We start from the raw sequence: 40,447 nt of genomic DNA, 5'->3' as shown, positions 1-40,447 counted from the left end.
CCCGAAGGTCGCAGGTTCAAGTCCTGTCCCCGCAACCACATGGAGCTGTGGTGTAGTGGCCTAACATGTCCGCCTGTCACGCGGAAGACCGCGGGTTCGAATCCCGTCAGCTCCGCCATTTTTTCTTTTCACAGCGTTTTTTGTACGGAGTGGTGGCCGAGCTGGCCGAAGGCGCTCCCCTGCTAAGGGAGTATACTGGTAACAGTATCGAGGGTTCGAATCCCTCCCCCTCCGCCATTTGCGGGTGTAGTTCAATGGTAGAACTTCGGCTTCCCAAGCCGACAGCGTGGGTTCGATTCCCATCACCCGCTCCAATTTTACAACTTGTAAGGGCCCATAGCTCAGTTGGCTAGAGCGCACGACTGATAATCGTGAGGTCGGAAGTTCGAATCTTCTTGGGCCCACCAAATAGAGAGACCTGATTCCTTTGCGAATCAGGTCTTTTTGCATGGGGCACTCTAGTTCCTGTTGATACGTCAATACAAAGGGGGCATCCTCATGCGAAACAAGGACAACCACCCGGGCAACTTCGGCGGCCCGAAAGGTTTGGACAACCCGAAGGCCAAGGACGATTTTGCACCGTTGCGTCCGGACGGTTCGATCGCACCGCGTCCGCAATCCCGCATGCGCGAAGGGGCGTCGCACCACGCGCATCCGAACCCGCCTTCGAACGAGTAAAACAGGGGCAAGAGCAAACCCCGGGCTTTTTGAGCCCGGGAGGTTGCTCTTTTTTTATTGACACTGTGTCAGAACAAGCAGTATAGTGCAAGTGACCCTAGGAGGTGAGAGTCATGCAACAGGCGAAGCGAGAGGAGCGTTATGAACGCATCTTGTCCGAAGCCACCCATTTGTTTGCCAGCAAAGGGTATGAGCAGACCACCGTCAGTGACATTGTCAAGGCGTGTGACATGGCACGCGGCACTTTTTATCTCTATTTTGAGAATTTGGAGCAAGTGTTGTCGGCAGTCTTCTCCCGCGTTATGAACTTGCTCTGGGAGCAGGTGGAGCAGATCACCGGCCAGGGCGAGGCCCTCGGACCCGGTGCCATGAGGCGCATCGTCAACGCGATTTTTCACCTGCTGGCCCAGCAGAAGGAACTGCTCTCCGTGTTCCGTTGCGGCGGCGGGCAAGTGTTTAACGAATTCAAATACAAGACGATCCGCGACCATCTCGGTGTCGGTGTCGCCAATTTGATCCGCAACAGCCAGCAGAACGGGGGAGAGATTCGTCTCTGCTCTCCGGAGTTGGTTTCGATGATGATCACGACGCTGATCGACCAGATGGCGTTCTATACATTTGCCCTGGAAGAAGACGGGTACAAGCAAGAAACTGTGATTGGGGAACTTGTCAACTTTATCGAGTATGGAATCTGTGGAACTCCTTATGATATGATGGAGGACACTACTGAGAATTGAGGTTGCAGATCATGACGAAAACACCAGCAGAAACCCGTGTCGTGGTCGGCATGTCCGGCGGGGTGGATTCTTCCGTCACCGCTTACTTGCTCAAAGAGCAAGGGTACGACGTGATCGGCGTGTTCATGAAGAACTGGGACGACACTGACGAGTTTGGCCATTGCACCGCAGATGAAGACTTTAACGACGTTCGCCGGGTATGTGAGAAGATCGGCATCCCGTATTATACTGTGAATTTTGAGAAGCAATACTTCGACCGCGTCTTCCAATACTTCCTCGACGAGTACAAGCGCGGACGCACCCCGAATCCGGACGTCATGTGCAACCGCGAGATCAAGTTCAAAGAATTCCTCGACGCCGCCCTCGACCTCGGGGCCGATTACATTGCGACAGGTCACTATGCGCGCGTGGACTTCCATGAGGGCAAGTACCGCCTGCTGCGCGGCGTGGACAACAACAAAGATCAGACGTATTTCTTGAACCAACTGAACCAATACCAGCTCTCCAAAACGCTCTACCCGATCGGAGAGCTGCCCAAGCCGAAAGTCCGGGAGATCGCCGAAGCGGCAGGACTTGCCACCGCTCGCAAAAAAGACTCCACCGGCATCTGTTTCATCGGGGAACGCAATTTCCGCGAATTCTTGAGCCAGTACCTCCCCAATCAACCGGGTGAGATGCGCACGATGAACGGCGAGGTGAAGGGCCAGCATATGGGCCTGATGTACTACACTCTCGGGCAGCGTCAGGGCTTGGGCATCGGCGGATCGGGCGAGCCGTGGTTCGTCGTCGGCAAGGACTTGGACAACAACGTCCTGCTCGTCGAGCAAGGCCAAGACCACCCGGCCCTCTACTCCGAATCGTTGGTCGCGACAGACGTACACTGGGTCAGCGGAGAGCCGACCGATACGACCTTCCGTTGTGCCGCGAAGTTCCGCTATCGCCAGCCGGATCAGATGGTGACGGTTCATGTCAAGGACGGCGGCGTCTGCGAAGTACTTTTTGACGAGAAGCAAAAAGCAGTCACTCCCGGTCAAGCGGTCGTCTTCTATGACGGCGAAGTTTGCCTCGGCGGGGGCACGATTGACAAAGTCCGCTCGCTTGTCACCATGTAAGTAAAAAAGAGCCTCGTTCGCATCTCTGCGAAACGAGGCTCTTTTTTCTGGATCAAGGTTTAAAGGGGCAGAGGCTGGGGGGGCCTCCGCCAATGGGGTAAAAGGGTGATAGTTGGTACATTCAGTATAGCAAACGCACGAAAAGGCAAACAACTGTATGTTAGAGGAAACAGCACTAGTTATAGGTAAGTGAATCAAGATTCGGAAATCAATCCTTGACACATAAGAGGAAACGTAATTTAATTAAACTACACAACTAGTTTAGCACGGAGAACAGATGACGGAGTTGAACGAAGTGATTCTTGCGACAGGCGTAAATACCTTGCAGGTTGTCGATCTCGACCGTATCCGCTTTCATGAAGAGTACGAGCCGCACCGGCTCGATGTGACGTCTTATGCCATACGGATGGAGGGTGTGTTACGCCATCCGCCGATTGCCATGCAGATGCGTGACGGTTCGTTTGTAATCTTGGACGGTGCGCACCGCACGCACGCCTTGGAGGCACTGGGTTGCCGACGCGCCGTGTTGCAGGTGGTCACGCCGGAGCAGTTTGCTTTGGAGTCGTGGAGCCATGCCTTGCCGAGCGGCGAGTGGTTGGAGTTGTTGAAGCAAGATCCGGAGATCGAGTGGTCGGACGAGAATTTGGACGGCATGGCGCTGACGGAAGTGGTGGAAGCGTGTGGCGAGCGGTATTTCCTGTATCCTGCGGGGCGAAGTCTCGAATTGGAGATGCGGTTGAGCGTGTGGCATCGGATCGTCGATGCCTATACCAAGAAATTGCCTGTCCAACGCTTTTCGCAACGGATTGGCGAGCCGGGCGTCGGTATGGTTCATTTTTGCTATCCGGCGTGGAGCATCGATGAGTTAGAAGAGATCGTGCTGCGCGAACGGGTGATGCCGGCGGGTGTCACCCGCTGTATCGTCGAAGGTCGGGTGCTTAACTTGCGCGTCCCGCTCGACATGATGCTCGCTCCGACGCTTGATCAGGAGCGTTGGACGCAGTTGCGCGAACAGTGGGGACGTTCGCTTCGATTGTACACAGAGTCGGTCTTCCTCTGCGAGTAGGATTTCTTTCCCCTTGAATGGCACGGAGAACCCTTGGATTGGTAAGGGTTCTTGTTTTTTGTAGGACGATAGGGGATACTAGGGAGGCAGTCTACTTGTGGAGGAACCATTGTGTTGAACAAAGTCGCACTGATAACAGGCAGCAGCACAGGGCTTGGCAAGCGCACAGCCTTGGAACTGGCAAGACTTGGTATAGATGTAGTCATTAATTACCGAACCAATCAGGAAAAAGCGCTTCAACTCGCCCGCGAGCTGGAGCGCGACTATCCGGTGCGCGCGATGGCGGTGCAAGCGGACGTCTCTGTTCCGGAGGACTGTCGGGCTCTGGTCGGGCAGGTGATCGAGGAGTTCGGTTCTCTCGACATCTTGATCAACAACGCAGGACCGTATATCGCAGAGCGCAAGCGGATGGCTGACTACGAGTTGGACGAGTGGTCGGCCATGATCAACGGCAACTTGACTTCGGTGTTCTACTTGTCCAAGTTGGTGATTCCTTTTATGCGGGAGAAGGGCTGGGGACGAATCCTCAACTTCGGGTTTGATCGAGCGGATACGGCACCGGCGTGGGTGTTCCGTTCGGCGTTTGCAGCGGCGAAGGTCGGTTTGGTGTCGCTCACTCGAACGATGGCGCTGGAAGAAGCGGAGCACGGCATCACCGTCAACATGGTCTGTCCGGGCGACATCACCCATGAGTGGAAGGAAGCGAGCATCGAGGACGTTCGTACTTTGACTGATCCGACGACGCCAGTAGGACGTGCGGGGACGGGCGAGGACATCGCGCGGACGATTGCGTTTTTCTGCGAAGAAGCGTCCGACTTCATCACGGGGACGGTGATCGCAGTCACCGGCGGCAAGGACGTGTTGACGAAGTACAAGTTTGATCTGGAAAGTTCCAAAGAGGTTTGGTAGAAAGGTGCAGGATGATGGTCGAGCTTGAACTTGAATTGAGTCGAATGAAGTTGGTGGCGATGCAAGATACGCTGGGTGCGTATCTGCGGACGGACGGCATGGGTCGTCAATTGCACCCGGAAATCGCCGTGTCGGGGTTGCCGGGAGCACGGGCCGAGGCTTTTTTGCTCCGCATCGTGGAGCGAATCGACCGGGGTGAATATCTGGAGTTGCCGGGTGGTTGGTGGCTCGTGGAAGGCACTTGGCATCGCTACGAATGGAAGCCGGAGCAGTTTGTGTTTTTGTTTGACGGAGAAAGCCACCCGGTGTTGTAAGGGTGGCTTTTTGTTCACGGAGGGGACGACAGCGTGGGGTTGCAGGTTCAGATCTTTAAAAATCGGAATTTTGTGTGGTATTGGCTTTCCAGTGTCTTGGCGGGGCTTGGCGATGTGGTGTTGAGCATGGCGTTGTCTTGGATGGTCGTTGAACTGACAGGATCAGGTGCGATGCTCGGCGCGATGTTGGCTGCCATCGGGGTTCCGCGAGTCGTGTTGACGTTGTTCGCCGGGGTGCTGGTGGATCGAATGAACCCTGTGAAAGTGCTGATCGGCGGGGAATGGGTACGTGTATGGACAGTCGGTGGGCTGATGCTGATGAGCTTTGGCGGGAGGCCGCCCGTGTGGAGTTTGTTTGCGGCGGCGTTTTTGTTCGGATGTTTGGAAGCGTTCTTCTGGCCGGCGGCGTCGGCCGTTCAACAGCGGATGTTGCAGCCTGAGCAGTATACGCAGGGCAGCGGCCTCCTCATGATCGCGATGAAGACGACCGCCGTCGTCGGTCCGGTGTTCAGTGGGATGCTGATGGACGTCGGAGACGCTCGGACGGTGGTTATTGGGACGTTTGTGGCATTTCTCTCATCGCTTGTGATGCTGAATCTGATACGGGTGCCGAACGCTGTGACTGTCGGGGAGCACTTCGTTTCGAAAAAGCAGAGTTTTCGTGAAGATCTGCTCACAGGGTTTCGATTTATCTGGCGGACTCCTGTGATTTTGGCAACGTCGATCTCGGCTTTTTTGGCGAACTTTTCATCGGCAGGTGCCTTGGTGGGGTTGGTGTTTTTGGCGAAGGCGTTCGGGGCGGGGGCCGGTGGATACGGTTGGTTGCTCACGGGCATCGGAATCGGCGGCACCGTCGGAGCGGTGCTGTTCTCTGTGGTGACGATCAAGCGCCCGACTCCGAGGATGACGCAGGTGACGTGCTTTTTAGAAGGCTTGGTGTTCCTGCTCGTGGCTTGGAGCGGAAACTTCATGCTCACCGTCTGCCTGATCGGGCTGATCGGATTGACAGACTCTGCAGTCAACGTGATTGCGCCGAGTGTCAACCGGATTCTGATTCCGCAAGCGCTGTTCGGTCGCGTGATCTCGACGACGATTCTGCTCATGTCCTCGTCGGTTCCCGTCGCTCAAGCGATTTCCGGAGGTCTGATCCAGTCGTTTGGCGTACACCGCGTGATGGCGTTCGGCGGTGGTTTGGAAGCGGTTACAGCGGTGGTGTGCTTTTTTATCCCCGCGATCTCTCTGTATCGTCAATCGTGCAACTCTTCTGCAACATCGAATTGCTAAACTATTCCTATACACGTGAAGAGAGTTCAGGAGGTTTTTTCCATGCGTCTATTGAATAAAGTAGCGATCATCACCGGCGGTGCGAGCGGGATCGGCAAAGAAACGGCCCGACTGTTTGCACAGAATGGCGCGAAGCTCGTCATTGCCGACTATAACGAAGAAACAGGACAGACAGCCCTGGAAGAACTTCGAGCGCTCGGCACCGAAGCGGAATTTGTAAAAGCGGACGTCTCCAACCGCGACGACGTGCAAAATCTCGTCAACACCGCGATGGAGAAGTTCGGTCGCATCGACGTGCTGGTCAACAATGCCGGGATCACCCGCGACGGTTGGCTGGTGAAAATGGACCCGGCTCAATGGGATCAAGTGATCTCGATCAATTTGACCGGTGTGTTCACTTGTACCCAATTGGTTGCAGGGATCATGATGCAACAGGGCGAAGGGGTCATCTTGAACGCGGCCTCTGTCGTCGGTCTCTACGGCAACGTGGGACAAACCAACTACGCCGCAGCGAAGGCCGGCGTCATCGGGATGACCAAGTCGTGGGCGAAGGAACTTGGACCGAAGGGCATCCGCGTGAACGCCGTCGCTCCGGGCTTCATCGTGACGGGCATGACTGACAAAATGCCGGAAAAAGTCCTCGGTCTGATGGAAGAGAAGACCCCGTTGCGCCGACTTGGGCAACCGGAGGACATCGCCAAAGCGTATCTGTTCCTCGCGTCGGAGGATGCGAGCTTCGTCAACGGTGCGGTTCTCAGCGTGGACGGAGGCTTGACGCTCTAATGCGCCGCGCCACCGACTGGCTACAGAGCCGGGCCCGCCTCACGCCGCAGAAATTGGCGCTCGTCGAGGTGGAGACGGGGTTGCGGCTCACGTATGAGCAGTTTGACCTTCGAGCGAAGCGGCTGGGGGCGTACTTGCAACAGAACGGCGTCCGTAAGGGCGACCGCGTGTCTTTGCTTGCTCTAAACTCTGCGGGGCATTTGGAGTTGCTGTTCGCTTGTGCCAAGATTGGCGCCGTGTTCGTACCATTGAATCATCGTTTCTCCGTGCCGGAGTTGTCCTACGTGTTGAACGATTGCCAGCCGACCGTGTTGGTTGTGTTTGAGCCGTTTGCCGACTTGGCGCAGGAGTTGAGAAGTCAGGTGCAAGTGTCGGTACACATCGAGCAGGCCGTGTACCAGCAAATCGCATCGGCGGAAGTTGGCGGAAGCGTTCTGCATCCAGTCGAAGTGGACGAGGAAGACCCGTGGGCAATCATCTACACGGGGGGCACGACCGGCAAGTCGAAGGGAGCGATCCTTTCCCATCGCGCCATCCTCTGGAACTCGATCAACTCTGTGCTTTCATGGGGTCTGACCGAGCATGAAGTGACGCCGGTATATATGCCGATGTTCCACACGGGCGGTTTGAATGCGCTTACGACGCCGGTGTTGCATGCCGGGGGAACGGTCGTCATCGCGAGAGACTTGAGTCCGGCTGCGATCTTGGAAGTTTTGGAGCGAGAGGGTTGTACGATCGCCTTGCTCGTCCCGACCGTTTATCATACGTTGGTGACGTCCCCTGAATTTCAAGGAGCCACGTTCACGACCATGCATACGTTCCTCTCGGGCGGTGCTCCCTGTCCGCTTTCGATCTACGAAGCGTTCTGGGCGAAGGGACTTGCCTTCAAGGAAGGCTATGGACTGACCGAAGCAGGACCGAACAATTTCTACATCCACCCGGACCGCGCCAAGCAAAAAATCGGCTCCGTCGGCGTGCCGATGTTTCATAATGAAGTGCGAATCGTCGATGACCAAGGCTGCGATCTCCCCGCCGGGGAGACGGGCGAACTCTGGATTCAGGGCCCGCATGTGTTCTCCGGCTATTGGAACAAACCGGAGATTTTCGCCGAGACGCTGGTGGACGGTTGGTTGCGTACGGGAGACTTGGCCCGTCGAGATGCTGACGGATGCCATTACATCGTCGGACGCAAGAAAGACATGATCATCACCGGCGGGGAGAATGTCTATCCGTTGGAAGTCGAACATATCTTGGAGCACCACCCGTCAATCTCCGAAGTGGCTGTCGTCGGTTTGCCTGATACCAAGTGGGGTGAGGTCGTGACCGCCATCGTGGTGTTGCAAACAGGTCAGACGTTGACCGGAGAGATCTTGAAGGAATACTGCACCGGTCAACTGGCAGGGTATAAGATTCCCAAGCGCTGGGAGTTTGTCCGCGAACTGCCGAAGACTTCGGTCGGTAAAATTGACAAAAAAGCCATTGTACACCTGCACACGCAACACGAGACTGCGTAAGCAGGAAACCCGCACCCTTTATTGGGTGCGGGTGTGCTTGTTTTAGATCCTATTTTTTCACGACGTACGTGAGGGAGGCATCCGATGAGAGAAGGACAGTATGTGCTGACAACCAAGTTGGTCCCGCCCCGCGTCAAACAGCAATGCCTGAAACGCCGCCGACTGGACGAGTTGTTCTCCGCTGTGATCGACTTTCCGGTCACGTTGGTGCAAGCGGACGCCGGGTACGGCAAAAGCACGGCGCTGGTTACGCACCTCTGCTCACAGTTCGACCATGTGGCGTGGTGTTCGTTGGAAGAGGGCGAGCGAGACCCGCTGCTTTTTTTGCAATATTTGATTCGCTCGGTCAAGGCAATCGATCCGGCGCTGGGCGACCGCTCGCGGAGTTTGTTGGAGGAGGCGGAGGCAACGACGGCGCTTTTGCAACCGTGTTTGACGTTGCTGTTGAACGATTTGGCCGAGACGGCACCCGATCCGACGATTCTCGTCTTGGACGATTTCCACAGCGTGGCGAATGTGCCGGAGATCCGCAACTTGATCGACACGTTGATTCGCTACTTGCCCGCACACGTTCACCTCGTGCTCGGCAGCCGCAAAACGTTGGAGACGATGGCGGTCAAACGGTTGCAGGCGACGTGCGACCTGCTTGTGATTGATAAAAAGGACCTCGCCTTCACGGTGGCTGAAATTGACCAACTGTTCCGTCAAGCGTACGGCATCGAGTTGACTTCGGAGCAAGCTCAAGAGCTGCAAGAGCAGACAGAAGGTTGGATCATTGCGTTGCAGATGGTTTGGAAGGGCATGGAGCGCGGGGTGGAACTGCCGCAATTGTGGCGGTTGCAGGGACAAGCGGGTATCCCCTTGTTTCACTATCTTGCGGAGGAAGTGTTCGACCGTCAGCCGGAGGATGTACGGGCATTTTTGACGCAGACGTGTCTCTTGGAGTCGATGAACGGGCGCGTATGCGACCTGTTGACAGGGCGAGAGGATGCGGCGGAGACGTTGCGAGGCTTGGAGAGCAAGGGATTGTTCGTCACGGTGTCAGCTGAGGGCGGCGAGTACCGCTATCATCGGTTGTTCCAGCAATTTCTGTTGGAGAGATCGAGGCAGACGTTGACGGCAGAAGCGTGGGCCGATTTGCATCGCACGGCAGCGGGTTACTTCAATGAGACGGGCGATTTGCAAAAAGCGCTGTTGCACTATGATGAAGCAGGCAATGCAGAGTTTGTGGTGCAGTTGCTCTTGGAGCGCGGTCAAGAATGCTTGCAAAACGGTCGCTTGGAGCTTTTGAAGGGCTGGATTGACCGAGTGCCGAGTTCCGTTCTGGAGCGACATCCGCAATTGCTGTTGTGGCGCGGGGAGATCGACAGGGTGATGTCCCGGTTCCATGAAGCGGTGCATTGGTACCGATTGGCGGAGGGCGGATTCATTCAAAAAGCGGACGTGTTAGGGCGAAGTGCCGTCTATCGTGGACAAGCACAAGTCTACCTCGACACGATCCAGCCCGGTCAAGCGACGCCGTGGTTGCAGATGGCGCTCGGCGTTTTGGAGGATCGTTTCCCCAAGGAGCGCGCCGCGTTGCTGCGCTTGCTGGCCGAGAACCACACGAACAGTGGACAGTTGCAAGAAGCGCAAGCGTGCTTGGAACGGGCGGACGAGTTGGTTCCTGGGGTGGAACGCGACGAGTTGGATGTGCGCCTGTTGCTCCGTTCGGGACGGTTGCAAGCGGCTCGGGAGTTGACGCTTGAGATTCTCGGCAAGGAGAGCGAGCGCAAACATGAGAAGCGGACGGCGAAATCGCACCGCGAAATGGCGTTGCTGCTGTCCCTGATCGATGCGCTGATCGGGGAGGCCAAGTCGGCGCAGTTTTATGCCGAGCAGGGTATCGAAGTCGGACAGGAATTGCACTCGCCGTTCGTGGAGATGGTCGGCTACATTCGACTTGGACATGCGGCGGCGTTGGCGGGCGACTTGATCGCGGGCCAAGAACATTATCGCCGCTCGGTCCAGATGAGCGAATCGCTGTGTGTCGAACGCGGCAAAGTCGAAGCGCTGATGGGCCTCTGCCATGCGGTGGGGATGCAAGGCGATCTGGAACAAGCGCATGTCTATGCTCGGACGGGGTTTGAGTTGGCGTTGAACGTGCAGGACATGTGGTGTGCGAATTTGATCCGCGTGACCATCGGGGGTCTGTTTACCTCTTGGGGTCAGGAGGAGGAAGCGTTGACGTGGCTGACAGAGGCGGAGCAGGGGTTTATCGCCTGTGGTGACACGTTCGGCGTGGCCAATGCGCGGCTTTGGTTGGCGATTCTGTACCACCGAAGCGAACGGCGGGAGGAGTTTTCCACGACCGTTCGCTTGTTGTTGGAAGGCGTGGAGGAGATGGGATGCGAGTATATGTTCCTCCGTCGCACGATGCTTGGGCCGTTTGATTTGCAGATGACGCTTCCGTTTTTGGCAGCCGCCCGTGATGATCTGGGGTTGGCGGCGGCAGAGCGGGTGTTGAAACTCATGGGCGGAAAGTATTTTCAGCATCATCCGGGGTATACCCTGCGAATTCGGACGCTTGGGCACTTTGAAGTCTATCGAGGCTTGGAGGAAGTGGGTCGCAAGGAATGGAAGCGCGAGAAATCCAAGCAGTTGTTCCAGTTGCTCGTCACACGTCAAGGCCAATTGTTGCAGCGAGATGAGATTTACGACTTGTTGTGGCCCGATGTGGACGAGAAGACCGCGAACCGTGATTTCAAAGTCGCAATGAATGCGCTGACCAATGCGTTGGAGCCGAAGCGGGAAGCACGATCCGATTCGTTTTTTGTGGAACGGGTGGATACGGCGTACCGTTTGAACCGGCAAGTGGCGGTGTGGGTGGATGCTGATGAGTTCAAGGCGTTGGTTGGGAAGGGCTTGGCGGCGGCGGAACAGGGCGAGGCCGGGATGGCATGTCGTGACTTGCAGATGGCGCTGACGTTGTATCGGGGGGACTATCTCCAATATTCACCGTATCTGGATTGGTGCGCGGCCGAGCGCGAGCGTTTGCGCACACTGTACATGCGCGCACAGGAAGTGCTCGCCACTCTTCGGTATGAGAGTGGCGACCTCGCCGGAGCCGTGAAGTGCGCCGAAGCGATTCTCGCCCACGATGCCTGCTGGGAACCTGCCTACCGCATGCTGATGAACTGTTACGCGCAACTTGGCAAACGCAACTTGCTGATCTCCACCTACAAGTCCTGCGTGGCGCAGTTGGAGGAACAGTTGGGGCTGGACCCGATGGAGGAGACCGTGAAGCTGTACCAGCGGTTGGTGAAGGAGTAAGCAGATGAAAAGCAGCTCGACTCGTAAGAGTCCCGCTGCTTTTTTTATACCTTCCCGGAAATTATACTGATCAGTACGAATAAATAAAGGGAAGTATCCGAATATTCTCGAATACAATAGAGTAGTAGAATGATCAAGTTTGCACGATAGGGGGAACTCAACGTGACCAAGGAGATCAGCCATGTTGTGGGGGAAGCGCTCGCAATTCCTGAGACTTCTCTGTTTCAAGCAGCGGTGAAGACCGCAGAGCTCTATCCTGATTCGCCTGTTATGTATTTTTACGACCGGACGATTTCGTACCGGGCGTTTTTGGCGGCGGTGGAGCGTATGTCGGCGTTTTTTGCAGAGCAAGGCATCGCCAAGGGCGACAGAGTGGGCATCATGTTGCCGAACTGTCCGCACTATGTCATCGCGTTCTACGCGTGTGCCCGCATCGGGGCTGTCGTTGTTCAAGTCAATCCCATGTACACACCGCGTGAAGTCGAATACACCTTGAACGACTCGGGGGCCAAGGTACTCGTCGTCTTGGACCGTCTCTATACGCCGCTTGCAAACCTAGCTTCCCTGCAAGCCCTCAACTCTGTGCTCCTTGCCTCCTTTGGACCAACGGCACCGGACGCCGACACCCCTGAAAGCGTTGTGCCGTGGGACGATGCACTCACTCGCGATCTGGAAATTCCGGAACCGGCGATCATCGACCCGTCCGAAGACGTTGCCGTGCTCCAATACACCGGCGGCACCACGGGCCGCTCCAAGGGCGCGATGCTCACCCATGAAAACCTCGTCGCCAACACCTACCAACTGCTCCACGTCATCGGCAGTGACGTGCGCGGCGGTCTTGATAAAATCCTCACAGCCATTCCGCTCTTTCATGTCTACGGCATGACCGTCGCGATGAACATGGCGGTGTTCACCGGAGCTTCGATGATCCTCCTGCCGCGCTTTGACCTGCAAGAACTGCTCCAGACGATCAAGCAGCACCGGCCGCGATTCTTCCCCGGCGTTCCGACGATGTACGTCGCCATCGCCAACCATCCGGACGCAGAGCAGTACGATGTGGATTGCATCGAGATCTGCAACAGCGGTTCCGCTCCGCTACCCGTCGAAGTGATGCACAAGTTTGAGAAGCGCACGGGTGCCAATGTGCTCGAAGGCTACGGCCTCTCCGAAGCCTCTCCCGTCACACACAGCAACCGCCTGACGCACGCCAAAGTTCCCGGCAGCATCGGCCTCGTCTTCCCAGGGACGGAATCGAAAATCGTCGACCTCGGGACAGGAGATGATGTGCAGACTCTCGGCGAGATCGGCGAACTGGTCGTCAAAGGACCGCAAGTGATGAAAGGCTACTGGAACATGGAGCAAGAAACGGCGCACACGATCCGCAACGGCTGGCTCTACACCGGCGACATCGCCCGCATGGATGAAAACGGATACTTCTACATCGTCGATCGCAAAAAAGACATGATCCTCTCCGGCGGCTTCAACGTCTACCCGCGCGACATCGAAGAAGTTCTCTACCAGCACCCCGCTGTCCAAGAAGCGGTCGTCGTCGGCGTCCCTGACGAATACCGCGGCGAATCGGCCAAAGCGTTCGTCGTCCTGCGGGAAGGTCTCGACCCGAGCGGATTGGAGCAAGAACTTGACGACTGGTGCCGCGAACGATTGGCGGCGTACAAGGTCCCCCGCATCTACGAATTCAGAGCGGAGTTGCCCAAGACGGCAGTGGGCAAGATTCTTCGCCGGGCGTTGCGCGACGCGTAACAACCGGCTTTTTCCCAACACTCAAACGACCGTTTGGAAGGAAAGGGGGCACGGCACATGCATGTACATGAACTTTTCAACCTGAAAGGGAAAAAAGCCTTGGTCACCGGAGGCGGCCGCGGCTTAGGGGAACAGATCGCCCACGCGTTGGCAGAAGCAGGGGCGGATGTCATCGTCTGTTCCCGCAAAGTCGAGAACTGCGAAGAGGTTGCCCGCGAAATTCGCGAAGCCACGGGGCAGGAGGCACACGCGCTGGCTCTGGACGTCACCAACCCGGAGAGCGTCAAGGAAGCGACAGCCCAAGCTCTGGAGCTGTTCGGCCAGATCGACATCCTCGTCAACAACGCCGGCGTTTCGTGGGGCGCGAAGTTTTTTGACATGCCGCTGGACAAGTGGAACCAAGTGATGAACGTCAACGCCACCGGCGCGTTTCTCATGACGCAAGCACTCGCCCAAGGCATGATCGCACGAAAAAGCGGACGCATCGTAAACGTCGCGTCCATCGCCGGACTGCTCGGCACCGACCCGACGGTCATGCACGCCGTCGGCTACCACGCGTCCAAGGGGGCCTTGATCGCCATGACCCGCGATCTCGCCGTGAAGTTTGCCCGCTCCGGCGTCACCGTCAACGCGATTGCACCGGGCTTTTTCCCCAGCAAAATGACCGAAGCTCTGCTGAGTTTCGGCGGAAAAAAAATTCTCGAAGGCGTGCCGATGAAACGCTTCGGTAACGACCACGACCTCAAAGGTCTCGCCGTCTACCTCGCATCCGACGCCTCAGCCTACATGACAGGACAGGTGCTGGTCCTCGACGGCGGCTCTTCGGCGATGTAAGCGACGCACAACCCCAACTGAGCAACTGAGAGGAGAATCCTCATGACCACCACTCACCAACACCGGAAACTCGGCGGGCAGTTCCTGCTCGAAGAAACCCGCTCCGGCGGCATCTTCACGCCCGAAGACTGCACCGACGAGCATCGGATGATCCGCCGACTGGCGCGCGACTTCGCGCAAAAGGAAGTCCTCCCGCACAACGAGCGTTTAGAAGGCCAAGACTGGGACTTCACCGTCTCGCTTTTGAAAAAAGCGGGCGATCTCGGCCTGCTCGCACACTCCGTCCCGGAGGCGTACGAAGGTCTCGGTCTCGACAAAATGACCAAAGTCATCGTCGGCGAGGAAGTGGGGCAAATCGGCGGTTACAGCGTCATGCACCTCAACCATACGGGCATCGCGACGCTCCCGATCACCTACTTCGGAACTCAGGAGCAAAAAGCGAAATACCTGCCGAAGCTCGCCTCCGGTGAATTCCTCGGAGCGTACTGCCTGACAGAACCCGCTGCCGGTTCTGACGCCCTCGGTGCCAAAACGACCGCGAAATTGAACGAGGAAGGCACGCACTACCTTCTCAACGGAACGAAGCAGTTCATCACCAACGCGGGATTCGCGGATACGTTCATCGTCTACGCCAAGGTGGACGGTACGAAATTCACGACGTTCATCGTGGAGAAAAACTTCCCCGGCCTCTCGCTCGGTCCGGAGGAGAACAAGATGGGGATCAAGTCTTCGTCCACGCGTCAGGTATTTTTCGAAGACTGCCTCGTGCCGGTCGAGAACGTGCTGGGCGAAGTCGGGCGCGGGCACGTCATCGCCTTCAATGTGCTGAATCTCGGTCGCTTCAATCTCGGCGCGGCGGCACTCGGAGGTGCCAAAGCGGCTTTTGCAGAAGGGGTGAAGTACGCCAAGAGCCGCGTGCAGTTCAACCGAACGCTCGCCTCTTTCCCGGCCACTCAGGAAAAACTCGCCGACATGGCGGCGCGCATCTATGCGATGGAGTCGCTCGAATACCGCACGGCGCACCTGCTCGAAGGCGCCCTCGGCGGCCTGTACGAAGAGACCGACACCCGCAAGATCGCCGGGGCGCTGATGGAGTATGCCATCGAATGCTCCATCTGCAAAGTGTTCGGCTCGGAAACCTTGCAAGCGGTGGTCGATGAGAGCTTGCAACTGCACGGCGGGTACGGCTACATGCGCGAGTACCGCATCGAGCAGATGTACCGCGATGCGCGCATCAACCGCGTCTACGAAGGCACCAACGAAGTCAACCGCTTGCTCGTGCCGGGTCTGCTGATGAAAAAAGCGTCCGCAGGCACCCTCCCGGTGCCGGACGCCATCGAACGAGCGACGGCAGAGTTGTTCGGGGACGCACCGATTGCTGAGGGACTGCTTGCCCGCGAGCGCGGCATGGTCAATGCGGTGCGACGAGTTTTCCTCACGCTGCTCGGCCTTGCGTACGAAGAGCACCAAGAAAACTTGGAAGCGCAACAGGAGACCGTCATGAAGTTGTCCGAACTCGGCATCCAACTCTATGCGATGGAGAGCGCCCTGCTGCGCACCGAGCAAGCGATGGCAAAGCAAGGCGAGGAACAATCGGCACTCAAACGCGACCTCACCGCCGCGTTCCTCGACGATGCTTTCCTGCAATGCGAGATGTTGGCGCGCAAAGTATTGGCCGGATTGCTGACCGCAGAACGCGTCGGAGAGTTCCGCACGCTGATCCCGCAACAGTTCGCAGGCTTCTATCCGGAAGGCCACGTCGAGCGCAAACGCCGGATCGCCGAGCGTTTGATCGAAGGAGACGGCTACACGAGCTAAGGAGGGGACGTTCATGCAAAACTTGACATCCATCATCGGGCAAACCACGTCCGCCGTTCTCAACGAAGTGGAAAAAGGGGCGGTCCGCAAATTCGCGGATGCCATCGGCGATCCCAACCCGATTTTTCGCACGGGAGATGCTTCGGGCCGCATCACGGTGCCGCCGACGTTCTCTTTTACATTTGATCATGGAGATTTGGACGGGTTTAGTTTGAAAACAGACGGCCTGATCCACGGTGAACAGGAGTTCAACTTGCTTCATCCGATCTACGTGGGCGATACCCTGTCCTGTTCCATGACGGTCAAGGATGTGTACGAGCGTAGCGGCAAGAGCGGCTCGATGACGTTCCTCGTGCTCGAACAGACCGGGGTCAACCAGCATGGCAAAACGTGTTACCACAACGTCGCGACGATCATCATCCGTTGACGGAGAGGGGAGAGGTATACATGGAACTTCGTGACTACCAAGTGGGCGACGCTCTGCCCACGCTGACCAAGCCCCCCGTCACCAAGACGCAGCTGGTCATGTACTCCGGTGCTTCGGGCGATTACAACCCGATCCACACCGTCGAAGAGTTTGCGCATTCGGTCGGACTCGGCGGCGTCATCGCGCACGGGATGTTGACGATGGCGTTTGCAGGGCAGATGTTGACCGACTGGATCGGTTCGGGAGGTGTACTCGGACAATACAAAGTCCGCTTCACCGGCATGGTGCGCCCCGGCGACACCGTGAGCTGCTCGGGAGAAGTTTTAGAACGAATTGTGGAAAACGATCGCACACGCTTCACCGTGACCGTCCGCGCCGTCACGGACCAAGGAATCGAAGCCATCTCAGGCACCGCCATCGTTTGGATCTAGAAAGGGGACAACATTTCATGCGCGTATCCGAAAAAGTAGCCATCGTCACCGGAGCAGGTCGCGGCATCGGAGCTGCCACCGCTCTTCGCCTTGCCCAAGAGGGGGCCAAAGTCGTCGTCAACGACATCTCGCCGGAATTTGCGGAACAGAGTGCCGCAGCCATTCGCGAAGCGGGGTTTGAAGCCATCGCATTCCCGTGCGACATCACCGATCGTCCGTCCGTGCAAGCGATGGTGCAACAAGCCGTGGATACATACGGTCGTCTCGACATCCTCGTCAACAACGCCGGCGTCATCCGTGACAACATGGTGCACAAAATGAGCGACGACGACTGGGATACGGTGATGAACGTCCACCTCAAAGGGGCGTTTATCTGCTCCCAAGAAGCGCAGAAACACATGGTCACGCAGAAGTACGGCAAGATCGTCAACTTCTCGTCGACTTCGGCGCTTGGCAACCGCGGCCAACTGAACTACGCCACGGCCAAAGCCGGTCTGCAAGGGTTCACCAAAACGCTTGCCATCGAACTCGGCCGCTACAACATCAACGTCAACGCCGTCGCACCGGGCTTCATCGAGACCGACATGACCCGCGCCACAGCGGAGCGCATGGGGGTGGATTTCGAGCAGTTCAAGGAATACGGTGCAAAGCAATCGCTCCTCGGGCGCACCGGCAAACCGGAAGACATCGCCAACGCCGTCCTGTTCCTCGTTTCGGACGAAGCGAGCTTCATCACCGGGCAAGTGCTGTACGTGCGCGGCGGGATTTAAGAAAAAGAGCAGCTGGCCGCGCGGCGGACAGCTGCTTTTTTTGCGTAACCGGTGTGCAACCCTTTTTTGCTAGAGTGAGCGTATAAATTGAAAGGAAAGAAAGGGGTTTGTTGAAGACTATGAAGATCGGCATCGTCTCCACCGGCGTTTACATACCGCAGCACTTTCAGACCGCCGCAGAGATTTCGGCGGCGAGTGGCATTCCGCAGGAGATCATCGAAACCAAGATGGGGTTCTCCCGCAAACCGGTCCCCGGCCCCGAAGACCACACCTGCCAGATGGGCATCTGGGCCGCGCAGAAAGCGTTGGAGAAGGGCAACATCGACCCCAAGGACATCGACCTCGTGATCTACATCGGGGAAGAGCACAAGGAATACCCGCTTTGGACCGCGGGGATCAAGTTGCAGGAGGAGGTCGGCGCTGTCAACGCATGGGCGTTCGACGTGCAACAGCGTTGCGGCACGATGGTCATGGCACTCAAGGTCGCCAAGGACATGATGACCGCCGACCCCGACATCAACACCGTTCTGTTGGCAGGCGGGTACCGCAACTCCGATTTCATCGACTACAGCAACCCGCGCACGCGCTTCATGTACAACCTCGCAGCGGGGGGCGGGGCGGTGATCTTGAAAAAAGGGCATGAGCAGAACCAATTGCTTGCGTCGCACATCATCACCGACGGGTCCTTCTCCGAGGACGTCGCAGTCGTCGCAGGCGGGACTCGGAACCCGATCTCAGCTTCTGCCATCGAACAGCGCTTGAACTATCTCGACGTCATGGACCCTGAAGGGATGAAGCAGCGTTTGGAGCAGAAGTCCATGCAGAACTTCATCTCCGTCATTGAACGCGCGTTGGAGAAGAGCGGGTTTGGAAATGACGATCTCGACTACCTCGCGATCCTGCACATGAAACGCTCGGCCCACGACCACGTCCTGTCGCACTTCGGGCTGACAGACGAGCAATCCTACTATCTCTCCGAGTACGGGCACATCGGCCAAATCGACCAAATTCTCTCCCTCGAGCTCGGTTTGGAAAGCGGGCGCATCCAACCCGGTCACCTCGTCGGCCTCGTCAGTGCGGGGATCGGGTATGCTTGGGACTCTTGCGTCATTCGCTGGGGCTAAGGTTGCAACTCACTTCTTCTCCATTTGTAACTCCTGTGCAACGACTTTGATGTAGATTTATGACAAAATTCAGAACAATACATAGGGGGAAATGTGATGCAAAAAAGCAAATGGGCCAAAGCCGGTCTCCTCTCCGTAGTTTCTCTGTCGATGCTTCTCGCAGGTTGCAGCGACACGAAGGAAACCGCTTCCACGACCGACTCCAAAGGCGGTAGCACCGAACCGATCAAGATCGGGGTCGTCACCTCGAAGTCCGGAGCTCTCGAAGGCTACGGCACTCAAGAACTCAACGGCCTGAAACTGGGCATCGAATATGCAACCGGCGGCACGAACAAAGTCGAAGGTCGCGACGTGCAACTCTTGATCGAGGACGACGGCGGCAAACCGGACGACGGGATCAAGAAAGCCCGCAAACTCCTGGAGGAAGACAATGTCGACATCCTCCAAGGCTCCGCTTCTTCGTCTGTCGCGTCTGCGATCGAACCGCTTGCCGAGGAGTACAAGAAAATCTACATGATCGATCCGGCTGCAGCCGACGACCTCACCGGCAAGAACTTCAACAAGTACGTGTTCCGCACCGGCCGCAACTCTTCGCAAGACTCGCTGACCGGCGGCAAGTACGCGGTTGAGAACCTGGGCAAATCGTTCTTCGCTCTGGCACCGGACTCCGTGTTTGGCAAATCGAGCAACGCGGCTTGGAAGGGCACGATTGAGAAATCCGGCGGCAAGATCGCTCAGGAAGAGTACGCACCGCAAGACACCCAAGACTTCACCCCGTACCTGCAAAAAGCCATCCAGTCCAAAGCAGACGTTTTGCTGATCTCGTGGGCAGGAGCCGGCGGTGCCGCTCTGTTCAAGCAAATCGCGGAACTGAAAGTGGCGGAGAAAATGAAAGTCACCACTGGCATCCCGGACATCGCGGGGATCAAAGCGATGGGCGACGGCGCTGTAGGGCTGCAAGGTATGACCGCGTACTACTACGGCCTCCCGAAAAACAAAGAAAACGACTGGCTGGTCGAGCACCATAAAAAGGACTTCAACGGCACGCCGCCGGACCTCTTCACTGCAGGTGGTTTCACCGCCGGGATCGCAATCGTGGAAGGGATCAAGAAAGCGCATTCAACCGACAGCGACAAACTGATCACCGCGTTGGAAGGCATGACCGTCCACGGCGCGAAAGGCGACTACACCTTCCGCAAAGAAGACCACCAAGCGATTCAGCCGATGTACATCGTCAAGCTGGAGAAAAAGGATGGCTTCGACTACCTCGTCCCGACCTTGGTCAAAGAGATGAGCCCGGAAGAGACCGCTCCGCCGATTACGAACAAGTAAGGTTGGAAGTAGGAACAGCCCTGCCGTTGGTCGGCAGGGCACTTTTGCTAAGGAGGTGGCGCAGTGGCGCAACCCATTTTGGAAACGCGCGGACTGACAATTCAGTTTGGCGCACACGTCGCCGTGAACGGTGTTGATTTCACCGTCACTCCACAGACGTTTACCTCGATTATCGGCCCGAACGGGGCAGGGAAGACGACGTTTTTTAACCTGTTGTCCGGACAATTGCGACCGACAGCGGGCACGGTCGCTTTTCACGGTAGAGACATCACGGGACTTCCGGTTTACCAACGCACACGGCTTGGGATCGGGCGCTCGTTTCAAATCACCAACGTGTTTCCGAACTTGACCGTGTTGGAGAACGTCCGCATCGCGGCCCAAGGAGTCGGGGGCGGGAGCTTCCGTCTGTTCTCGCACTACAAGAAATTCAAACAGTACGAAGAGAAAGCGATGCACCTGCTGGAAAAAGTCCACCTCGGCGGCAAGTCTGAGCAGATTGCGAAGAACCTCTCGCACGGCGACAAGCGCAAGTTGGAGATCGCCATCCTGCTCGCGTTGGAGCCGAAGTTGCTCTTGCTCGACGAACCGACCGCGGGGATGTCACTGGAGGAAGTGCCGGCGATCATCGAGGTCATTCGCGGGCTCAAAGAGTCTGGGGAGCACACGATCTTGCTGATCGAGCACAAAATCGACATGGTGCTCGACTTGTCCGATTCACTCGCCGTGTTGTTCAACGGTCGCCTGCTTGCACATGGCACGCCGGAGGAGATCATGGGCAACGAACTGGTGCAATCGGCGTACTTGGGAGGGTTATACGATGACGATGTTACAGGTTGAGGGCTTGCAGACCTACATCGACCAATTCCACATCCTCCAAGGGGTGAGCCTCTCCGTTGAACGAGGCCGCGTCACCGTCATCCTCGGACGAAACGGGGCCGGCAAGACCACGACGCTGCGCTCGATCATGGGGCTGACTCCGCCGCGCAATGGCCGCGTAGTCTACGATGGCAAGGAAATCCAGGGTTTGGCACCGCACGCCATCGCACGACTTGGCATCGGCTACGTGCCGGAAGACCAAGGGATCTTCAAAGACCTCACCGTGGAAGAGAACATGAAGATCGCCATCCGCAAACTCGACGCCGCGACGATGGAGCGCCAAGAGTTCGTCCTCGAACTGTTCCCCGACCTCAAAATCGCATGGAAACGCAAGGGCGGCAACTTGAGCGGCGGGCAGAAGCAGATGCTCTCCATGGCGCGGGCGTTTGTCAACGACAACAAACTTCTGCTCATCGACGAGCCGAGCAAGGGCCTCGCGCCGATCGTCGTCGAGAAAGTCATGGAAGCGATCTTGGAACTGAAAAAACGCACGACCATCGTACTTGTCGAACAGAACTTCCTCATGGCGAGCGGTGTCGGTGACGACGTGTACATCCTCGATGACGGACACACCGTCCACCAAGGCTCGATGGAGGACATTCGCGGCGATGAAGACCTGAAGAAAAAGTATTTGGGTATCGCCATCTGAGGGAAAGGGGGTCAGTTCGTTGTCGCTGACATTGAATTTGCTTTTGAACGGAATTGCGATGGGGAGTTTGATTTTCCTGATCGCAGTCGGCCTGTCGCTGATCTTCGGCTTGATGGGTGTGATGAACTTTGCGCACGGCGCAGTCTTTGCATGGGGCGCCTACGTGGGCTTGGCGGTCTACAACGCCACCGGCAGTTTTCTGCTTGGCATCCTCGCCGGGACGGTGGGGGGCATCGTGATCGGTTGGATCATGGAGCGTGTTTTCGTCCGACCGTTTTACGGCAACCACGTCGCACAGATTCTGCTCACTTTGGGGTTGATGATCGTCTTGACCGAAGGGATCAAGATGGTTTGGGGCCCGAACTTGCTGGGCTTTGAAAAACCGGCGGCTCTGACCGGCGTCGTCGATATCCTGTCCGATCCGTTTCCGATCTACCGCATCTTCACCATCGGGGTCGGGTTGCTGGTGCTGATCGGTGTCCACCTGCTCCTGTCGCGCACGCGATTTGGCATCATCATCCGCGCTGGCGTGCAAGACCCGGAGATGGTACAGGCACTTGGCATCAACGTGCGCCGTGTCTTCTCGGTGGTCTTCGCGTTAGGTGCCGGACTTGCCGCATTCGGCGGCGTCATTGCAGGGCCATCGTTTGGCTCGCTCCACCCGGACATCGGGATGGCCAACCAACTGAACGCTTTCATCGTGATCGTCATCGGCGGGATCGGCAACTTCCCGGGGGCGGCACTTGGCTCTGTGCTGATCGGGATCGTGCAGACGTTTATGGCGTTCTACCTGCCGGACGTTGCGATGGCGGTCTCCGTTGCGATGATGGCGTTGGTCTTGATCTGGAAGCCTGAGGGCATCCTCGGCGTGCGGAGGTGAGCGGGCTATGAGAACGAAACTTTTTAACAACAACCTGTTGCTCGGGATCATGCTCGTCGCTCTGTGCTTGGTTCCGTTCGTCTCTTCGTCGAAATTCCTGTTGACGATGCTGATCTCGGTGTTCATCCTCGCCGTCTACGGCATGAGTTACGACTTGCTGCTCGGGTACACGGGCATCGTGTCGTTCGGGCATACGATCTTTTTCGGACTGGGTGCGTACTCGGTCGGCATCTTGCTCTCCAAAACCAAGCAACCGAATATGCTCTGGGTCGCGATCTTGATCGCGGTCGTCGGAGCCGCTGTGATCAGCCTGATTATCGGCATCCTGTCTTTGCGGGTGAAGGACGTCTACTTCTCGATGATCACACTCGCATTCGCAGAGCTGTTCTACATCGTCTCGTCAAAATGGAGCACGTTCACCGGCGGCGACGACGGCATTCCGTACATCCGCGTGCCGACCTTCTTCAACGACCGGGTGAAGTTCTACTTCGTGGCGTTGGCGTTCCTCGCGGTCATGTATTTGCTCTTGCGCCGCGTGGTGCATTCGCCGTTTGGACGCACACTGCAGGCCATCCGTGAGAACGAACAGCGTGTTGAATCGCTTGGATACCACGTTCTGCGCTACAAGTTGGCGTCTCTCATGATCTCCGGCTGCGTGGCGGCGATGTCCGGCGGAATTTGGACCGTGTTGCAAAAGTACGTGAACACCTCGGTGTTCACGCTGGACCGCACGATTGACGCGTTGCTGATGACGATCGTCGGCGGCGTAGGCACGCTGTTCGGCGCCGTGCTCGGAGCGGGCGTCATCACGTTCGCGCATGAGTGGTTCTCGTCCCTGTCCACGCAATATCCGTTGTTTGAGCGGTGGTTGATGTTTTTCGGAATCTTGTACATCGTGATCGTCATGTTCTTCCCGCAGGGAATTCTCGGGACGATTCGCGAAAAATGGATCAACAAAGGAGGATCTCGCAATGCCGCATCTGAACGTAAACGGAGCGAATCTGTACTATGAACAAGCGGGGAACGGGGAGCACACGCTGGTCTTGATCCACGGCAACGTCGCTTCCGCCCGCTGGTGGGATCATATCTTTGCACCGCTGGCTGAGAAATTCACCGTCGTTCGCGTAGACCTGCGCGGCTGCGGACAGAGTGAGCCGGCAGGGGGCAACTCCGTCCCGCAGTATGCAGCGGACGTCAAAGCTCTCCTCGAGGAACTTGGCAAGACCCAAGTCACCCTCGTCGGCCACTCGATGGGCGGCGCGATCTCGATGGAGCTCGCCGTCACCGCGCCTCATCTCTTGGAAGGCATGGTGTTGATCAACTCGTCTCCGGCAGAAGGCTTGGTCACCCCCGATGAGCGCAAACCGCTCGTTGAAATGATGACCAAAGACCGCAACTTGATGAAGATGTCCCTCGCGGCGGTCGTGCCGACGGCGGCGAGCGGTGAGTTCTTCGAATTGCTGGTCGAGGACGCGATGATCGCAGGTCCGACGGCGGTGCCGAACTACACGTCGCTTGGTGAGACCGATTACCGTCCGTTGCTTTCAAACTGCACAATCCCGACTTTGATCGTGTTCGGCACGCAGGACTCGCTGATCACGATGGAGATGACGGAACGTACGCGCGACGCCATTCCGGGGAGCCAAGTGGTGCTCTACGAAGGGATCGGCCACTCGCCGAACATTGAAGCACCGCAGCGACTGATTGACGACGTAACGGCGTTTGTGACGGAAAAAGTGGGGGTGTGAACCCCCGCTTTTTTTGTAACCGTTTTCTGTAACTAACTTGCAACCTCATGTTGATACAATATGTTTGAAAGTTCATTAAAATCTAACAAAAAGAAAGGGAGGGATTTTGATGAAGAAGTTGCAAAGCTTGTTGAGCAAGATGGGCATCTTGGCATTGGCTCTCGTGCTGTTCTCGGCGTTCACTTCGATTGCGCCGAAAGCTTCGTTCGCAGGAACGAGCAGTTTTACGGAGTATTATTATGGAAGTAACTTCTACTACAAAGTCTACGTACCGAGCACCTACACCGGCAGCACCAACGTGCCGTTGATGGTCATGGTGCACGGCTGTCTGCAGAATCCGGACGATTTCGCTGCCGGAACGCGCATGAATGCGCTTGCGGAGGAGAAGGGCTTCCTCGTGCTCTACCCGGAGATGAACTACTATGCGAACACCAACATGTGCTGGAACTGGTTCTATGACTACAACCAGCATCGTGGTGCCGCAGGCGAAGCAGACATCATCAAAGGCATGGTCGATTCTGTGAAAGCATCGTACAAAATCGACGGCAACAAAGTCTATGCAGCAGGTCTCTCCGCAGGCGCCGGCATGGTGTCGATCCTCGGTGCGACCTACCCGAACGTGTTCCACGCCATCGGAATTGCGGCTGGTGTTGAATACAACGCAGCAGACACCGCAATGGGCGGTGTGACCGCCATGACCTACGGCGGTCCGGACCCGGTCTATACCGGATATGACGCGTACTATGAGATGGGCAGCTACAAGCGCCGGATGCCGGTCATCTTGTTCCATGGCACCAGCGACACCACGGTTTACCCGATCAACGCAACGCAAGTGATTGGTCAGTGGGCGCAAACCAATGACTACATCGACGACGGCTCTGACAACAACTCGGTGGATGCGACGGCTGACGTCACCACCACCGGTACGGTCAGCGGCGGTCGCAGCTACACGAAGTATGTGTACAAGGACAAAGCCGGTGCCGAACTGATGCAATACTACAAAGTAACCGGTATGACGCACGCTTGGTCCGGCGGCAGCAGCGCAGGCAGCTACACCGACCCGACCGGCCCGGATGCTACCCGCATCATGTGGGATTTCTTCACCACTCACTAAGGCAAAACCCAAGATGAGACGCGCAAGAACGGACACGGCCGGGGCATCCACCCGGCCCCTGTCCGTTTGGCTCGTTCCTGAACAGAGGAGGACATTACTCATGACCCAACAACTCGCAACCCGTACCGCCCTGATCACCGGTGCGGCCAGTGGCATTGGATTTGCCATCGCCCGCAAATTTGCAGAGGAGGGGGCGAGAGTCGCCATCGCCGACCTGCGGCTTGAAGCGGCAGAAGCGGCTGCCGAGCAATTGCGCACTGCCGGTTTTGAATCTCTTGCCATCGCCTGCGACGTTACGGACGAAGCACAAGTCCAAGCGGCCATCGAGCGCACCGCGGCTGAATTCGGTTCCCTCGACATCCTCGTCAACAACGCCGGGATGCAACATGTCTCCCCGATCGATGAATTTCCATCTGCCAAATTCGAGCTGTTGATCAAACTCATGTTGACGGCACCGTTCTATGCAATCAAGCACGCATGGCCGATCATGAAAGCCCAAGGTTACGGTCGCGTGCTCAACATGGCTTCGATCAACGGCCTCGTCGGATTCGCAGGCAAGGCCGCGTACAACAGCGCCAAGCACGGCGTGATCGGCTTGACCAAAGTCTCCGCCCTCGAAGGCGCACCGCACGGCATCACCGTGAACGCAGTTTGCCCGGGCTATGTGGACACCCCGTTGGTTCGCAACCAGCTTCAAGACCTCGCCCGCACCCGCCAAGTGCCGTTGGAGAACGTTTTGGAAGAAGTGATCTACCCGCTGGTTCCGCAACGACGTTTGCTCGACACGGAGGAGATCGCCGACTACGCTGTGTTTCTCGCAAGTGAGAAGGGGCGCTCCGTCACGGGTCAAGCAGTCGTAATCGACGGTGGCTATACCGCACAATAAGCAAAAGTCACCAAGAGCCTCGGCACTTGGTGACTTTTTTGTGTGCTGACCCAAGAAAACACTTCCTAACGTGATAAGAGATATTGAATACAAGCGCTTGGGGTGGTAAAATTAAAGAAAAATATTAAATTCAACCTAAATAGAGAGAAGCGTCAGGAAATGGGGAAGTCAGATATGAATCGAACACCTGAACTGCCAAACAAGCGCCGGATGCTCACTACGCAGATCTTGAAAAGGATCGCGATTGCGTTGGGTATCGTCGGTGTGCTGACGATTGTGACAACGCTGTTGTATTTCAAGGTCGGGATGGAAGATCAGTTGAACACCGATGTGCAATCGACCAAAGAAGTGATCACGAACGCTATGGAATCCACGAACACGTCAACCAAGATCACCGAACATTTGATCGACATGCAATTGCTTACCGCATCAAAAGCCATTTCAAAGGAATTGCAAGGCAAGACCCTTCAACAGATCTCTCGAAATGACCTGATGCGTTTGCGTGACGAGTGGGGGCTGAACGGCATTTCCTTGTTCGTCAAGGAGGGCACCGACATCAAGATCGTGCAATCGTCCGATCTCAGCGAAATCGGGCTGAACACCAAAAGCTGGGGGGAGTGGTACACCGCTTTCAACCAGTTGATGTCCAACCAGAAAGTTTCGGTGGGTCTCGGGTATGCGGATGAGCATTATTGGGCCGGGCCGATTTCCAAAGCCGAATGGAACCATCATTATTACAAATACGCTTATTACGATGACGGAACCACCCCGTTTATGATCAACCCGTATGTGATGGACCAAGACATCCTGTACTTGGAGTTCCAGTCGGGTCCGACGCAGATGATTGACCGCATCACGGCGCAGAACACCTCGCTCGAGGAGATCGGTGTCATCAACGTCCCGGCGTTCCTCAAGGGCGACAACAACACCGTCTCTTCGCCGGACACCGACTTGCCGATTCTCTACGGCAAGAACTCCAACCAACTGCCGGAAGACGCGAAGATGCTCACCGAAATGCTCAAAGACAACAAAGAGAAGCGAGTGGACTTCATCAAGGACGGCCGCAGCCTCCAGAAGTTCTACATACCGCTGTCCGATTCGCGCGCCATCGTGATCGTGACGAACACAGAACGGCAGCAAAATTTGGAACTGCGCTTCTTGTCGGTCTTGTTGCTCTCGTTCGTGGCATCCTTCCTCACGATCTTCTTCGTGGTTCGGATCATCGCGCAACGACGCCTCAAACCGCTCAACGAGATGCAAGCGTTTATGCAGAGCGTCTCCGAAGGGGATCTGAGCGGGCAGTTGGAGGTCCGTGAGAACAACGAACTCGGCTGGTTGGCGGAGCACATCAACCGCATGACGGTCAAGATGCGCAACTTAATCGCCGAAGTGGAAGATCGCTCGCAGCGCCAGATCACGCACATGGCGTATCACGACGATCTGACCAACTTGCCGAACCGCAAGCACTTTACGGACGTGCTCGGACAAGCTCTGAACATGGCGCAAATTACAGAAAGCAAAATTGCCGTCATGTTCCTCGACCTCGACCGCTTCAAGAACGTCAACGATTCGCTTGGACATGCTACCGGCGACCGTTTGTTGCGTGAAGTGTCACGCCGACTGCTGGGCTCGCTCTCGGAGAACCACTTGCTTGCCCGCATGGGCGGCGACGAGTTCGCCATGCTCGTGCCGGACCTGGAGTCCCCTGAGGACGCCGCCAAACTTGCCCAGCGTGCGTTGGGTCTGTTTGAGACACCGCTTCTGTTTGAGGGCCGTGAATTTATGATCACGGCATCGATTGGGATCTCCGTTTCTCCGCAGGACGGCAACGACGCCGAGACCCTGTTGCGAAACGCAGACACCGCGATGTATTCGGCGAAGGAGGGGGGGCGAAACAACTTCCAGTTCTACACGCCGGAGATGAACGAGATGATCCTCGAACAGCTCGAAACGGAGAAGAGCCTGCGCTATGCGCTTGATCACGACGAATTCGTGCTGTTCTACCAACCGCAAGTGGACATCGCCACCGGACAGATCATCGGGACGGAAGCCCTGATCCGCTGGCAACATCCTGAGCGCGGCTTGGTGCCGCCCAACCAGTTCATCCCGATTGCGGAGAGCGTCGGATTGATCGTGCCGCTCGGTGAATGGGTGTTGCGCACCGCCTGCATCCAGAACAAAGAGTGGCAAGCCGCCGGGTTCCCGCCGATCAAGGTCGCCGTCAACCTCTCCGCCCGCCAATTCGAGCAGCCGAACTTGGTGGACACGGTGGCGAGCATCTTGGAAGAGACCGGGCTCCATCCGCAATATCTGCACTTGGAGATCACGGAGACGCTCGCGATGAAAAACGCCAACCACGCCATCGACAAGTTGTATGCGCTCAAGAACCTTGGCATTCAACTCTCCATCGATGATTTCGGCACCGGGTACTCGTCGCTGAACTATCTCAAGAAGTTCCCGATCGACACGTTGAAGATCGACCGTTCCTTCGTCGGCGATATCCCCGGCGATTCGGACGATGCGGCGATTGTGACGGCGATCATCGCGATGGCACACAATTTGAAACTCACCGTCGTCGCCGAAGGGGTCGAGAGCCAAGCGCAATTGGAGTTCCTGCGCGCGCAGAACTGCAATGAGATGCAAGGATTCCTGTTCAGCCGCCCGGTTCCGGCTCACGAAGTCGCCCAACTGCTCTATGAGAAAAAGTCGCTCTATTTCCAGAGCGTCTAACCGGATCCTGACACCCAAAACCTCGCCGTCGCGCGAGGTTTTCTTTTTTCTTAGAAGTTTTTGAAAAAGGTGAAACCTATCAGGCGGTGTTGTCGTCTAATAGGGTAACGAAAGATTAATAACCGAAGGGAGCACTTATTCTATGAAAAAACGTACCACGATCCTGCTGTCCGGAGCTCTGCTCTGCGTATTGGCGACCACGGCGTTTGCGAGCACCCCGCTGAAACTGATGCTCAACGGCCATACGGTCGATCAACCGCTGCAAATGGTGGATGGCGTCACCTACGGCCCTGTGCGTGCCATCGCTGAGTCACTTGGCGCGGAGGTTAAATGGAACGGCGACCAGCAACAAGTAGAACTGACGGCTCCCGACCTCAAGATGCAGAAGATGCAAATCGATCTCTTGGAACAAGCACTGGCTCCGACCTCACCGCAAGAAGCGGCAGAGTCGTGGGCCAAAGCGGTCAAAGAGCGCAACGGTGCGGCGCAGTACGCCGTCTCGTCGTCCGAACTCCGCCAGAAAAACGGTCCGATCTTCGGCCCAGGCGGCAATTGGGTGACGGGCGTCTCGTCGCCGTGGGTCGAGAAGTACGAAGTGATCGATGAGAAGCAAACGGATGATAATTCGTATGCCTACAAAGTGGTGTTCTCCTATGCGACTTCGACAGGTCCGGCCGGTCAAGGCATCACCCAGTTGATCGTCCACCGTTATGGGGACAAGTGGTTTGTCGCAAACAGCGGCCCGGACGAAAGCACGCAATCGCCGGAGTTGCCGATCGTGGAACTCACGATGCCGACCGGTGCCAAGATCAGCGCACCTTCCGAAGAGCAACTTTCGGACAAAGTCCGCGTGCGTCTCGACAACTTGAACGTTGTCAAAAGTGAGGGCCTTAGCAACCCGCTCTCCATCATCGGCAACCATGCCAGCATCAAGAGCCAAACGAGCGTAGAACTTCCGGCGGGCAAAGCGACGCTGTTCGAGGTGGAGCGCGACCTCCCGGTGGCGTCCAACGACACCTCTCTGCTTCACGAATACTGGTTGGTGATTCTCGGTTCAGATGTTGGCGACGACATGCAACTGGCGTACACGCTCTCGACCGTCTACGCCAACAACGACGCAGATCCCGCAACGGTGAAAAAACAATTGCTGGAGACCGCCAAATCGTGGGTGTTGCCGAAAATGACCAAGTAAGAGAGCGGGAGCGTTCCGCGTGTTTCGACGCGGAACGCTCTTTTTTTGACGAAATGCGCGAATTATCTAATTTCCGTGGAAATGCGGGCAATGACCGTCAAATAAAATGGTTATAGGACGAATGTCCTATTTTGAAAACTAGACTTCCGAAGTGTTGCATAAGCTATGATAATGGTGAAGAAAGAATGATCTACGTTTCAAGACGGGGGGGACGACGCGCTGCGCCATGCTGGGTGGAATGGGGCTTAGGATCAAGTCGGAGGATGATATCTACATGGCGCTGAGCCAAGTGCGGCGCCTGATGAAGCAAGTCGGCTTTTCTGAATTGAACCAGCAGAAAGTGCTGGTGACCGTTTCCGAGCTGACACGTAACGTATTGGACCATGCCGGAGCCAACGGACAGTTTTTCTGTGAGGCCGTAGAGGGGCGTGGAGTGCGTGTGAAAGTGACGGATAATGGGCCGGGTATCAGCAACCTGTCCCGCGCCTTGGAAGGGGAAAAATCGCCGGAGTCTCAAGGACTTGGGCTGGGCCTTTCCGGGGTGAAGCGATTGATGGACGCTTGCACCATCGAAACTTCGACAGGAGGCACGAGCATCATTGCGACAAAATGGAATTCATGAAAACAAACGAGATCACGATACACTGAGTCGTCTCGCTTCGATCGGCCAAGTCTCAGCCGGGATCGCCCATGAAGTGCGCAATCCGCTGACCGCGGTCAAAGGGTTCTTGCAACTGATGCAACAGGAGTCGCCGCACGTCTATTTGGATATCGCGTGTACCGAATTGGAACGGGCGATTGAGACGTTGCAGAACCTGCTCAATGTCTCCAAGCCTGACTTGGACGAGGAACCGTACAAGCCGATGCATCTGTGTGTCGAACTCGAATCCATCTTGCAGTTGTTTCAAGATCAGATCTACCGAGTGGGCATCGTCAAGAATTTGCAGGACACCGATGTGTTGATCTACGGTCGTCGCAACCAGTTGAAAAAAGCGTTTTTCAACCTTTTGAAAAACGCTCACGAGGCGATCGAGGGTGACGGGAAGATTACCGTCAGCCATCGGCGGGTCGGCGACCGGATCGTGGTGCGGGTCGAGGACACGGGGATGGGCATCCCCACTGAGAAATTGGAACTGCTGGGCACCCCGTTTTTCACCACCAAGAACGAAGGTACGGGGATGGGGCTGACCCAAGTGTTTTCGACGATTTACCAGCACGGAGGCAAGATCGAAGTCGATTCGGTTCAGGGAAGCGGAACGGTGTTTGAAATTCATTTCCCGGTGATGATCCAACAGGACATAGGAGTGATTGAATTGAGTCTCCAGACGGTCGAAGGACAGTCTTTTCTCGAATTTTATGACCTGAACAAACCGTATTTCATGGAGCGGTTGGCTTCTGAAAACGAGAATCTCTACGACAGCGTCCGCCGGTACGATGTTGGCGATCATCAGTTGGAAGCGTTTGCCGACCAAATAGTAAAGCTCTTAAGTGAAGACCAACAGCATGAATTGATCGTCGTGGCACAGAAAGCGGGACGGGACTGTGCGCAGAGCGATTTGAACTACCTTTTGATCATGGAATGGTTTACGGTGTTCCGCAAGCTGTATTGGGACTTTTTGTATAATTTCTACAAAGACAATGAGAGTTTGACCGTGAAGGACATGTTTGGCATGGAGCGGCGTATCAATGTGACGGTCGACCAGTTCGTCACCCACTTTTCCGCCAAATATACAGAATACCGCAACGAAGTGCTGCGCTCGCATCGGGACTTGATCGAGGATTTGACGGTGCCGATCATCCCGCTGTCTTCGTCGATGGCCGTGTTGCCGATCATCGGCACGATGGATACGCACCGTGCCAAGAAGATCCAAGAGCACACGCTCAACCAGATCGCAACGTTGAGAATCGAGCGGATCATCATCGATCTCTCGGCCGTCGCGTATCTGGACACCGCGGTTGTAAAACACCTGTTCCGCATCGTGGAGGGCATCTCGCTGCTCGGGTGCCACGCGGTTGTTACCGGCATCCGCCCGGAAATCGCCAACACGATGATCGAGCTGGGGATTTCGTTGACAGACCGTGTCGAGACGAAAGCGACGTTGCAACAAGCGTTGGAGGCATACGGATTGGTTCGATGATCCATACTAGTCGAGAACTCCGAACATCCAAAGGGGGCTGTGATACATGAACAATGTACGTGAAGGGTTGATCCCGACGGTACTGGGGACTGTAGTCACGACCACAGGTGTCGCACTTCGCGCCACCAAAACGGTAGACCCGGCGATTGCGTGGGGGATTGCAGGTTTTGGGTTGGCGCACGTGGTGTTGGGGGCCATCGACCTCGTGGAACACCGCAACCGATACGATGTCTAGCTTCGTAACGGCGGATGTCTGAGTGAAGCAAGAGGAGAGAGTGCAGACTCTCTCCTCTTGCTTTTTTTGCTATACTTGGGGTATGAAACCATACAACATTTGCATTGTGGAAGATGATCAGAAGGTAGCCGAACTTTTGCAAACACAGTTGGTTCGCTTTGGGTATGAGGCCACGGTGATCGGCAATCTGGAAGGAATTGACGCAGAGGTGTTGGCTTGCAAGCCGCATCTGGTGTTGCTGGATATCAATTTGCCTTATTATGACGGGTTCTACTGGTGCCGACGGATTCGGCAACACTCCAAAGTGCCGATCGTTTATATCTCGGCTCGCAGCGGGGAGATGGATCTCGTGCTGGCTCTGGAGAGTGGGGGAGACGACTACCTCACGAAACCGTTCCACCCGGAAGTGATGATGGCGAAACTCCGTGCCCTGTTGCGGCGCACGTATGGCGAGTATGCAGAGGCTCCGACGAACGAGGATGAAGTTGAGGTTCAGGGACTTGTGTTGGACGTACATCGTCATACCGTTCGATCTGCGTCCACCTCGGGCGAGATCGTGCTGTCTCTGTCCGCGACGGAGGCGGGTTTGTTGCGTCGGTTGATGGAAGCCCAGGGCAAGATCGTGTCGCGGGATGACTTGCTCGGCGCACTTTGGGACGACACGCAATTTGTTGACGATAACACGCTGACTGTCAACATTGCCCGTGTTCGCCGCAAGTTGGAGGAGTTGGGACTGCCGACCGCGATTGTGACCGTGCGGGGACAAGGCTACCGCTTAGAAGTGGAGGCGGGGGTGTGAAGAGGGCTTTTTTGCTGGATCACATTCGGCTGATCTTGTTCTGGGGTTTCAGTATCGGATTGGTCGTCGCCATGCTGTGGCTTTACATAACAGCTCGTCATGTCTACTTGCCGGGCCCGATCTTGCTCTACACGACGGGGCTCGGATTGTTTCCGTTGGGGCTCTACCTAGCCGTCGAATACCTGCTTCGCCGCCCGTTTTACCGTGCGGTCCAAGTCCGACTGGCAAGCGAGGGCGAACTCGCGGAAGCACTTACCCTGAACGTTGCGAGAACGCAGGAACAACGTGTGGTGCAAGAGTTGTTTCATCGCTACTACTACAGTTTCGAACAGGACTTGCGCCGTCTGGAAGAACAGCGCAAGTTTTATGAGCGGTTTGTTACTCGTTTCGCTCACCAGATGAAAACGCCGCTCACCGTAATCCAACTCTTAGAAGGCGAGTTGCAAGGAACAGGGCAAGGCGATGTCGCCGAGAGCTTGCGAGAGGAGCGGACGCGGCTCGACCAGTCGATCAACATGATGTTGCAGACGGCGCGGTTGAACGAGTTCGCGTTCGATTCGCGCATGGAATCGGTTGAGATTCTCGCCCTCCTGAGAGGGATCGTCAACGAGCACAAGACGGAGTGGATTCGCTACCGTTTGTTTCCGAAGATTGAGTGCGAGGCGACTGAGATTTTTGTCCGCACAGATGCGAAGTGGTTCGTGTTTCTCTGTGACCAAATCGTGCGCAACGCCTTTCAATACGGTTCGAAGTCGGTGGACGGCGCGCGGGTGCCGGGCACTTTTTTACTTCGTGTGACGCAGAGGGAGGAGGAAGTCGAAGTGGAGTTCCAAGACACGGGCATCGGTATTCCGGCGGCAGACCTTCGCTATGTGTTCCAACCTTTCTACACAGGGGCCAACGGGCGCACGCATTCACGGGCAACCGGCATGGGGCTGTATTTGGTAAAAACGGCTGCCGAACGCCTCGGTCATCGCGTCGAGTTGCAGTCTGTCGAGGGCGAGGGCACGACGGTGGTCGTGTATCTGGCCAAGCCGCAGTATTACGAAGTGGCGATGAACATGACAACTTTGTAAGGTTGTGTAAGGTTTATCGAGGGCACTCGGGAGTTTTGCGTGCGATACTGGCTGTAGAAATCAGTCAGTCAGGAGGTTTTCAAAAGTATGACTCTAGTAAAAGCAACCGCATTGACCAAAGTCTATGGCACCCAAGCGAGCGGCGTGCTCTCCCGCGCTTTGAACGGTATTGACCTTGAAGTTGAAAAAGGCGAGTTCGTCGGTGTGATGGGCCCGTCGGGAAGCGGCAAGACGACTCTGTTGAACTTGTTTGCCGGGATCGACAAACCGTCCGGCGGGGACTTGCAAATCAACGGCCACCACATTGCCAAGATGAGCGCCAAGGAACTGGCGCTGTTTCGCCGCCGACAACTGGGCTTCGTCTTCCAAGACTTCAATTTGCTCGACACACTCACCCTCGCGGAAAATGTCGGCTTGCCGCTGACGCTCGACGGGCACAAAGGACGGACCGTGCAAGAAAGCGTGGAAAAATTGCTCGGCTACCTCGGGCTGCACGATCTCATGAACAAGTATCCGTATGAAGTCTCCGGAGGTCAGCAACAGCGCACGGCGGTGGCGCGGGCGGTGGTACACAACCCAAGCCTCTTGCTCGCCGATGAACCGACAGGGAACTTGGACTCCGCTTCAGCTCGCGCGCTGCTCGGCGTGTTCCAGAAACTGAACACGGAGCAGGAAGCCACGATCCTCATGGTCACACACGACCCGTTTGCCGCCTCCTACTGCAAGCGCGTGGTGTTCATCAAGGACGGGCAGGTGTACACGCAAATTGACCGCGTGGGCGAACGACAGCCGTTCTTCCAAAAAATCCTCGATACACTCGCGGTGCTGGAGGGAGGTAGTGCGCATGGAATGGCGACGACTCGCATTTAAAAACGGCTGGCGCAATGCCCGCCGCTATGCCGGGTATCTGGCGTCGGCCACGCTTGCCGTACTGGTGTTTTTCATCTTCGCCCTGTTCCTTCACAATCCGTTCGTGACCGAAGGACATATGAACTCGAGCGTGCGTTACATCATCGAAGGCTTCCGGTACATCGTCGGAGCTTTCGCGGTGGTGTTCATCGTGTTCTTCCATTCGTCAATGATGCGCTACCGCAATCGGGAATTCGGGTTGTTCCTGACGCTTGGGATGACGCCTGCACAGGTCGGGCGGATGATTTTTCTCGAAGGCTTGTTGCTTGGGGGAACCGCCCTGTCCATTGGCATGGGACTCGGGCTGTTGTTTGGAAAAATGTTTCTGCTTGCCATCGGCAACATTCTCGGTGTGTCGGAACCGATCCCATTCGTGCTGCCGGGGGCGGTCTTCACGTCGACGATCACATTGTTTGGTGCGGTGTTCGTGTTGGAGAGCCTCTACTTGGGCGTTCGCATGTCGCTGCGAACTCCGAAATCGCTGATCCTGGGCGCCCGCACGCAGCAAAAAGCGCCCAAGGCTTCGCTTGGTCGCGTGCTTCTTTCCCTGGTCTCGCTCGGCCTTGCGTATGCGATGGCTGTGTTTCTGAGCGCTTTTATCGTGATCACGTTTTTCCCGATCTTGATCCTCGTGGGGATTGGAACGTACTTTTTGTTCACGCAGACGATGGTGTTTGTTTTAAAAAGTCTTCGCAAGCGACCGCTGTCCGGTACGGCTCTGCTGGTCGTTTCACGGCTCACGTTCCGAATGGGTGACCATGCGCGGATGCTGACTCTGGTTACGATGTTGTGCGCGATCGTGCTCACGGGGATGGGGGCGGTTACGGGCATTCAATCGATCAACGACCTGAACTCGACCCGCGTTGCTCCGGTTGCTCTCAATGTGGTGTACCAAGACGTCAAAGGAGATCAACTGGCCGCCAAGCCGGAAGCCGTGCGGAAGATTCTGCAGGCGCATGGGTTGGGGGCAGGTCAAGAGTTGCAAGCGCAGATGGTGCTCGTACAGGTACAAGCTGCCGACGGATCAGGGAAGCCGGTTCCGACGTGGGCGATGCGCCAAGTCGACTTCGACCAATGGACGCAACGCAATCTGAATGCACATCCGATTCTGAGCACGTACTACAAACTGCCGACAGAAGCCAAACCGGGTGAACCGCGTCTGATCGTGGCCTATCCGCTGGTGATGAAGGAGTTGTTCCCGAACCACGATGTCGTCGTGAAGAGCGGGACCGGCAGTTGGAGCATGTTGGTGGAGGGTCAATACGATGCCCGCGTCTTCAACGAAGACGTAACCATGCCAACCGACTTCGTGCTGGTCATGGACGATTCGGACTTCCGGCAAGTCCAAGCGCAAGCGGCTCCCGAGAGCCTCTGGACGACCGCAGGTTGGATGGTGCCGGACTGGCATGACACGAAAGGGGCCGTTCAAGACCTGAACCAACTGGCGGGAGAAGATGTCAAACAAGGTCGCGCCCTCGTAAGCAACACCCTCGGCGTGTTCGAACAGGGCAACCAAGTGCTGGAAGTGACGCTGTTTGCAGGGCTGTTTGTCTCCACGCTGTTTTTCCTCGCGTCTTGTTCGGCGATCTACTTCCGACTGTTCGCGCAACAGGAGGAGGATGCTCGTCAGTTCGCTTCGTTGCGTCGGATCGGATTTGAGCGTGCAGAAGCGGGCCGCGTGCTGACGGTGGAATTGATGCTGTTGTTCTTCCTCCCGTTCTTGGTCGCCGTGCTTCATTCGTCGGTGGCGATGCAGGACCTCTCGAACCTGTTGGCGGTGCAAGGCAGCGTGTGGAGTTCCTATCTCCTCGTCGTCGGCATCTCGATTCTGTGCTTCCTGGCGTACTACCTCGTAGCACGGGTGCGGTATCTGCGTCAGGTTTGGAGATGATTTTGTTTGAAAAATCGAATAGAGTAGAAAGGAGCGGAAAAGTTCGTGAGTTGGGAGAGTGAACGTGTGCAGGATGTGTATTTTTTCACCGGGTTTCCGGGGTTTATTGCAACGCGGTTGATCCGTCGTCTCGTGGAGTTGAACGCAGGTGCGCAGTTTCGTCTGTTGGTGCATCCGAGCCAGCGTGAGCGCGCCGAACGCGAGCGAGCAACCTTGGGCTCGGCGGAGCAGTTTCAGATCGTCGAGGGCGACATCACGCGGGAAGGTCTGGCTCTGACTTCTGAAAAAAGCGACGCCCTTCGCGGGTGCGTCACGTATGTGTTCCATTTGGCGGCCGTCTACGACCTTGCCGTGCCGAAAGATTTGGCTTACGACGTCAACGTGAACGGCACGCGCAACGTCAACACGTTTGTCAAAAGCTTGCCTCAGTTGAAGCGCTACGTCTATTTCAGCACCGCCTATGTGTCGGGAGATCGCACGGGGCGGGTGTTGGAGACGGAACTTGTGAAGGGTCAGAATTTTAAAAACCACTACGAGTCCACCAAGTACGAAGCCGAAGTGCTCGTGCAGTCGGTGAGGGAACAAGTTCCGTTGACGATCATCCGTCCGGGCGTGGTGATGGGGGATTCCAAGACGGGGGAGACGCCGAAGTTTGACGGGCCGTACTTCGTCATGCGCTTCCTCGACAAGTTTGCTTCACTGCCGATCCCGTATGTGGGGCGCGGGGATGTGCTGATGAACCTCGTGCCGGTCGATTATGTTGTGGAAGCAACGTGTTGCCTCGCGCACGTAGAATCTGGGGAGGGCAAGGTCTACCACTTGACCGACCCGCGCCCGTACACCGCGAAGCAAGCGTATGAGCTGATCTGTCGCGAACTGCTCGGCAAGCCGCCGGTTTGGACGCTTCCGTCGGGTTTGGTGTACGGGGCGTTGTCGATTCCGGCGTTTCGGAAATGGGTGCAAGTGGAGCGCGAAACGATTGCCTACTTCCAAGAGCAGTCGGTGTACGATGCGTCGCAAGCAGAACGCGATCTCGCGGCACAAGGGATTCAGTGCCCGGATCTGCGGGAGTATATGGGGCGCGAAGTCGCGTATTACAAGGAACATCGTGAGGATCGGGAGAAGTTGATCGCAGTTCGGTAACTATTTTTTGCAGGGCATGAATCATTTGGGGGCAAGTTTACGTCTAATCAGGCAAGACTTGACAAGAGAAAACTTGTGAAATGAGGAGTGTTCGATATGAAGAAATGGAATTGGGTACTGCCGTTGCTGGTTGCTGTGGCGTTGACCGGGTGTGGAAGCCAGACTTCCAGTGTGAAGGATGGCCATCCGCCCGATACGACGACGCAACCCCCGGCTTCGAACTCTGCGGTGGTCCCCAACCCGCCGCCGACGCAAACGACCCCGCCTCCAAAGGCGGATGTCCCGGATCAAGACAAAGTGCAGGTGGCGGTGTATAAGTCGGATGCCAACGCCACCAAACTCGTCAAAGAAACGGCGACGATCGCCAAAATGTCCAGCGACAGCAAGCGGGCTGCCGTGATTTTTGGTCTGCTGAAGGAAGGCAACCCGTCGACGAAAACCATCGCCACGGTGCCGGCCAAAGTCGAACTGCTCAGCGCGACGGTTGAGGGTGGGACGCTGACGCTCAACTTCAACGACGAAGCGACCCGTCTGCAAGGCAGCACCACGGAGACGATGTTCGTAGACGCGGTGAACAAGACGATGTTCGACGACTTCCAAAACGTGACCAAGATCAAGTACCAAATCAACGGCAAAGACGCGGAAGTGTTGACGCAGTTGGTGGTGAAGGACGGGTTCAAGCGCTAGGGAAAAACCACCGTTTCGATTATGAAACGGTGGTTTTTTTACAGCACTTGACAGTAGAAGGAGGATCGCTTAGAGTAACGGAAAGTTCTCCTAAAAAAGGAGTGATCGGATTGTTGCGATATCGATATGTACCTCATATTTTTTTGGGCAGTACCAAACAAGACTTGGAAGAGATGCGTCAAATCGTCTCGAATCAAACACGTCCTTTCGCAACTCTCGAAATGATGGAAGACTTCCCAGTCGGTTCGAATCCGCCCCCTGAAACATGCAAAGAGCGACTTAAAGTGTGCGATCACTACATACTCTTGATCTATCGTCGCTACGGATGGATTCCCGAGGGGTCAGACAAGTCTATCACCGAGATGGAATACGAATGGGCAAGAGAGTTGAACCTGCCGATAAAAGTTTACATACACGAACTGGAGGATGGCGTTCCCCACGAGATCGACCACCCGGAAAAATTGCAGGCCTTCATCGAGCGCGTATCGCTTGAGACGACGCCCCGACCGGTGAAATCGGTGGCGGAGTTTGCTTCGTTATTGCTTATAACTCTGCGTGATTGGCTTCCTCTGGATTCGGTTGGTACACAGCAAGTTTCCGGGACGGTGCCGACCTTCGCTGAGCCGCAGAACGTATTGGGAGACGTGTTGGAAGACCGGCTGCAGGAATTGTTGAGGCGACGCTTGGGCGGAGACAGAATGGCAACTTGGTCTACGTTGCAACATCACTTGACAGATCATGCGGGAAGCCTGCCCCGCCATGTTGCTGCCCAATATTATTTGGTAGCGGCTCAATGGGCCTTAGAGGACGACCGGGAGGCAAGCGAAGTCGAACGGTACTTTTCCAGAGCCATCGAATTAGATTCCCAGTTGGACGTTCGAGTGTTTCGTGCGAATCAATTGCGGAAGGACAAGCAGTACGATGAAGCTATGAGCGTGTTGTCTCCCTTGGATCAAGAAAACGTCTTGCAGACGGCCCTGCAGATTTTGATTGAGCAAGGCAAGGGGGCCGAGGCGGAGGATCTGCTGGCGGGTGCTGGCTGGTTTGAAGCCACCCCCGAACTCAGTCGTCAGCTTGCTGTCTGTGATCTGCAAGCCCGCCATTTTGGAAAAGCGCAACGTTCAATCGAGCGTTTGTTGATGCAGGACAATCATTCTCCTGCTTACTCTCTGACCGCAGGATACATCGCGTATTGGCAAGGGATGCCCGAGGAGTTTTTCAATCCGAAGACACTATTCCCAATTCTGATGATACCAGGCTTGTTCACGCCAACACCGGAGCAAGCTGT

37 protein-coding genes and 4 tRNA genes (1 of these 41 running past the window's edge) are annotated in these 40,447 nt (G+C 56.3%); all 41 read left to right on the top strand.

Features of this window, described 5'->3' with window-relative positions; all coding sequences use genetic code 11:
* Nucleotides 1–41: 41 nt before the first annotated feature.
* A tRNA-Asp gene (locus JJB07_RS19250) sits at nucleotides 42–118 on the top strand.
* 28 nt (nucleotides 119–146) lie between these two features.
* Nucleotides 147–237 (top strand) — tRNA-Ser (locus tag JJB07_RS19245).
* A gap of 3 nt (nucleotides 238–240) precedes the next feature.
* Nucleotides 241–314 (top strand) — tRNA-Gly (locus JJB07_RS19240).
* Between the two features lie 16 nt (nucleotides 315–330).
* Nucleotides 331–407, top strand: a tRNA-Ile gene (locus JJB07_RS19235).
* Nucleotides 408–498: 91 nt separating this feature from the next.
* Nucleotides 499–678 (top strand): small acid-soluble spore protein K, encoded by a 180-nt coding sequence (sspK, locus tag JJB07_RS19230; RefSeq protein ID WP_201637693.1) that lies wholly within the window; start codon nucleotides 499–501, stop codon nucleotides 676–678.
* 113 nt (nucleotides 679–791) lie between these two features.
* Nucleotides 792–1,415: a TetR/AcrR family transcriptional regulator gene (locus JJB07_RS19225; protein WP_201637692.1), complete on the top strand. Its 624-nt coding sequence runs from the start codon at nucleotides 792–794 to the stop codon at nucleotides 1,413–1,415.
* A gap of 11 nt (nucleotides 1,416–1,426) precedes the next feature.
* Complete coding sequence (mnmA, locus tag JJB07_RS19220; RefSeq protein WP_201637691.1) at nucleotides 1,427–2,527, top strand: tRNA 2-thiouridine(34) synthase MnmA; 1,101 nt, start codon at nucleotides 1,427–1,429, stop codon at nucleotides 2,525–2,527.
* Between the two features lie 277 nt (nucleotides 2,528–2,804).
* A complete protein-coding gene (locus tag JJB07_RS19215; protein WP_201637690.1) occupies nucleotides 2,805–3,593 on the top strand; it encodes a ParB N-terminal domain-containing protein in 789 nt (262 codons plus the stop codon).
* A gap of 111 nt (nucleotides 3,594–3,704) precedes the next feature.
* Entirely contained in the window at nucleotides 3,705–4,502 is a 798-nt protein-coding gene (locus tag JJB07_RS19210; protein ID WP_201637689.1) for an SDR family oxidoreductase, read from the top strand.
* An 11-nt stretch (nucleotides 4,503–4,513) separates the two neighbouring features.
* Nucleotides 4,514–4,816: a hypothetical protein gene (locus tag JJB07_RS19205; protein ID WP_201637688.1), complete on the top strand. Its 303-nt coding sequence runs from the start codon at nucleotides 4,514–4,516 to the stop codon at nucleotides 4,814–4,816.
* Nucleotides 4,817–4,849: 33 nt separating this feature from the next.
* Nucleotides 4,850–6,100 (top strand): MFS transporter, encoded by a 1,251-nt coding sequence (locus tag JJB07_RS19200; RefSeq protein WP_201637687.1) that lies wholly within the window; start codon nucleotides 4,850–4,852, stop codon nucleotides 6,098–6,100.
* Between the two features lie 42 nt (nucleotides 6,101–6,142).
* Nucleotides 6,143–6,883, top strand: a complete 741-nt coding sequence (gene fabG / locus JJB07_RS19195) for a 3-oxoacyl-ACP reductase FabG (protein ID WP_201637686.1) — start codon at nucleotides 6,143–6,145, stop codon at nucleotides 6,881–6,883.
* Nucleotides 6,883–8,397: an acyl-CoA synthetase gene (locus JJB07_RS19190; RefSeq protein WP_201637685.1), complete on the top strand. Its 1,515-nt coding sequence runs from the start codon at nucleotides 6,883–6,885 to the stop codon at nucleotides 8,395–8,397. The genes fabG and JJB07_RS19190 overlap by 1 nt, the downstream gene beginning before the upstream one ends.
* Before the next feature lie 84 nt (nucleotides 8,398–8,481).
* Nucleotides 8,482–11,709, top strand: coding sequence for an ATP-binding protein (locus JJB07_RS19185; protein ID WP_201637684.1), 3,228 nt, complete (start codon nucleotides 8,482–8,484; stop codon nucleotides 11,707–11,709).
* A 162-nt stretch (nucleotides 11,710–11,871) separates the two neighbouring features.
* Complete coding sequence (locus JJB07_RS19180) at nucleotides 11,872–13,470, top strand: long-chain-fatty-acid--CoA ligase (protein WP_347338376.1); 1,599 nt, start codon at nucleotides 11,872–11,874, stop codon at nucleotides 13,468–13,470.
* Nucleotides 13,471–13,527: 57 nt separating this feature from the next.
* A complete protein-coding gene (locus JJB07_RS19175) occupies nucleotides 13,528–14,304 on the top strand; it encodes an SDR family oxidoreductase (RefSeq protein ID WP_201637683.1) in 777 nt (258 codons plus the stop codon).
* Nucleotides 14,305–14,346: 42 nt separating this feature from the next.
* Complete coding sequence (locus tag JJB07_RS19170; protein ID WP_201637682.1) at nucleotides 14,347–16,122, top strand: acyl-CoA dehydrogenase family protein; 1,776 nt, start codon at nucleotides 14,347–14,349, stop codon at nucleotides 16,120–16,122.
* 13 nt (nucleotides 16,123–16,135) lie between these two features.
* The gene (locus JJB07_RS19165) at nucleotides 16,136–16,549 is read left to right on the top strand and encodes an FAS1-like dehydratase domain-containing protein (RefSeq protein WP_201637681.1); all 414 of its coding nucleotides are present in this window, start codon (nucleotides 16,136–16,138) and stop codon (nucleotides 16,547–16,549) included.
* A 20-nt stretch (nucleotides 16,550–16,569) separates the two neighbouring features.
* Nucleotides 16,570–16,980 carry a MaoC/PaaZ C-terminal domain-containing protein gene (locus tag JJB07_RS19160; protein ID WP_201637680.1) on the top strand — a complete coding sequence of 137 codons (411 nt, stop codon included), beginning with the start codon at nucleotides 16,570–16,572 and terminating at the stop codon, nucleotides 16,978–16,980.
* Between the two features lie 17 nt (nucleotides 16,981–16,997).
* Nucleotides 16,998–17,750 (top strand): SDR family NAD(P)-dependent oxidoreductase, encoded by a 753-nt coding sequence (locus JJB07_RS19155; RefSeq protein ID WP_201637679.1) that lies wholly within the window; start codon nucleotides 16,998–17,000, stop codon nucleotides 17,748–17,750.
* Between the two features lie 119 nt (nucleotides 17,751–17,869).
* Nucleotides 17,870–18,874, top strand: coding sequence for a 3-oxoacyl-ACP synthase (locus JJB07_RS19150; RefSeq protein WP_201637678.1), 1,005 nt, complete (start codon nucleotides 17,870–17,872; stop codon nucleotides 18,872–18,874).
* Nucleotides 18,875–18,970: 96 nt separating this feature from the next.
* Nucleotides 18,971–20,206 (top strand): substrate-binding domain-containing protein, encoded by a 1,236-nt coding sequence (locus JJB07_RS19145; RefSeq protein ID WP_201637677.1) that lies wholly within the window; start codon nucleotides 18,971–18,973, stop codon nucleotides 20,204–20,206.
* A gap of 63 nt (nucleotides 20,207–20,269) precedes the next feature.
* Nucleotides 20,270–21,043: an ATP-binding cassette domain-containing protein gene (locus tag JJB07_RS19140; protein ID WP_201637676.1), complete on the top strand. Its 774-nt coding sequence runs from the start codon at nucleotides 20,270–20,272 to the stop codon at nucleotides 21,041–21,043.
* Nucleotides 21,024–21,731, top strand: coding sequence for an ABC transporter ATP-binding protein (locus JJB07_RS19135; protein WP_201637675.1), 708 nt, complete (start codon nucleotides 21,024–21,026; stop codon nucleotides 21,729–21,731). The genes JJB07_RS19140 and JJB07_RS19135 overlap by 20 nt, the downstream gene beginning before the upstream one ends.
* 19 nt (nucleotides 21,732–21,750) lie before the next feature.
* The gene (locus JJB07_RS19130; protein ID WP_201637674.1) at nucleotides 21,751–22,611 is read left to right on the top strand and encodes a branched-chain amino acid ABC transporter permease; all 861 of its coding nucleotides are present in this window, start codon (nucleotides 21,751–21,753) and stop codon (nucleotides 22,609–22,611) included.
* A gap of 7 nt (nucleotides 22,612–22,618) precedes the next feature.
* On the top strand, nucleotides 22,619–23,623 hold the full coding sequence (locus JJB07_RS19125; RefSeq protein WP_201637673.1) for a branched-chain amino acid ABC transporter permease: 1,005 nt from the start codon (nucleotides 22,619–22,621) through the stop codon (nucleotides 23,621–23,623).
* Entirely contained in the window at nucleotides 23,583–24,359 is a 777-nt protein-coding gene (locus tag JJB07_RS19120) for an alpha/beta fold hydrolase (RefSeq protein WP_201637672.1), read from the top strand. The genes JJB07_RS19125 and JJB07_RS19120 overlap by 41 nt, the downstream gene beginning before the upstream one ends.
* A gap of 109 nt (nucleotides 24,360–24,468) precedes the next feature.
* Nucleotides 24,469–25,473: an extracellular catalytic domain type 1 short-chain-length polyhydroxyalkanoate depolymerase gene (locus JJB07_RS19115; protein ID WP_201637671.1), complete on the top strand. Its 1,005-nt coding sequence runs from the start codon at nucleotides 24,469–24,471 to the stop codon at nucleotides 25,471–25,473.
* A gap of 100 nt (nucleotides 25,474–25,573) precedes the next feature.
* Nucleotides 25,574–26,359 (top strand): 3-hydroxybutyrate dehydrogenase, encoded by a 786-nt coding sequence (locus JJB07_RS19110; protein WP_201637670.1) that lies wholly within the window; start codon nucleotides 25,574–25,576, stop codon nucleotides 26,357–26,359.
* Between the two features lie 174 nt (nucleotides 26,360–26,533).
* Nucleotides 26,534–29,089, top strand: a complete 2,556-nt coding sequence (locus tag JJB07_RS19105; RefSeq protein ID WP_201637669.1) for an EAL domain-containing protein — start codon at nucleotides 26,534–26,536, stop codon at nucleotides 29,087–29,089.
* A gap of 142 nt (nucleotides 29,090–29,231) precedes the next feature.
* Nucleotides 29,232–30,281 (top strand): stalk domain-containing protein, encoded by a 1,050-nt coding sequence (locus tag JJB07_RS19100; protein WP_201637668.1) that lies wholly within the window; start codon nucleotides 29,232–29,234, stop codon nucleotides 30,279–30,281.
* Between the two features lie 238 nt (nucleotides 30,282–30,519).
* Nucleotides 30,520–30,903, top strand: coding sequence for an ATP-binding protein (locus tag JJB07_RS19095; protein ID WP_201637667.1), 384 nt, complete (start codon nucleotides 30,520–30,522; stop codon nucleotides 30,901–30,903).
* Nucleotides 30,881–32,419, top strand: a complete 1,539-nt coding sequence (locus JJB07_RS19090) for an ATP-binding protein (RefSeq protein ID WP_201637666.1) — start codon at nucleotides 30,881–30,883, stop codon at nucleotides 32,417–32,419. Before JJB07_RS19095 ends, JJB07_RS19090 begins: the two co-directional genes overlap by 23 nt.
* Before the next feature lie 46 nt (nucleotides 32,420–32,465).
* Nucleotides 32,466–32,654: an asparagine synthase gene (locus JJB07_RS19085; protein ID WP_201637665.1), complete on the top strand. Its 189-nt coding sequence runs from the start codon at nucleotides 32,466–32,468 to the stop codon at nucleotides 32,652–32,654.
* 82 nt (nucleotides 32,655–32,736) lie between these two features.
* On the top strand, nucleotides 32,737–33,453 hold the full coding sequence (locus JJB07_RS19080; RefSeq protein WP_201637664.1) for a response regulator transcription factor: 717 nt from the start codon (nucleotides 32,737–32,739) through the stop codon (nucleotides 33,451–33,453).
* Complete coding sequence (locus JJB07_RS24435) at nucleotides 33,450–34,529, top strand: ATP-binding protein (RefSeq protein ID WP_201637663.1); 1,080 nt, start codon at nucleotides 33,450–33,452, stop codon at nucleotides 34,527–34,529. The genes JJB07_RS19080 and JJB07_RS24435 overlap by 4 nt, the downstream gene beginning before the upstream one ends.
* Nucleotides 34,530–34,616: 87 nt before the next feature.
* Nucleotides 34,617–35,399: an ABC transporter ATP-binding protein gene (locus JJB07_RS19070; RefSeq protein ID WP_201637662.1), complete on the top strand. Its 783-nt coding sequence runs from the start codon at nucleotides 34,617–34,619 to the stop codon at nucleotides 35,397–35,399.
* On the top strand, nucleotides 35,374–37,329 hold the full coding sequence (locus JJB07_RS19065) for an FtsX-like permease family protein (RefSeq protein ID WP_201637661.1): 1,956 nt from the start codon (nucleotides 35,374–35,376) through the stop codon (nucleotides 37,327–37,329). The genes JJB07_RS19070 and JJB07_RS19065 overlap by 26 nt, the downstream gene beginning before the upstream one ends.
* A 45-nt stretch (nucleotides 37,330–37,374) precedes the next feature.
* On the top strand, nucleotides 37,375–38,472 hold the full coding sequence (locus JJB07_RS19060; protein WP_347338375.1) for an SDR family oxidoreductase: 1,098 nt from the start codon (nucleotides 37,375–37,377) through the stop codon (nucleotides 38,470–38,472).
* 96 nt (nucleotides 38,473–38,568) lie between these two features.
* Nucleotides 38,569–39,159: a GerMN domain-containing protein gene (locus tag JJB07_RS19055; RefSeq protein ID WP_201637660.1), complete on the top strand. Its 591-nt coding sequence runs from the start codon at nucleotides 38,569–38,571 to the stop codon at nucleotides 39,157–39,159.
* Between the two features lie 110 nt (nucleotides 39,160–39,269).
* Nucleotides 39,270–40,447 carry the beginning of a DUF4062 domain-containing protein gene (locus JJB07_RS19050; RefSeq protein ID WP_201637659.1) on the top strand. Its footprint extends 2,980 nt past the window's final position, so the window shows 1,178 of its 4,158 coding nt (coding positions 1–1,178); the start codon lies at nucleotides 39,270–39,272; the stop codon falls past the right edge of the window.

The organism is Tumebacillus amylolyticus, assembly GCF_016722965.1.
In the GTDB taxonomy this organism is placed as follows: domain Bacteria; phylum Bacillota; class Bacilli; order Tumebacillales; family Tumebacillaceae; genus Tumebacillus; species Tumebacillus amylolyticus.
This window is presented reverse-complemented; position numbering and strand designations above follow the sequence as displayed.

Coding starts and splice junctions, on each gene's coding strand:
- sspK (WP_201637693.1), top strand. CDS start 499: ATGCGAAACAAGGACAACCACCCGGGCAACTTCGGCGGCCCGAAAGGT.
- JJB07_RS19225 (WP_201637692.1), top strand. CDS start 792: ATGCAACAGGCGAAGCGAGAGGAGCGTTATGAACGCATCTTGTCCGAA.
- mnmA (WP_201637691.1), top strand. CDS start 1,427: ATGACGAAAACACCAGCAGAAACCCGTGTCGTGGTCGGCATGTCCGGC.
- JJB07_RS19215 (WP_201637690.1), top strand. CDS start 2,805: ATGACGGAGTTGAACGAAGTGATTCTTGCGACAGGCGTAAATACCTTG.
- JJB07_RS19205 (WP_201637688.1), top strand. CDS start 4,514: ATGATGGTCGAGCTTGAACTTGAATTGAGTCGAATGAAGTTGGTGGCG.
- fabG (WP_201637686.1), top strand. CDS start 6,143: ATGCGTCTATTGAATAAAGTAGCGATCATCACCGGCGGTGCGAGCGGG.
- JJB07_RS19190 (WP_201637685.1), top strand. CDS start 6,883: ATGCGCCGCGCCACCGACTGGCTACAGAGCCGGGCCCGCCTCACGCCG.
- JJB07_RS19185 (WP_201637684.1), top strand. CDS start 8,482: ATGAGAGAAGGACAGTATGTGCTGACAACCAAGTTGGTCCCGCCCCGC.
- JJB07_RS19175 (WP_201637683.1), top strand. CDS start 13,528: ATGCATGTACATGAACTTTTCAACCTGAAAGGGAAAAAAGCCTTGGTC.
- JJB07_RS19170 (WP_201637682.1), top strand. CDS start 14,347: ATGACCACCACTCACCAACACCGGAAACTCGGCGGGCAGTTCCTGCTC.
- JJB07_RS19165 (WP_201637681.1), top strand. CDS start 16,136: ATGCAAAACTTGACATCCATCATCGGGCAAACCACGTCCGCCGTTCTC.
- JJB07_RS19160 (WP_201637680.1), top strand. CDS start 16,570: ATGGAACTTCGTGACTACCAAGTGGGCGACGCTCTGCCCACGCTGACC.
- JJB07_RS19155 (WP_201637679.1), top strand. CDS start 16,998: ATGCGCGTATCCGAAAAAGTAGCCATCGTCACCGGAGCAGGTCGCGGC.
- JJB07_RS19150 (WP_201637678.1), top strand. CDS start 17,870: ATGAAGATCGGCATCGTCTCCACCGGCGTTTACATACCGCAGCACTTT.
- JJB07_RS19145 (WP_201637677.1), top strand. CDS start 18,971: ATGCAAAAAAGCAAATGGGCCAAAGCCGGTCTCCTCTCCGTAGTTTCT.
- JJB07_RS19135 (WP_201637675.1), top strand. CDS start 21,024: ATGACGATGTTACAGGTTGAGGGCTTGCAGACCTACATCGACCAATTC.
- JJB07_RS19125 (WP_201637673.1), top strand. CDS start 22,619: ATGAGAACGAAACTTTTTAACAACAACCTGTTGCTCGGGATCATGCTC.
- JJB07_RS19120 (WP_201637672.1), top strand. CDS start 23,583: ATGCCGCATCTGAACGTAAACGGAGCGAATCTGTACTATGAACAAGCG.
- JJB07_RS19115 (WP_201637671.1), top strand. CDS start 24,469: ATGAAGAAGTTGCAAAGCTTGTTGAGCAAGATGGGCATCTTGGCATTG.
- JJB07_RS19110 (WP_201637670.1), top strand. CDS start 25,574: ATGACCCAACAACTCGCAACCCGTACCGCCCTGATCACCGGTGCGGCC.
- JJB07_RS19105 (WP_201637669.1), top strand. CDS start 26,534: ATGAATCGAACACCTGAACTGCCAAACAAGCGCCGGATGCTCACTACG.
- JJB07_RS19100 (WP_201637668.1), top strand. CDS start 29,232: ATGAAAAAACGTACCACGATCCTGCTGTCCGGAGCTCTGCTCTGCGTA.
- JJB07_RS19095 (WP_201637667.1), top strand. CDS start 30,520: ATGGGGCTTAGGATCAAGTCGGAGGATGATATCTACATGGCGCTGAGC.
- JJB07_RS19085 (WP_201637665.1), top strand. CDS start 32,466: ATGAACAATGTACGTGAAGGGTTGATCCCGACGGTACTGGGGACTGTA.
- JJB07_RS19080 (WP_201637664.1), top strand. CDS start 32,737: ATGAAACCATACAACATTTGCATTGTGGAAGATGATCAGAAGGTAGCC.
- JJB07_RS19070 (WP_201637662.1), top strand. CDS start 34,617: ATGACTCTAGTAAAAGCAACCGCATTGACCAAAGTCTATGGCACCCAA.
- JJB07_RS19065 (WP_201637661.1), top strand. CDS start 35,374: ATGGAATGGCGACGACTCGCATTTAAAAACGGCTGGCGCAATGCCCGC.
- JJB07_RS19055 (WP_201637660.1), top strand. CDS start 38,569: ATGAAGAAATGGAATTGGGTACTGCCGTTGCTGGTTGCTGTGGCGTTG.